A 41,957-nucleotide genomic window follows, 5' to 3' on the forward strand; every position below is an offset into this window, starting at 1 on the left:
CTCGACGACGCCATCCGCCGCTACGGTGAAGCCGCCGAGATCAGCCGGCGGCTCGACGACCCGACCGGGGAAGCGATGGCGCGTATCCTGTTCGGTGTGGTGCAGCTCCGCGCCACCCACCTCGACGAAGCCCGCCAGGCCCTCGAAGAAGCCCACCGACTCGCACCGGCGGACAGTGCCCTCGCCGCCCGCGCGCTCAATTTTCTCGGCCAGGTGGCGGCACGGCGAGCCGACCAGGAAGCGGCCCGCCGGCTTCTCGGCGAAGCCCTCGAGCTCTACGACCGACTCGGCGTCCGGGACCGCGACGTCGGCATCGCCACCATGGAGCTCGGCATCCTCGACTGGCGGCGCGGCGACCTCGCAGTGGCGGAGAAGCGCTACCTCAGGGCGCGCGAAATCTTTCAATCGGACCCGAGCCAGCGCGTCTATCTGGCTTGGGTGGTCCAGAACCTCGCCCTGGTGGCTCACAGCCGTGGCGACCTCGCCACCGCCGAGGACCTGCTGCAGCGCGCCCTGACGCTGCGCCAGCGACCGGATCGCAAGACCTACGGCGAAGCCGTGGCGCGCTTCAATCTGGCGTCGCTGCAGATCGAGCGTGAGAACTTCGAAGGCGCCCGCCGGCAGCTCGAGCAGGCGATCGAAGTGATCGCCGAGCGGCGTCCCGGCTCCGACGCCGAAGCGGAGGTGCTCACCGGCCTCGCCCGGGTCGCCACCGAGCAGGATCGATTCGCCGCCGCCGAAGAGTACCTGGCACGCGCCGAAACGACCGTTCGCCAGCGCCTACCGCAGGGCTTCGACCACGCCCTGGTCCACTACACGGCGGGCCGGCTGGAGCTGGCCCGCGGCAACCCGGCCGCGGCCGAAGAGCGATTTCGCCGCGAGATCACCATCCGGCGGCGCATTCAACCGGCGACGGGCGACCTCGCCCGGGCCCTCCATGCCCTCGCCCGGGTGCGCCAGCAGCGCGGCGATCCGGCACAGGCTCGCCGCCTGCTCATCGAAGCGGTCGAGGCGCTCGAAGCCCAGCGCCAGCGCCTCGGCGGTCCCCACGAGGCCCTCGCCCTGTTCACCGACCGCTACGCCAAGATCTATAAAGATCTCATCGCCCTGCTCCTCGACGGCGGCGAGACGGCGGCCGCCTTCCGCATCTCGGAGCGCTACCGCGCCCAGGGATTGTTGGCCCTCCTCGCCAGCCGCGAGCTCACCTTCGGCAAGGCATTGCCGGAACCTCTGCGCCGCCAGCGGCAGGAGAACGCCCGCGCCTACGATGCCGCCCAGGCGGCTCTCGCCAACCTCGCATCGAGCAGTGATCCGGCGTTGCTGGCGCAACACCTCGACGGCCTGCGCGAGCTCCAGCGCCAGCGCGCCGAGATCGACCGCGCCGTCTGGCAACAGGATGACCGCCTGCGCCACCTCGAAGCAGGGCGAGCGATCGCCCCCGATGCGCTCGTCGGCCTGCTGCCGGCGGGCACCTTGCTGGTCTCCTTCGTGGTGCGCGACGACGAGCTGATCTCCTTCACCCTCGGCGCCGACGCCGAGCTCGCGGCCGAGCGCTCGCCGATCCCCCGCCACCAGCTCGGCCAAAGGGTGGAGCGCTTTCAGCTTCTCAACCACCATCGCGACAGCGACGAGGCGGCCCGGCGGCAGCTCGCCCAGGACCTTTGGAGCGAGCTCTTCTCGGTCTGGCAGGAGCGCCTCGCCGACGCCGATCGTCTGTTGGTGATCGCCGACGGACCGCTCCATCGCCTGCCCTTCGCCGCCCTGCTCACCGCCGACGGTCACTACGCCATCGAGTCCTGGGGGCTGCAGCAGGTGGTCTCGGCCACCGTCCTCGCCGAGCTCGCGGCGCGCCCTGCGCGCCCTGCGAACCGTGTCGTCGCCTTCGCCGACCCGACCAGCACGACCATCGACGGTCGCCCGCGGCCACCGCTACCGGCCGCGCGGCGCGAAGCCCGCGGCCTGGCGCGCCGCTTCCCCGGCACTACGGTTCTCACCGGTCGGCACGCCTCGGAACCTGCCGCCAAGGCCTTGCCAACGACCGCCAACTGGCTTCACTTCGCCTGCCACGCCCGCATCGATCATCGCTTTCCCCTCGACTCCTACCTCGCCCTGGCTCCGGGCCGGAACGGCGACAACGGCCTGCTGCAGGCCTGGGAGGTGTTCGAGGAGATGCGCCTCGAGAGTGATCTGGTGGTGCTGTCGGCGTGCGACTCGGGCGGCGGCCGGGCGGTCGACGGCGACGGCACCATCGGCCTGACCCGCGCCTTCCACTTCGCCGGTGCCCGCTCCGTCCTCGCCACCCAGTGGCCGGTGGCCGACGGCTCGACGGCGGACCTGATGGATCACTTCTACAGCGCCCTCGAAGCCGGCGCCTCGCCGGTGGAGGCCCTCCGCCGGGCGCAGCGCGACTTCCTCACCGGCCAGACCCAACCCAGCCGCCAGCATCCCTTCTACTGGGCCGGTTTCCAGCTCTTCGGACCCGGGTAGGGGACGACCGCCAGCCCTTCTCAACCCGCTCCCGGGAAGGCGCAAAGCTCTGTTTTGGTTATAGTTGAAGCCAACGCTACCGGACTCGACCGGTAGCCCACGATGATGAACGATCCTTTCGCCTCGTCCCGCGGCTTTCGAGCCCTGCTGGTTGCCGCCGCCCTCGCGGTGCTCGCCCAGACCTTGCAATGGGCCCAGGCGCTCCTGGTTCCCTTCCTACTCTCCGTCTTCCTGGCGGTGATCGCAGCCTCTCCGGTCGCCTGGCTGCGCCGCCACGGCGTGCCCAACTGGACCGCCGTCGTGCTGGTGGTGGTGGCGATCATGGCCGGCGTGGTGGCCGTCGCGGTGTTCATCGGACGAACGATCAACGAGTTCACCAGCCGGATCCCGATCTACACCGAACGCCTGCAGGAAGAGCTGATGTCGATGTCCGGCGACCTCGGCCAGCGCCTTTCCCTGCAGGAGCTCTTCGAGAGCGTCGAGCCCGGAGCGGTGATGAACCTGGTTTCGGGCATGCTGGCGGCCCTCAGCGGCGTGCTCGGCAACGCTTTCCTGATCTTCTTCACGGTGCTCTTCCTGCTGCTCGAAGCGTCCGGCTTCCCGGCCAAGATCCAAGCCGCCTTCGGCGGCTCCGCCGGCACTCAGCTCTACTTCAATCGCGCCGCCGACGACCTCAAGCACTACCTCAGCATCAAGACCGCCACCAGTCTCTTCACCGGCGCCGCGGTGGCCACCTGGGCCGCCCTGGTGGGAGTCGATTTCGCTCTCCTCTGGGGCCTGACCGCTTTCCTGCTCAACTATGTCCCCAACATCGGCTCGATCATCGCCGCCATCCCGGCGGTCCTGCTGGCCTTCATCCAGCTCGGCCTCGCCTCGGCGGTGGTGCTCGCCCTGGGCTACATCGTCGTCAACCTGACCGTCGGCAACCTCATCGAGCCGCGGGTGATGGGCAAGCGCCTCGGGCTGTCCACCCTGGTGGTCTTCCTCTCGCTACTGTTCTGGGGTTGGGTGCTCGGTCCCCTCGGCATGCTGCTGTCGGCTCCCCTCACCCTGACCATCAAGATCGCCATGGAAGCCAAGCCTTCGACGCGCTGGTTCGCGGTCCTCCTCGGACCCGAGATCCGGCCGACGGACGACCCACCGGCGCCGCAGGAGGAGCGACCGGCCGAGATCGCGCTGTCCGAGTCGCCGGAAAGCGCCGGCGAAGCGCGCTGACGGGATTCCTCAGAAAATCTCGAAACCAAAGCTCGCCGCCAGCCAATAGACACCGACGGCAATGGCGGCGATCGCCGTCACCAGCAGCACCCGCCGCAGGGTGCGTTCGCCGCCTCGCCCCCCGAGACGGCCCACCAGCCAGCCGAAGACGGCCATCGCCACGATGGCGCCGACGAGATAGGTGGCGAGATATCCCAGCGCCTGCCGCTGCGATCCGGCGACGGACGGCAGCACGACCCACAGGTGGGCCAGCCCCGCGACTCCGTGAACCCAGCCGACGGCGAAGGCCGCCAGCAGACCCCGGCCCATTGAGGCGGCGGCAACGCTGCCGGCGGGGCGCCGCGTGCGCCAGGCCGCCAGCACTCCCATCACGATCAACAGGACCCCGACCAGAGCTTCGGCCCAGCGCGACAGAACGGCGACGTCGAAGGCGATCGCCAGAGTGGCATTGAGAAGCCAAGCGAGGAGCCCCAGAAAAACCACCCCGACCCCGTGACCGGCTCCCCAGACGGCTCCCAGGGCGGCGCCGCGACGCCCCCGAGCCGCCGCCAGCGGCGCCACCGCCGCCAGGTGATCGGGGCCCTGGGCGGCGTGGGCGACCCCGGCGACGAAGCCGGTCCACCACCAGCTCATGGCACCCTCCGGCGCCAGCGGCGGCGAGCCCGCTCAGCGCTGCTGATCACGCCACTCCCAGGGCGGCAGAGCGCCCGCCTGAGACCACAAGCCGCGGCCAGCCTGGCGCGCCTCCGCTTCGATCGCTTGATAGTCGTCGCGCCGCGGTGCGTAGCGTCGGTACCACCAGGCCCAACCCGCCGCCAGGAGCTCGGAGTTGAGCTCTTCACCCGAGTCGCCGCGCACGATGGCGACGGTGCGACCGTAGCGGTCGATGCCGACCACCTCGATCTCGACCCACCGATCGAGCCAGGACGCTTCGACGAAGGAGCGCGCCTCCTCGCCACCGGGCTGCCCGCCCTCGGGGCAATCGACTCCCCACAGCCGGACCTCGACCGCCAGCCCGTCGACCTCGACCTGCAGGCTGTCGCCGTCGACCACCGAGGTCACCCGGCCGCGCAGCGACGTCGCCTCTTTCTCCGGCGCCGCCGGTGGACATCCCAGCAACATCACCACGACCACCAGCAGGGAAACGCGGCACAGCGGCGCCCGGAGACGATCTCTCATGGCGCGCATCGTAACGGACTCGGCCAGCGTTGGCGGACCCGGTTTCGATATTCTGCGGCCATCGTGACCGAAGACACTCCCCAGGACGACCTCGAGCCGATCGAGCTGGCGATCACCGACGTACTCGATCTCCACAGCTTCCCACCGCGGGAGGTACCGAATCTGGTGCGCGACTACCTCGACGCCGCCTACGATCAGGGCTTGCGGGAGCTGCGCTTGATTCACGGCCGCGGCATGGGCGTGCAGCGCCGCACCGTCCGCACTCTGCTCGAGCGCGACCCACGGGTGATCGAGTTCGGCGACGCCCCCGCCGAGGCCGGCGGCTGGGGGGCCACCTGGGTGCGCATGCAGTGAGTCGCCTGGAGCGCTTCTCGACCGCCCTCCGGCGGCGCTGGCGCAAGCTCTCCCAGGTACTCGAGCGGCGCCCCGTCGAGCTGGTCTACGGCCCGGGCTACTACTTCACCCTCGCCTCCGGCCTGCACGACCCGCGACGGGGTGAGCGCGTGCTGGCGTTCCTGGAACAGCAAGGACTGCTGCGCGAGAGCTCCCTCCACGAGCCCCATCCGGTGACTCTCCAGCTACTCCGGCGGGTCCACGACGAGGCCTATCTCGATGCCCTCCACCACCGCGACGCGCTCACCCGTGCGGTGGGCTACGGGCTCAGCGACAGCGAGCACGATGCGCTGCTGGCGGCACAACGGTTGATGACCGGCGGGACGGTGTTGGCGACCCGGCTGGCGCGCGCCAGCCGCGGCACGGCGATCAATCTCGGCGGCGGCTTCCACCACGCCTTCGCCGACCGGGCGGAGCGCTTCTGCGTCTTTCACGACATCGCCGCCGCGATCGCCGATCAGCGCCGCCAAGGCTTTGCCGGCCCCATCCTGGTGGTCGACCTCGACCTGCACGACGGCGATGCCACCCGCGCCCACTTCGCCGACGACGCGAGCGTCCACACCTTTTCGATCCACAACCTCACCGGCACCCCTCGAGAAGCCGTCGAGGCCACCGTTCTCGAGCTCGGCGATGGCGTGGGCGACGACCTCTATCTGACGACCCTGCGGCGCGAGCTGCCGCCGGTCGCCGAACGCCTGCGGCCGGAGCTGGTGTTCTTCCTCGCCGGCACCGATCCGGCCGAGGACGACAAGCTCGGCGACTGGACGATCACGGCGGAGGCGATGGTCGAGCGGGATCGTTTCGTCATCGACCTCATCGGCCAGGCGGAGCCGGATCGAGGCTCCCTTCCCGGCCGCGTGCCGCTGGTCATGGCCCTCGCCGGTGGCTACGGTAGCGACACCTGGCGTCACACCGCCCGCACCGTCTCCTGGCTGCTCGGTGGCGAGGTTCTCGAACCGCCGTCGACGGAGTCCATGACCCTGGCCGGCTACCGCCGCCTGGCGGCTCGCCTGCGCCCCAGCGAGCTCACCGGCGAAGGTCCCGGTAGTAGCGAAGACTGGGGGTTGACCGAGGAGGACATCTACGGCGCCCTCGGTGGCTCCACCCGCAAGGACCGCTTCCTGAACTACTACTCGGCCCACGGCGTCGAGCTCGCCCTCGAGCGCGCCGGGATCTTCGATCGCCTGCGGGCGCTCGGCTATCGCCACCCCAACCTGGCCTTCGACCTCGACAACGCCAGTGGCGAGACCCTGCGGGTCTACGGCTCGCGCCACCAGCGCGAGCTCCTCATGGAGCTGCGCGTGCGACGCGACAAGGGCACCCTGCGCGGTTTCGAGATGCTGCGCGTCGAATGGCTGCTACTGCAGAACCCGCGACGCGCCTTTTCGGACCGCCAACCTCGCCTGCCGGGCCAAGCCCATCCCGGCCTCGGCATGCTGCGCGATGTCGTCGCCCTTCTGGTGCTGGTCTGCGACCGACTGCAGCTCGACGGCCTGCTCTTCGTGCCCTCCCACTTCCACACCGCCAGCCAGTCCCGCCGGGTCCTGCGCTTCGTCGACCCGGCCGCCGAGGGCCAGTTCCGCGCCCTCGACGACCTCCTGGCCTCTCTTCCCCTCGCCGCCGCCACCCGCGCCGTGTCCGAAGGCCGCGTGCGCTACCGGGACACCGGCGAGACCTTCCGCTGGCAACCGGTCCCGATGGTCCTGCCGGTTTCGGACGCCCTCGAGTCGGCGGTCAAAGGCGCCGACTACGAGGCCGAGGCGGAACGCGCCCGGCAGGCCCAGCGCTTCGACCTCTAGCAGGCTGCGGACGGGGATTCTTTAGCAGCCTCCAGGAGAGGATTTTCCCGAGCGTTAGAATCCGCCTGCCGCCATTCCCTGGACCGATCGAGAGGAGCAAGCCATGGGATCGACTCGCCAACCCGCCATCCTGCTCACCGCCCTGGTCTTCGGACTGGCCCCGATTGCCCCCAGCGAAGGCGCGACGAGCTGCTACGACGAATCCTGCGCCACCACCTGCACACCGCCGGCCCCGGTCGCCATTTCGACCCTGGTGGCGCCGAGCGACTTTCCTGCCGGCGCTCAGCTACCGGTCGCCTTCGTGGATCCCGGCGACGGCCGTGGCAAGCGCCTCATCGCGACCCAAGAAGGCGCCATCCTGCTGTGGGACGGCGTGCGCCAGAGGATCGAATCGACCTTCTTTCTCGATCTGCGGGACGACACCGGCGGTCCGGTCCTGGCGGGCGGCGAACGTGGTCTCCTCGCCCTCGCCGTCGACCCCGAGTACCCGGACAACGGACACTTCTACGTTTTCTACACGCGACGCAACTCGGGTCCCGGCACCGCCGGTGATGTTGTCATCGAGCGCTACACCCGCTCGACCACCAACCGCAACGTCGCCGACCCTGCCTCGGCCCAAACCATCCTGGTCATCGATCATCCGGCGGGCAACCACAACGGCGGCTGGCTGGCCTTTGGTCCGGACGGTTTTCTCTACATCTCGACCGGCGACGGCGGCGGCGGTTGCGACAGCAATCAGGGTACCGGCGGTGACGGTCAGCGCCTCGACACCCTGGCCGGCAAGATGCTGCGCATCGATGTCCGCGGCATCGACGGCAGCGCCACCGCTCCCGATGACTGCGGCGTCGGCGCCACCAATTACACGGTGCCTTCGACCAACCCCTTCTCGGGCCAGGAGCCGGCCTGTGACGAAGTCTGGGCCTACGGCCTGCGCAACCCCTTCCGCTTCAGCTTCGATCGGCTGACCGGCGACCTCTATATCGGCGACGTCGGACAGAACAAGTGGGAAGAGATCAATCTGCAGGCGGCCGCCACGCCGGCACCGGTCAACTTCGGCTGGGTGTGCCGCGAGGGCTGTGAGACGGCCGGCAATGACGAGTCCGGCTGCTCGACCGCCGGCTGTCTCGCGGACGGTGGCACCACCTGTCAGTTCCCCCGCCCCAGCGGTCAGCTCTGGGACCCCGTCCTGTGCCACTACAACGGCGGTTGGGGCGCCATCATGGGGGGCTATCGCTATCGTGGCAGCGAGGTGCCGAGCCTCTTCGGCGACTACTTCTACGGCGACTCCGCCTGCGGCCAAGTGTGGAAGACCACCACCCTCGACCCGAGCAACCCGGCCACCATCGCCGCCTCCTGCTGGGCCAACGGTTTCGGCGCCGGTTACGGCTTCGCCGAGGACCGCCGAGGTGAGCTCTATCTGGTGGTCGGTGGAGCCAGCCGGATCAGCTGCATTCACAACGGCGCCGGCTGTACGTGGGCCGGAGATGTGCTGTTTGCCGACGGCTTCGAGTCGGGCAACACCACCGCCTGGAGCGCCTCGGTCCCGTAGTCGCTGCCCTCGGAGGTCCGACCACTCCGCCGAGAGCGACAAGAAGGGGTTCGCCTCATTGGCAAGCCGAGGTCCCGGCCAGGGGTGGGGCCCTCGGACATTCTCGACGTCTCTGATGTCGAAGGACCCAAGAGTCCCTCAGGACTCCTACCCACATACCCTCCTGAGACCCTGACCATCGCCACCGCGACCGAACTCTAAAGTCTTTTTAAACAGTTATTTAGAGATCCCCCGACAGAGTTCGGAAGGGTCACCGCACCGACCCCGGGAAGTCGGTAAATAGGGAGATCCATAAACATATTTTGACTTTCGAATGTCATTCTGGTTTTATTTTCAATCACCAGACATTGGTTACACAGACGTTGATTCCGCCCTCGGTGGGGGCCGAGGTCGAGGTGGATTCGTCTCACCTGGAACCAGGTCTGGTCGTGTCGTTTTTTTATGAGAAGGCATCAACCACTCGACTCCCGCAAGGGAAGGAGGCTCCATGAGGAAGCATGGAATTCTGCTCCTGATGCTCGCCGCCGCGGTGATTTTCAGCACCATCCCCGCCGCCGCATCCACCTTCGTCGCCATCGACACCAAGGACCTGGTCAACAAGTCCGACCAGATCGTTCAAGGCAAGGTCACCGAGACCGAGTCCTTCTGGGACGAGACCGGTCGCGTCATCGTCACCGAGGCGCTGATCCAGGTCGAAGACACGCTCGCCGGCAAAGCCGAGAGCTGGGTCCGCGTGCGCACCTTCGGCGGTGAGGTCGACGGCTACACGGTGGAGGCCCACGGCTTTCCGAAGTTCGAGGTCGGTGAGCGTCTGGTGGTCTTCCTCGAGAACCCCGACAACCTCAACGAGGCAAGCCGGGTAATGGCCTATCAGCAAGGCCACTTCCGCATCGTCGAACAGGACGGTGTCGAGAAGGCCGTTTCTACCGCCGACGGTGGCGGTTCCCTCCTGTCGCTGACCGGTGATCTCGCCCTGGCGCCGCACTTCGATTCCCTCGACGACCTTCGGCAGCAGGTTCGCAACCTCCGGGCAGACCGGAAATAACCACCACTGATCCAGGGAAGGCAAAACGATGAAAAAGCACTCTCGTCTCATCATCGCGGTCGCTCTCGTCAGCCTGGTGGTCGCGACCGCCGCTTCGGCCTATGTTCTGCTCAGCCCGCGTCGGAGCTGGAGCAGCACGCCTAACTACATCGTCGACAACCGCGGCCTGAGCTCCGTCAACGACGGCAACGGCGGCACCACCCGCACCCGCAACGCCATCGTCTCGAGCGCCGCCTGGAACGGCGCCGGCGCCGGCACCGTGATCAACGCCACGATCGGCTCGGTGGCCAGCTTCAGCCTCGGCGACAACGTGCCGATGCTCAACTTCCGCGACCCGATCGGTGCCTGCACCGGCACCTGCCTGGCGGCTAACTTCACAGGCTTCTTCACCGGCGGCACCATCAACGATGCCGACATCGTCACCAACACCGCCTATAGCTGGACCTCCCAAGGCGAGGATCCGGGTGGCTCCGGCTGCAGCGGCGAGTTCTACATCGAAGGTGTGATGGTGCACGAGATCGGCCACGGCCTCGGCATTGCCCACACCAACGTCAGCGGCGCCACCATGTTCCCCTCGGTGTCGGCGTGCAACAACGGCCCGGCGACCACCGCGGCCGACGACAACGCCGCCATCAACGACCTCTACGGCGGTGGCGGCGGCGGCGGCCCGAACTCGTGCTTGGGCAACTGCGGCGGTCAGGCGCCGGGCGGCTGCTGGTGTGATCGCTTCTGCGCCTTCTTCGGCGACTGCTGCAGCGACAAGGTCGCGCGGTGCGGCTAGTTTCCGACTGAGCGGCTCGGCAAAGCTTTGCCGGGCTCGCTTCGAGCCCCCTCTCCGGAGGGGGCTTTTTCATGGGCGCCATCTTGTGAACTTGGGCCAGCCCTCACCAGAGCCCTTGGCGAGGGGCCACAGGTGGCAGAAGATGGAGCATCCGCCGGCACCGCGAACTGGTCGTACGGAAATTCTGCGAGGAGCGCAACCGGCGAATAACGCAGCAGGTTCAGCGACATACGGCCGTGCAGCGGAGATCGAGTGAGAAGATCGGGCTAGAATCGAATCCGATACTCATCGTGGCAATGCAACTCCTAGGGAAGGATGGGAAGAAAATGAGATTCTCCAACTGGCTGGGCGCTCCGCTCCTCGCCCTCGCCCTGCTGGCCTCCGCCGCCAGCGCTGAGATCGTCGACGAGAACAGTCCGTCCTGGGCCTTCTTCGAAGAAATTCCCGCCGGTCTCGGTAGCTTCGGCCCCGGCCCGGACACCCCACCGATGGGCAATGGCAGCGCCGCCTTCGCCATCGACGGCACCGGCCGGCTCATCCTGGGCACCAACCGCTTCGCCGGCACCCGTCTCGACCAGCTCACCACCTTGACCTACTGGACCTATCGCAGCTCCGGCAGCTCGAGCGTCGCCATCAGCCTGCAGCTCAACGTCGACTACGACCTCACCGATGGCGACGGCAGTTGGCAAGGACGCCTGGTGTTCGAGCCCAGCAACACGCCGACGGCGATTCTCGACAACACCTGGCAAGAATGGGACAGCCTCGCCGGCTCCTGGTGGTCGAGCGGAGCCCCGGGCAACGGCACCTGTCCGATCTCGTCTCCATGCACCACGGCGGAGGTCCTCTCGGCCTTCCCGGACGCGGGCATCCAGGCCGGACCCATACTCGGAGTGCTGCTGCTCAAGGCCGGTGGCCCCTGGGCCCCGGCCTTCTTCGGCGCCGCCGACGGACTCACCGTCGGCGTTGACGGCACCGACACGGTGTTCGACTTCGAAGAGGACGCGGTGCGCATCTTCGTCGACGGCTTCGAGTCCGGAACCACGCTGGCCTGGAGCGATACGGTTCTCTAGCAGGCTGCTGAAAAAGGCCGCTTCGCGTCCTTTTCCAGGCCTGCTAGCTGTCTGTTTCGAGAGGGGCTACGCGCCCCTGACTGCGCGTCCCGGGCTGAGCGCCCCTGACTGCGCGTCCCGCTCCGGCCTAAGAAGCATGGTTCTTGGGCCTCCTCTCCCGTCGCGGCGGCGGCTGAGCCGCCGAGCCCTCTCGGGCCCGGAAGCAGTTTGCTGAAAAACTCTTGACTCGGAGCATCTTTGGTCCTCAAGAGCTCCCGAGCCCGAGGGGCGAGGCGGCGGCTGAGCCGCCGAGGACGGGGGTGAAGGCGCGCGACATGCGCGCGCGCTTGAGGGAGGCGCCTTTAGCCCCCCTGAAAATAAACAGCAGGCGCTGAAGAAGCCGCCACGCGGCTTTTTCAGCAGCCTGCTAGCCGGCGGCGCAGGGCTCCGACAGGGCGACGGGTTCGTCCTCGGGCTCGCTCTTCTCCACCTTGCGCGGACGCTTGGAAAGCAGCGCCACGGCCCCGAGGATGAAGCCGCCGGCGATCAGGGTCCGCCAGCCCACCGGCTCGCCGGCGAACAGCCAACCGAGGATCACCGCCACCACCGGATTGACGTAGGCGTAGGTGGCGACCAGGGTCGGGTCGACGTTGCGCACCATCCAGGCATAGGCGCTGAAGGCGATCAACGAGCCGAAGACGATCAGGTAGGCCAAGGCCGCCAGGGAAGTGAGAGAAAAGGCGCTCGGATCGAGATTCTGAAACTCGCCGAAGCCGGCGCCCGTCAAGCCCAACAGCGCGCCACCGGTCAGCATCTGCAGGCTGGTCGCCAAGGGGTTCGACTCGGGCATGTCGGCGCGCCGCGAGTAGAGAGAGCCGATCGCCCAGGAAAGGGCCGCCAAGGGCACCGCCACCGCCGCCGGCCAGTACAGGCCGCCACCTTCGGGCGAGTTACCCGGCGCCGTCAAGACGGCCACGCCGACGAAACCCACCACGATGGCGAAGACGGTTCGCGGAGTCGGCCGCTCACCGCTGCGCGACAGCATCAGGAGGAGCACGATCCACAAGGGCTCGGTGCCCACCAGCAGCGCCGCCCAGCCGGACGGAATGTAGTGCTCCGCCCACACCACCAAGCCGTTGCCGCCGAGCAGGAGCAGGCCACCGATGATGGCAGCGTGACGCCACTGCCGGCCGGTCGGGGCCTTGGCACCGCGCCAGCGCGCCCAGCCGTAGAGCACCAAGCCGGCGATCACGAAGCGAACGCTCGCCATGGTGAAGGTCGGCAGGGTCTCGATGGCGAAGCGAATCGCCAGGTAGGTCGAGCCCCAGATCAGATAGACGGCGGTGAAGGACAGGATCATCTTGAGGCGAAAGGCCCGCTGTGCTTCGGTCATGAGGACTCCTCCTGCTGCATTTCGAGCGGCAGACGCCCAGTTTCTTTCATGCTGTCGAGAACCACCGTCGTACGCGTCGAAACCACCGCGGGAATGCACCCGATGCGCTTCCGCAACAGTCTGCCGAGATCACTCCCGGAGGTCGCCCGCACTTTCACCAAGTAGCAGTCCTCTCCCGCGACGTGGTGGACTTCGAGAACCTCCGGCAAGGCGGCGAGAGCTTCCCCGGCGCTGTCCTCGCTGGCCACTTCCTCGGTCCTCACGAAGACGTAGGCCAGCAGACCGAGGCCGAGAGCCCGCGGGTTGAGCCGCGCTTCATAGCCCTCGAGAACGCCATTGCGCTCCAGCTTGCGAATGCGCTCGAGCACCGCCGAAGCCGCGAGATCCACCTGCCGCGCAATCGCTGCGTTGGATTCGCGAGCGTTTTCCTGCAGTATTTCGAGAATTTTGCGGTCAATACTGTCGATCATTCTCCATCACCTCGATTTCACCGACGATTCGACTGCAATAATGGACGAAAGAGCGTCCCCTGTCAACCCGATTCTTGCGAATCTCCAGACGATTCAACTGTCAATAGACCATCAGGCCGACGTAACGACGACCGATTGCTTACATCGCCGACATTAAGTCGGCATCATCCGTCTAACGATTGGGTCGAGCGGAATGCTCAGGTCAGTCGCCCCACGGGCGCAAAATCTCTCCTTCGGACGAGCCGGCCGGCGAAACGCTTCCTCCTCCCTCAGCCACCCTCGGGGGAGGAGGAAGAAAAATGTCGATATCGCAACGAGTTTTACTGACTGCCGGCCTATCGGTGGCAGCCCTTGTCCTTTCCGCCTGCCAGGCCCCACCCTGCACGTCGGCGCCGGCGAATCCCATCGGCTCGCCGGTGAGCGACAGCGAGTGGAAGGCGTCGGTGCGCAACAACTGCTTCGGTAATCTGTCGCGGCTCAACCGCTGGTTCGGGAAGACGACCACCATCGTCCCCAAACAGAGCCCGGCCCAGTTCTTCATTCCGGTGGGCGAGGCGCGCCTCAACCAGGGCATCGACTCCGGCAATGTCGTGGTGCTGGTGCACGGCTGGGCTCCCGGCTTCCGGGGGGCCGTCGATCGCGCCGGTGGCCGCCTGCTGTGGTGGCAGGACGGAGCCACCAATTCGGACGGAATCTTCACCTCTGATTGGGCCTGGGTCGCCACCCGGGGTGACGACATTCCCTTGACCATCACCGAGACCGGCACCTTCCAGGAGATCATCGGCCACGACGCCGATGCCATCGTGCTCGGCTACTCGTGGATCGACGACTCGTCCACCATCGACGACTCCTTCGTCGACCTCGAGTACGTCTATCGCTCCGAGGCCTACACCAGCACCAACGGCCTGCGCCTGGCCAACGCCCTCGAGCAGACCCTGGGGCCGAGATTCTGGAGCAATCCCACCAACACCCTCCAGCTGATCGGCCACAGTCACGGCTCGAAGGTCGCCACGGTGGCCACCCTGGCGCTGCAGCAGCGCGGACGGCGGGTGCACCACCTGACCACCCTCGATTCACCCGAGAGCAGCATCACCCTCGAGGGCAACGGCGCCAATCTGCTCGGCTTCTACCTCAATCAGATCAACACCAACGACGGCATCGGCGCGACTTCCGGGACCTTCGTCGACAACTACGTGTCCTACTTCGGAGTCGCCTTCCAGGGCACCACAAACGCCAACCGCATCGTCAACACCATCTTGAATCCCGAGGTCTACTCCTGCACCTCCGCCGGCGACCGCCACTCCTACTCCGCGGAGTGGTACGGCGGCGCCGCGGCGGCGGCCAAGAAGTTCAACCTGTTCGCCCTCGGTCTCGACTGGCCGCCACCGCAGATCCCTAACCGACCAGCCCTCAACCAACGGTGGAGAGGCGGCATCACGGAGCCCAACCAGTGGCCCTTGACGGCCGGGCTGCTGGGCTCGCTGGGCTGTCTCTCGAGCGCCAAGGGCTGCATCTACAGCTCCACCCCGACGGTGGTCAAAACCCTGAACAGCTTCGGCAACACCAGCGGCAACCCCACCGGCACCCTGACCATGAGCGCCAGCGGCAACGGCGTCATCTCCGGCTACCGCGGCTCCACCGGCTTCGGCTCGAGCCAGTTCGGCATCGGCTTCGATCTCGAATGGACGAATCCGCAGGACGGCGACTACCTGGTGATCACCGGCAGCACCGATCCCGTCGGCACCCAGGAAGTTCTGTTCGTGATGGACGGCAAGTCGGCAATCACCGGGCGCAACCCGGTGGCGATCAACGCCTTCGTCGTCGACAGCCTGGAGTTCTTCGTCTACTTCCTGCCAACGCCGAACAACCGCATCGGTCGAGTGACCCTGAGCGGCCTCGCGGCGGTCAACCAAGACTGTCCCTCGACCGCCGATCTCGACCAGGAGGGCGACCCCGACGCCGAGCTGGCCACGACGGAGACCGAGGACGCCTAGCAGGTTGCTGAAAAACTCATCGTCAACCTGCTCCCGGGCCCGGAAGGGCCCGGCGGCGGCTTAGCCGCCGCGACGGGAGAGGAGGCCCAAGAACCGCGCTTCTTGGGCCGGAGAGGGGCGCTCAGCCCGGGACGCGCAGTCAGGGGCGCGTAGCCCCTCTCGGAAATAACAGCTAGCAGCGCTGGAAAAGTCGCGAAGCGGACTTTTTCAGCAGCCTGCTAACCGGTGTTGCGCAGTCCTTTGGCAATGCCGTTGACCGTCGCCACCAGGGCCTCCAGCAGGTCGCCGGTGGGACGATCGGCGGCACGCCAGCGGCGCAGCAGATCGATCTGCAGCAGGCTCATCGGGTCGACATAGGGATTGCGTAGCTGGATCGAGCGCTGCAGGGTGGGGTCGCGGTCGAGCAGTCGGGTACCGCCGCGTAGGTCGAGAACCCAGCGCACGGTGCGCTCGAACTCTTCCTCGATGCGGGGAAAGATCTCGCGCCCGACCTCTCCGGCCAGGGTCGCATAGCGGCGGGCGATGCCGAGATCGGCCTTGGCGAGCACCATCTCGGCGTCATCGAAGAGGTTGCCGGCGAAGGCCAGGTCGCCAGCCAGAGCCACCAGCTCGTCGCGCCCGAAATCCTCCGCCGCGGCCTCCAGACCGCTGCCGAGGCCGAACCACCCGGGCAGGATGTGACGGCTCTGGGTCCAGGCGAAGACCCACGGAATGGCGCGCAGGTTCTCGATGCCCTGCCTGGAACGCCGCGACGCCGGCCGCGAACCGATCGCCAGGCGCTCGATGACGTCGATCGGCGTCGCCTGCCGGAAGTACTCGAAGAAGCGTTCGTGGTCGTAGATCAGGCCGCGATAGGCCGCCCGGCTGCGCTCCCCCACCCGACTCAGAATTCGCTGCCAGCGTTCCGCCCGTGGATCCGCCTCGGCCGGTAGCGCGGTGGCCAGGGCGACGGCACCGAAGGAGCGCTCGAGATTGCGCAGGGCGATGCTGCGCACCCCGAACTTGGCGTGGATGACCTCCCCCTGCTCGGTCACCCGGAGGCGCCCACCGACCGAGCCGGCCGGCGCCGCCAGCACCGCCCGATGCGTCTTGCCGCCGCCGCGGCTGATGGTGCCGCCGCTGCCGTGGAAGAGGGTCAGGCCAACGCCGGCCGCAGCCATCACCGCCGACATCGCCGCCTGCGCCTTCTGCAGCGACCAGCGCGACGACGCCATGCCGCCGTCCTTGTTGCTGTCGGAGTAGCCGATCATCACCACCTGGCGCTGGCCGCGGTCCGCCAGATGGGGACCGTAGACCGGATCGTTCACCATCCGCTCGAGCACCGTCGGTGCCGCCTCGAGATCTGGCACCGTCTCGAACAGAGGCGCAACGTCGAGGGGGACCGGGCCCTCTCCTCCGAGGCCGGCCCAACGGGCCAACAGGAGCACGCTGAGGACATCGTCGACATCCTGCGCCATGCTGATGATGTAAGGACCGACGGCCTGATCACCGTAGCGCTGCTGGGACTCGCCGATGGCACGAAAGACCTCCAGCGTCTCGGCGGCCTGCTCGTCGTCGGCGGCGAGATGCGGGGCCGCCGCCTCGGCGAGGGCTTGGTGCAGCCGCGCCACCCGCTCGGCGACGGGGCGCTCCTCCCAGCTCGAATCCCCCAGCAGACGGCCGACCACGGCCCGGTGCACCAGGCCGTCCTGGCGCACGTCGAGAGTGGCGAGGTGAAAGCCGAAGGTCTCCACCCGACGCAGCGCCCGGCGCACCGCGAAGAGGCCGGCGTGATCGCCGCGGTGGTTGCGCAGGCTGCGGGCGATGCCGCGCAGATCGTCGAACAGCTCCTGCGGTCCGGAGTAGGCCTCGGCAGCATCCCGCGCCGTCGCCGCGAGGCGCGCCACCATCAGCTCGAGGAGAACGCGATAGGGCATTTCGCGATGCCGCGGCCGCACCGCCGCGAAGGCTTCCGGGAAGAGCTCGGCATACTCGCGCTGCCGTGCCAGCACTCGTTCGTCCACCGCCACCCGCGACAGGCTCTGGCTGAGGCGCCGGGAGAGCTTCGCGAGCTCCTCGCGATAGAGGTCGAGGACCAGCGCGCGGTGGCGCGCCAGCGTTGCCCGCAGGGTGCGGGCGGAAACATTGGGATTACCGTCCATGTCGCCCCCGACCCAGGAGGCGAAGCGGAATGGGCTGACCAGGTGGACCGCTTCGGCAGGCGCCCCGTAGACCGCCGCCAGGGCGGCCTCGAGGTCTTCACAGAACGGCGGCACGACGCGGTACAGCACCCGCGTGACGTGGAACAGGACGTGCTCGCGCTCGTCCTCGACGGTGGGCTTGAGGGTCGGACTTTCCTCGGTCTGCCAGGCGGCGGTGACCTCGGCGCGGATCCGCGCCAGGGTGCGCGCCTCCTCCGGCGGGGTGAGGGAAGGATCGAGGCGATCCACCAGCAGGCGAACGATGCGCTGGTCCTTCTCCAGCACCAGGCGCCGCGTCGCCTCCGTCGGATGGGCCGTGAACACCGGCTCGATGCGGACCTCGCGAAACAACGCCGCCACCTCCTCGAGACCGAGGCCGCCATCGCGCAGCCGGCGGACGGTCTCCTCCATGCCCTCGCGCTGCTCCGAGCCCTGGCGCTGGTAGTGCCGACGGCGCCGGATGCGGTGCACCGTCTCGGCGAGATTGACTACCGCGAAGTAGGTCGAAAAGCTGCGTGCCAGCTCACCGGCCGCGACCGCCTCCAGGCCGCCGACCTGCTCCTCGAGGGTGCCATCGGCGGCAGCGTCGCCCAGGCGGCGGCCGATGGCCGCATGGCGCGCCGCCTCGACGCACTCGAACAGCCCGCCCCCGCCCTGTTCACGGATCACCTCGCCGACCAGCGCCCCGAGGGTGCTGACGTCCTCGCGCAGCGGCTGGTCCTTCTCCGGAAAATCGATCTGTCTCGGATCCACAGGGCCTCCTCGCTGATCTTGGTCCAACTCCTGCCGAGCCTACTTCGGCGGCAGGGTGTTGACGAAGCCTTCACAGCGGGCGATCCAGTCCGCCAGGTCCGCATCCGCCGCGTAGCCCGGTGGATCGACGAACAGGAACCCCTTGAGAGGCCGACCGGTGAAGTCCATCTCGCGGGCGTGAGGCCGGGCGAGGCAGTCCTCGAACTGCTCCGGACCGACCCGCGCCATCAGCGTTTCGGCGTTGACGCCGACGCACATGTGGCCCCGCACCATGAAGGCCAGGCCACCGAACATCTTCTTTTCCACCACGTCGGTGCGACCGTCTAAGTGCTGCCGCACCCGCTCTGCCAGTCCCTCGTCATAGGCCATCGCCGAATTCTAACCCCAACAAGGCGTCGAAGAAAATATTATGATAAACTACAATAAAAAATAACCGACAAGGGGTCACAATGATTGTATTCTCCTCCGAATTTCCAATCACAACTCATCGAAGACCAAAAGAGTTCCTGCAGTCAATTCAAAAATGGATCCTAGGGTCACCACACACCTCTCTCAACAAGTCCATCTTCAAGGAAATCAATAGCTCGAAAAGCTGGTCACTAACAGAAAATAACGAGACTATTGAATATATCCGCGCAGAGTCTTCGACCAGACAGATCACTTCAATTAGGTACACGAAGATCAGTGACGAAGTTAAATGGACTACCACAGCCTCACTCTCAATTGAGCACGACTCCTGGATTGGAGTTCGAACATTCTGCGAGTCGACTAACCCAGGGAGAAACCTCCCACCCGTAAAGAAACCTATAATTATTAAGAATCTCCTAGCAGATTTCGGAGGAGGAAAGGATGGCATACTCCCAGTCCAAACGACCCCACACAGACTTAACAACGTAGACATTGATATCGCCATCCTACTAATCGCTGGAGGATCGAAGTGCTACCTTCCTATCGTATATCTAAGCGCCCCCTTTAGATCAAGCGACGAGCACATTAACCCCAACACGCTGAGCCAGGACCTCTCAGGAATGGCACACGTGGTCGTAGAGCCCAATCGGGAATTCTCAATTCGCCTAAAACAAGACGTCGACTCGCGAAATGTTTACGGAGGCACCGCTGGAATTTACTGGCCCGACGGCGGCGGAAAAGATTCATTCTTTTTAGGTCATGAGTTTGACTCAGTCGAACAGATATCGAATGGCATCAAGGAGGCCCTAAGAACTTCACTCATTAGTCGGCGCCCTCTCCAGCGATGCACCTGGGGTGCCGCAAAGGAATTTTCCTCGCAAATCAAGATTCAAGAACTCAAAGATCGGGGCTCTCAAGAGATTCAAGAGTACATTGATTCTTTCGACCAGGAAATTGAATCCAAGAACCAGCAAATTGATGACGCCAACAAAGAAATCGACAGACTCAGACAGGAAGTCAAGAGTCAGCCAGCCAACTTTGTCGCAGGCTCCGGACTCACCCTCCATCCAGGAAACGAACAAGAACTCTTTCCAGGGGAGGCAAAAGAATTTCTAATCGAAGCGCTTCAATCCCATGCCATGAATAGCTTGCAAAAGGATAGTCGAAAACGCAGACTCCTAGAGTCGATTTTGGAGTCAAATATTACAGCTACTCAGACAGCAAATCGGCGCAAGAAAATCAAGAATCTCTTCAAGGGATTCAAGAAGATAACAGCAACGATCAGAAGCGAGCTTCGAAAGCTCGGACTCTCAATCAATGAAGAAGGCAATCACTTGAAAATATCAATCGAGGGGGACCAGCGATTCAAAGTCACCACTTCGAAGACGGGAAGTGACCATAGAGGGGGACATAACATTGGAGCACAGATTAATCGATCCTTTTTCTAACTTTCATTCCGAAAGTCTCCCGCCCTACGACCGCGCTTGACCTCGCTGCGCCGCCGCTTGGCCTCGAGGCGACGCTTCTTGGCGCCCTTCGACACCCGAGTCCGGGTGCGCTTCTTGGGCACTTCGAGGGCCGCCGCCACCAACTCGCCGAGCTTGACCCGCGCCGCCTCGCGGTTGGCGGCCTGGGTGCGGTGTTTTTGCGACACCACCCGCAACACCCCATCCTTGTTGATGCGAGTCGCCAGGCGTTCCGCGATTCGAGTTTTCTGAGCCTCGCTCAGCACCGTCGACTGCGGCACATCGAAGCGCACCTCCACCCGGCTCTCCACCTTGTTGACGTTCTGCCCCCCGGGCCCCGAGGCGCGCGAGGCCCGGTAGGTCAGCTCGTCTTCCGGAATCTCCAGGCCCGGTCGCACGAAAAGGGCCACGGCCGAATCAGTCCTGGTGGTCGAGGACCACCTGATGGAGTCCTGCCACCACTTCGGCCATGCGGCCGTAGTCCAGCCGGTCGGCGGTGTCGCCTTCGGTGTGGTACGCGAAGTTGCGGTAGAAGGAGGTGTCGGTGACCATCAGCCCCGGAAAGCCCTGATGCCAGTAGTTGAGGTGGTCCGAGAAGTCGAGACCCCGCACCAGATTGGCGGGAGCATTCATCGACACCACCGGCAGATCCGACGCCGAGCCCAGGCTCGCCTTGATCCGTCGCACCAGGAAGCCATCGCGAAACCGCCCGACGACGGCGATGAAATTGCCGGTGGTGGGATAGAGGCGCGCGATCAGGGGCGAGGGATAGGTCTGGCTACCGGGCTGGTCGGAAAAGTAGCCGATCATCTCGATCGAGATCATGAAGGCGACCTCGGCCCCGGCGGCCCCCAGGGAGCGGGCATGCACCGCGCTACCCATGTTCTGGGTGCGAAAGTACGGCGGTTCTTCCAAGGTGTAGGCCACCAGGTGGAGCGGTCGCTGCAGCTCCTGATCGGCGAGCAGCCGGGCGAGCTCGAGCAGCGCGGCGACTCCGCTGGCGTTGTCGTCCGCCGCCGGGTAAACGTCATAGGCGTCGTAGTGGGCTCCGAGGACAATCGCCTCGCCCTCGGTCGGCCCCAGGCGGAGGATGACGTTGCGATAGGTCTTTCCGTCGGCCTGATAAGGCTGCTCCTCGACCCGCGAGCCGGCCGCTTCGAAGTGCTCCCGGATGTAGGCGGCGGCGCGATCGAGGTTCTCGGGATGATCATGGTCCCGCGGCACCAGGTCCTGCGACAACACCTCGACGTGCTGCCGCAAAGCCGCCCCGTCGACCGCCGCCGGCAGCACCGAAGCCCGCGGGAAGACCAGCGGCTGCTGCACCCAGACGAGCAGCAGAACGGGAGCCAACAGCAGCGAAAGAAGCAGAGCGAGACGCGCTTTTTTCATCATCCGATGCGATCCGGTCCAAGGAGGCTGCGGCGCGCTTCGCGATCAATCGCGCCGGCCAGCCCCAACGGCATATCCCACCACCGCACTCAAGATACCCCACAGAATGTAGCCCAGGCCGCTGTCGGCGAGCCAGGTCGGTTCGACCGCCGCCAGGAAGCCTCGGGTCTCGAGGAAGTAGGCCGCCACCGTGCCGGCGAAGCCGGCGATGGACGAAGTGGTCACCGCGGTGCGCCGGGCCCAGGGCAGGAAAACCGCCGCCACCGGAAAAGCCACCGCCGTGGTCAAGATGCCCGCCGAGAGATAGAACAGATCCCACAAGCTCTCGGTGAAGAGGGCGAAGACGCCGCAGGCGATCAACACCACCAGGGTGAGGCGGCGCGAGCTGCGCCGCCGCCGCAGCGCCATCAGGTCATAGCCCAGGCTGAGGGCCATGACATTGGCGCAGGTGTCGATGGTGCTCATCGCCGCCGCCACCAGGCCGACGGTGGCGATCGCGCGCAGCCAGATCGGGGCATAGGCGTCGATGAAGGTGGCGAAGATGGCGTCACCGTCGTTGCCCAGAAACGCCGGAGCCTGGCCTTCCACCGGTGGAAAGAGCACCAGCGCCGCCAGACCGATGAAAAGCGGCAGCAGCCCGACGAAGAAGGTCGCGTTGAGCATCGCCAGCAGCGTTCCGCGGCGCGCGGCCCGGCCATCGCGAGCAGCCTGCACCCGCACCCAGAGGTCGGTTTCGAAGAGCCATCCGGGGAGATAGGCGACGAAGGTCAGAAGGATCACCGCCAGGCCGGGGGAAAAGAGATCGTTCCATGGCCGCCCGGAGGACGGGGCCAGGAGCTCCGCCCCGGGCCAGCCGACATCGGGATTGCGCGCCAGGGCCGAGGCGGCGACCAGTGCGACCAGGACGACATAGATCGCGACCACCCCGTACTGCAGCTTGTCCGTCGCCACCACCGCCCGCAGGCCACCGACGGAGGCATAGATCGCCACCAGCAGGGTGATCACCGCGATCACCAGCGAAACCGGCAGGCCGAGACCGGGCGCGAGCAGTGACGCCGCGACATAGATCTCGGCGCCGCCCCAGATCAGGAAGACGGCGGCGATGGCGCAGGCGACGGCGCGCCGCGCCGGAACACCGAAGCGCTCCCCCACCATTTCCGGCTGGCTGAAGGCCGGCAGAGCACGGTATCGGCGCGCCAGAAGATAGATTCCACCCAGGCTCAGCAGCCAGGGAACGGTGATCAACCAGAGCGCGCCGAGGCCATAGCCGTAGAAGAGCTGGGCGGCATAGACGCAGGACCACGAAATCGACATGAAGCCGGCCGAGATCGAGAGGCCGACGGAGCCGGCGCCGAGGTTGCGGCCGGCATTCCAGAAGGCCTCACCGCCGGGATCGCCACGGCCGGCCCGCCACCCCAGATAGAGCGTGGCTGCGGCATAGAGCAGCAAGGCCAGGGCGATCATCGTCGCTCCGGGCTTCGCAGCGGGCTACATCCCGACCATGCCAAGACCGGCCCCGGGATCGAGCTCACCGAGGGACCTCGGCGCCCGCCGCGGAAGCCGTATCCGGGGCCCCGGGTGATCGCGTTTCGAGCGCCAATCCGGCGGTCACCGCCGCCAGCCCGCCTTCACCCACGGCGACGATCGGTAGAACGCCGAAGCGAGCATCCCAGTAGGGCGTGCGCCGGTACCACCACTGCCAACGCGCCCAGGCATTGCCGGCGAGGTCCGGGTCTTCGTCCAGAGCACGTTGCCATTCGGCGGCGATCGCGTCATCGGCCAGCATCTCTCGCACCAGCGGCTCGAGAACCCGCGGCTCGATGTACTCCTTGCGCTCGAGCACCGACGACAAGTAGCCCCAGGCGAAGAGCGAGTCCGGCGCCTGCGGCTCGAGGAGCTGCACCGCCACCTCGAAGTCCGGCTGGGCGGCTGGGATCCACAAGGCACCGGCGGGTACTTCGATGTCCTCCTGGCGCCGCTCGAGGTCGGCCTCGACCCGCGTTTGCCCTTGGTAGGAAGCGCTCGCGTAGGTCGGATTACTCACCCGCAGGGTTTCGCCGGAGACCACCACGGCGCGCCGAAAGGTCTGGCTGCGCAGGCCGTGGGCGGCGATGCGTTCGGCGATCACCGGCCAGCCGGGCATCACCAGGTAGCCGCGCGGCCGCGGCGCCGTGCGGTCCGGTTCCGAGGCGTGGACCCAGGGCACCTCGACCTCCCGGATCTCGCCCCGACGAAAGTGGGTCAAGGGACGTCCCATGGCCTGGGAGGGTTCCTGATACCACTCGTAGAAGGGCACCCGGTGGCGATCCGCCGGCGCCCGTTCGCGCCAGGTGATGACGATCTCCGAGGGCTCGGCTCCGGGACGCCCCTGGCGCACCGTACGGCTCTCAGCGTTGGTCACCGCGGCGATCAGCCGGCGGCCCGACCGCCCCACCTCCGCCAGCACGGCGACCATGAAGTCGAAGTTGGCTCGCACCCGCGCCTCGTAGGGCTTGTAGGAGTGGTTCTCGACCAGCAGGGACGGGCGATGACGCAGCGGGTAGTAGCCGGTGGCGAAGCGCGGCTCGGCAACGCGACTGCTGAAGCCCTGGCTGGGATCATCCGGGTTCTTGAGCGAAATGTAGGGACCGATGCGGTGCCCGGCAGCCGCCGTCGCCGCCAGGGCCGCCGGCATGTGATCCTCGAGCCAGGTGGCGACGGAGGGGGCGATCTGAGGCCCTTCCGCCCACGACCACGTCAGGACCCAATCGTGGTCCGAGCCATCGGTGACGTGATTGTCGATGTGGAGGTGAGGCCGCCAGTGGTTGAACAGCGCGATGACGGCGCGGCCCTCCGGCGTCGCCACTTTGAGGTGATCGCGGTTGAGGTCGAAGCCGGCAGTGTTGGTGCGAAAGCCCATGCCGTCGACGGGACCGTTCTGGTTCGGCCGGTTGAAGGGCGACATCCGCTCGTGGCCATCGACGTTGTAGATCGGCAAGACCACCAGGGTGGCCGCGTCCTGCAGCTCCGGCAGGCGCCCCAGGACCAGATCGCGCAGCAGCATCAGGCTGGCGTCCTTGCCATCGATCTCGCCACCGTGGATACCGTTCTGGATCATCACGATCGGCTTTTCGGGCGCCACCCCGGGCCGCGGCTGGAAGCTGCGGTGACTGGAGTAAACCACCACCGGCAGGGGACGTCCCTCTCCAGACTCACCGTAGTAGGAGAGCTCGAGCAAGGGCGAGCGTTCGACCAAGCGCTCCACGAAAGCGATCGTCTGATCGTAGGTGGAGGTCGCCCGAAAATCGCTCTGCTCGGCCACCGTCAGCAGCTCCGCGGGGATCGGCGAAGGATCGCGGCTGGGTGCCTCGGCCAGGCCGACGGTGCTCGAAAGCGCCACCGCCACCGTCCAGTTCGTGAGTCGGATCGCTGTCTTCCTGCCCCAAGACTTCATGGCGAGATCCTCAGCCGCCTTTGCGTCGCACCGCCCACCGCATCAGCAGGCGGCGCAGGCTGAATCGGCGTCCAATCCCGGCCGAGCGCCGCTGCAGTACGGACATCTCGATTCCGAGCTCGTCCAGGATGGCGCGAGTATCTTCTCCCAATCGCGGCACGCGGTCACCGCCGCGCGGCCGAAAGCCATCGAGACGCGCCGGAAAGGCTATCCGGGTGGAGCCGTCGGAACGCCGTTCGACGACGCCGCGATGCTGCGCCTGGGGATGCTCGAGGGCGGCTTCCGGGGAAAGAATCGCCTCGAGGGGGAGGTCCTGGGCGGCGGCCAGCTCGATCCACTCGGCGGCCGTGCGCTGCGCCAAGGCGTCCGCCACCTGCTGGCGCGCCTCGGGTCGGCGATCGAGATGTAGCGGCCGCAAGTCGTCGCGTTCGGCGGCTTCGCAAAAGCGCTCCCAGAAGTGCGGCTCGAGGGCGGCCAGGGCCAGCGGAACATCGTCCCGCGAGCGGTAGACGCCGTAACAGGGCAGGGCCCCGGTCAACATCAGCGGATCGCCGACCGCCTTGGCGCCCCCCGCCTCCTCGGACCAGGCCAGCAGATTGCCGTGCAGAGCCGCGTCGAAAAGGGAGGCATCGATGTGCATGCCCCGGCCGGTTCGCCGACGCTCGTGCAGGGCGGCGAGAATCGCCGCCAGGGCACTCCAGGCACCGGCCAGGTCGGCTCCCGGCAAGGCCGGCAGCGACGGCACCGAAGCCAATCCTCCGGCCACCGCCAGGTAGGTGAGGTCGTGACCGCTGCGGGTCGCCCAGGGCCCGCCCTGGCCCCAGCCGGTGAGGGAGCAGTGAATCAGCCGCGGATGGCGCTCCCGCAGCAGCTCCGGGCTCAGCCCCAAGCGCGCCAGCGTTCCCGGACGCAGATTGTCGAGCAGGACGTCGGCGTGCTCGAGGATGGCCTCCAGAACCTCGCGTGCCGCTTCCTTCTTGAGATCCAAGGCGACACTCTCGACGCCCGCCAGCAGTAGCGACGCCAGCGAGCTCTGGCCGTCGACCAGGGGCGGCGCCAGACGCACCGGATCGCCCAGCCGAGGCTCTTCGACCTTGAGCACCCGGGCCCCGAGGTCGGCGAGCAGCCGGGCCGTCAGCGGGCCCGGCAGCAGTCGGCTGAGATCGACGACCAGCAGGTCGCGGAGGGGCGAAGCGGTCACCGAGTGATGGTCAGCCTACTCGCGCTCGACGACGGCGGCGAAGCCGGTGCCGCCGGCGGCACAGACCGTCACCAGGCCGAAGTTCTCGCCCCGTCGGCGCAGCTCGTGGAGCACCTGCATGGTGACCCGGGCCCCGGTGGCGCCGAAGGGATGCCCGATGGCGATGGAGCCACCGGTGACGTTGAAGCGATCGAAGTCGATCTCACCCACCGGCGCGCTGCGACCCAGCTCGTGGAGAGCGAACTTGGGCGACGCCAGCGCCTTCAGGTTGGACAGGATCTGCGCCGCGAAGGCCTCGTGCATCTCCACCAAATCGATGTCCGAGAGCTTGAGGCCGGCCGAATCGAGGGCCAGCGGCGCGGCATAGGCGGGTCCCTGGAGGAGCTGCTCGCCGGGGTTGACGGCGGCAAAGGCGAAGGACCGCAGATAGCCGAGGGGCTCGTAGCCGAGAGCCTCGGCGCGCTTCTCGCTCATCATCAGCACCGCCGCGGCGCCATCCGTCAGCGGGCTCGAGTTGCCGGCCGTCAAGGTGCCGTAGCGCTTGTCGAACACCGGCTTCAGGGTGCTCAGCTTCTCGAAGGACGAGTTGGCGCGGATGCCATTGTCGGCCAGCACCGGCTCGCTGTACTTCGGCGGCGGGAAGGTGGCGGCGATCTGGTCGGCGAAACGACCATCGGCCTGGGCCGCCGCCGCCCGCTCGTGGGAGAGCTGGGCGATCTCGTCCTGGGAGCGGCGCGAGATGTCGTTTTCCTTCGCCATCTTTTCGCACGACTGACCCATGGTCTCGCCGGTGGTGTACTCAGCGATCGCCGGCGCCACCGGCGCCAGGTCCTTCGGGCGCAGCTTGGAGACGATCGCCAGCTTGTCCGACACGGACTTGGCCTTGGCGAGCTCCATGAAGCGGTGGGCGGCGTTGCTCGAGAAGCGAATCGGAACGTTTGACAGGGACTCCGCTCCACCGGCGAGCACGACATCGCACTCGCCCTTCAGGATCGCCTCGGCACCAAAGGTGATGGCGCGATTCGACGAGGCACAGGCCAGGCTGACGGTGCTGCCCGGAATCTGCATCGGCAAATTCGAACGGAAGACCACCTCGCGGCCGAGATTGGGAGCCTGCAGCGACGGCACCACGACTCCGAAGACGGAAAGCTGGATCTCGTTGGGGTCGATCGCCGTCCGCGCCAACAGCTCGGACGTCGCGACGCCGGCCAGATCGACCACGTCCATGTCCTTGAACACCGTACCGGAGCGCACGAAAGGAGTCCGGCAACCGGCCACGATGGCGACTCGACCGCCCGGCCCCTTGAGCTTCTGGCGCACCCCCCGACGCTTGACCCGAGCCTTCTCGCCGTGGGTCCAAACGGTGTCGGCGCGCTGGGTGATCTCTTCGACGGCGCTCGCCTCGTTGGGCGCCGGCAAGGGCGAGGGATAAGGACGAATCGGTTCTGCCATAGGTCAAAGGCCTCCTTAGTGGACGCTCATCTTACCGCACTGCGGCGTGACGCCGATGACGGCGCCTACCAAGTTGTCGTCACCACTTCGATACCGCACCGGTGCCAGGGGTCCGGCGCTACCGGCTCCTCACCTTCGACGATCACCAGCCGCAGGCGCCCCAGGGGGTCCCGCCGGCGATGCTTCGGAGTCAGCGACGAAGCCAAGGCCTCGGCCTCGGCGGATCGCCCAAAGTATACGGTGGGACGGGCCCACAGGATGGTCGGCAGGGCGAGATCGGGGGTCTCCGCCAGCACCACCGCAGCGCCCTCCGCGAGGGACCAGCGCAGACCGGCGGCGGTCACCGGCGCGGGCAGCGGATCGGCGAGGACCAGGACATCGCGCTGCGACCCGGCGGGCGGCAATGCCGCGAGGAGATCTTCGGCGGCCGTCGGAGGGAGGTGCAGAGGGACGGCGGCGGGCGAGTTTTGCCGCACCTCGGCATCGATCTCTGGCTCGCCATCGGAGGCGCCCGGCCGAGCCCATCCGGTAGGCAGGTCCGCGCCACCGATCTCGGCAGACCGCTGCTCGCCGGCCAGGGCGAGACTGATCGAGAAGACGCCGAGCCCCGGCTCTGTCGCCGCCGCGGCCAGGCCGGCGGCAGCCAGAAGCCGGCTCAGCCGCTCGACGCGCTGCGCCACCGCCGACCAGCTACTCCAACGCCAGTCGAGGCCGGCGCGGTAGAACAACCACGGCTCCTCCGGCCGCGCCGCTGCTCGGCGGCCCAGCCACTGCACGGGGGAAATTTCAGAAGGGGTCAGGCGGTGAGCTTTTCGAAGGCGCTGCGGATCTTCTTCTCGATCACCGGCTTCATCATCGACGCCGGCGGTTTGAGGTCCGCCCGGCCCACCAGGGCACCGTTCTCGAACACCACCGTGCCCTTGGCCCCGGGACCCGTGAGGTGCAGCACATCACCGTCCCAGCTACGCTGCAGCATGCCTCCTGGGAACTGCTCGTGAAGGGCCGTATCGAGCACCGGCCGAGCCTCGGCCATCGAGGAAAAGCGCGTCGGGATTTCGATTTTCAACTCGCTCATGGCCCGAGAAGATAGCACAGGCAAGGGCCTTCTTCCCTGATAGTCTGAGGCCGTGAAGTCGCCGTCCGAAGACACTTCCCGCAGACCTCCCGAGCCCCCTCCCTCGCGCCCCCTGCGGGCGCGCTTTCGCCGCCTGCTGCTCGCCGGGCTGCTGATCCTCACGCCGGTCGCCGTCACCACCTGGGTGCTGGTGCAGCTCTTCCGCATCATGGACGGCATCTTCGCGCCGTTGGTGGATCAGGTCCTCAGCCGAGCCCTTCAGCAGGAGGACATCCACGTTCCCGGCACGGGAATCGCCCTCACCCTGCTGGTGGTGTTGATCCTCGGCTGGCTGTCGACCAACGTCGGTGGCCGGCGGGTGCTGCGATTCTTCGAACGCATGCTCTACCGCGTGCCCGTCGCGAGCACCATCTACGGCTCGACCAAGGGCATTCTGCAGGCCGTTTCGCGGGATCGCACGGAGGCCTTCAAGCGGGTAGTGATGGTCGAGTACCCGAAGGCGGACATCTTCGCCCTCGCCTTCGTCACCGGCAACGCCCGCTGGGCCAAGATCGACCCGCGGATGGACGACTTGCTGCTGGTCTTCGTGCCCACCACCCCCAACCCGACCAGTGGCTTTCTCCTGCTGGTGCCACGACAAGAGGCGGTCGAGCTTCCGATCACCGTCGAGGAGGGCATTCGGATGGTGATCTCCGGTGGTCTCCTGTTGCCGCGCATGGAGGGCCCTCGGGGCCGCGGCCCCCTGGCCAGCAAGCAGCCGCCGGATGCAGCGGCCCAGGCCGCAGAGGGTCCGCGCTCGGAGACAGGCGAGGACTGAAGGACGCCAAGAGTCCGGAACAGAACCTGCAGGAAAGAGGGACGTTCGCTCGCCTGGAGCCTCGAAAATGCCAGAAACGCCCCGTCTCCGCTCCCCGATCGCTGCCACCTTGGCCGCCGCCTTGCTCCTTCTGACCCTGAGCCCCGCCGCCACGGCGCAGAAGATCGCCAATCCCAAGCTCTACGAGGAAAGCCTGCGCTTCGCCCACGAGGTGATGCAGCGCTACGGCATCCTCGACGATCCCGCCACCCTGCGCCGGGTGGCCGACATCGGCTACCGAGTGGCCCGCGAATCGGGCTACGAGGGCTACCCGCTGACCTTTCACCTGGTCGACATGCCCGAGCCCAATGCCTTCGCCCTGCCGGCAGGGCACATCTTCATCACCCGCGGCATGCTCGACCTCGACCTCACGGACGACATGCTGGCGGCGCTGATGGGACACGAGATCGGCCACGTGGTCTTCGAGCACCACCTGAAGATTCGCAAGAAGGCCACCTTGATGAGCGTCCTGTCGCAGGTGCTGCTGATCGGAGCAGCGGTCGGCGCCAGCGAGTCGAACGACAATCGCCGGACCCCGACCGGCCCCTATCGCTCGCCGGAACCCTACGGCACCGGGGACCGGGTTCAGGGCGCCGCCGCCGCCGGCCTGATCGTCAACGAGCTCCTCCTGCGCAGCTTCTCGCGCGAGCACGAGGACGAGTCCGACGAAGAAGGCCAGCGTTGGGCCGCCGCCGCCGGCTTCGGACCCAACGGAGCCGCCGAGCTGATGGCGCGCATGGGGGAGCGCATTCCGCAGGCCGAGAAGTACGGCTACTGGCGCACTCACCCCTTCTTCTCCGATCGCGTACGCGCCGCCGGAGCCCGTTCCGAGTTCCTCAAGCGCCGGCCGCCGCGACCGGCCGACGAGTTCCGCATTCGAACCCAGGCGGCACTGATCACCCAGCTCGAATCGAAAACCCTGCCGGAGGAGTTCGTTCCGCTCCTTCGTCAAGAAGCCCTGACCGCCTGGCCGGTGGGACCGGCGGCGGAGAAGATCCGTTTTGCCGTGCTCGACGAGCTGCGCACCGCCGAGCTCGAGCGGCCGGCCCTCGAGCGCGACTACGGTCGCCTGATCGGCGCCTACCGCGAGCAGGCCGAGGAAGTCGCCGAGCTGTCGCCGCAGAGCCCCGCCCTCGGCCGCCTCGAGCGCGAACGCGACGCTCTCGAAACGGAGCGCCGGGCGCTCTATCCGGAAGCTCGCAAGATCCTCACCGCCGGCGTCTTCGAAACCGCCTTCCTGGAACGCTTCCAGAGCAACTTTCCGGAAGCCGAGGAAGCTCCCAAGGTCAGCCTGGCGTTGGGTGACTCATACAGTCGTCTGGGGAATCAAACGGACGCCGTTCGGCTCTACCTGAAGAGCTGGCAAGGTGCCCCAGAGAGCCCGGAGGGGCAACGCGCCGCCGCCGGCCTGCGCAACTTGACGCCCTATCTCGAACGACTGGCAGCCCTCGAGCAACTGGTCCTGCAGGAACGGGATGGCGAGATCCGCGAGCTCGCCCGCCAACGCCTGGACCAGATCGCCGGCAGCTTCGGCGAGATCGACAACGGCGCCGAGTACCTGCAACGCTTCCCGAATGGCAGCCAGGTCGAGCAGGTGGCGCAGCGGGTCGAAAGCCTCGCCGACAAGCTCTATGCCGAAGTCGTCCTCTACCAAGCCCTCGGCGACACCGTCAAAGCGCTCGACCGGATTCAGAAGATCCTCACCCACGCACCGCGCTCCCACGCCGCCGACCAGCTCCGCGCACAGGCCGTGACAGAGACTTGATGAACGGTCTCGCGAACCATCCTCGATCGGTGACACCGCCGTCCTCCCCAGGGGGCGATGGCCCTCGGGAAAAGGCCCGGGGAGTCGCAATCCGGGCTGGCATGGCTCCTGCAAACTATTGACCTCAGGAGCGCAGAACCGGGGTCGCCGCGACGCGGTGGTACCATTAGGGCTAGCAGGCTCATCATGAATCGCTTCCGCCCCATCCCCAGCCCGATGGCGCTAGTCGCCGCGATCCTGGCCTGCGCTCCTATCTCCCCCCTTTTCGCAGACGACGTTCACCTCACCAACGGTCGGGTTTTCGAGGACGTGGTGGCCCATCGTTCGGGTGACCAGGTGACCATCGAAATGTCCTGCGGCGGGGAGATCACTCTGGCGGCGGCGCGCATCGAACGCATCGAGCGAGCCCGCGCCACCTTCGAGGACTATCGCGAGCGCGAGCGAACCCTGCGCCTGCAGCGCGACGCGACGGCCCAGGATTGGCTCGACCTCGCTTACTGGGCCGAGGAGAACGAGTTCCCTAACGGTTACCGTGAGTCCCTGCTGCGGGCCAGCCGGTTCGACGCCAACCTGCCGGGCCTCGCCCCCTTGTTGCGAGAGCTCGGACTGGTTCAAGACCCCAAGACCAGCGAGTGGATCAGCCAGGACACCTTCAATCGCCGTCAGGGGCTGGTGCAGTATGACGGTCGCTGGGTCAGCGCCGAGGAACGCTATCGCCAGGTTCGGCAGGCGGAAGAGCGGGCCGTCGACGCGCGTCGGGAGCGCATCCTCAAGCGCCTGACGGAGATCGAGATCGAGCGCCAAATCGTCGAAACGGCGCGCCGTCAGCGCCCGGCGCCACCGACCACCGTGGCGGTGGTCGCGGCTCCTGCTTTCCCGGTTTTCGTGGCGCCCGGTTATTACTACTCGCCGCCGGGTCCGACCCCGCCGCCGAGCACGGCGCCTCCGGCGGCCGAGACGCCGACCACCGGCGAGCGTAACTACGGCCGCTCGATCTCGTCGACCGCGATCATTCCCGGTCGCCTCAATCCCGGCGTCTCCTCGCCACCGGGCTCCCTCGGCAGCGGCATCCGCTAGCCGGCTTGCAGCGACCGCGGGCCCGAGAAAAACCTTTCGAAAATTCGCGTTGGCCTGCAACCTTGGAGCAGGTCGGACGTAATTGAAAGCGTAGGCCCGGAAGCAAACAAACTCCGGAGACCCTACCGCATAACCTCCTTGGCACACGGGGCGCAAACGCGCCCCGTATTTTTATTTTCAGCGGCCTTCGCCGCGGCGCCTCGGACCGAGGCAGAATGACGTCATGGCCCTCCTCCGCCCCCTGCTGCAGCTCTATCGTGACGCCTTCCGCGGCATCTCCGCAGACGTCTGGCTGTTCTCGACGGTCGCTTTCATCAACCGCACCGGCACCATGGTGCTGCCCTTTCTGGTGCTCTACCTCACCGCCGAGCGCGACTTCAGCACCGGCTACGCCGGCTTGATGCTGAGCCTTTACGGCATCGGCTCGACCCTCGGCACCCTCGCCGGCGGCTGGCTCTCGGACCGCATCGATCCGGTGCGTTTCCAGATCGCCAGCCTGACCGCGGCGGGCGGCCTGTTCACCCTTCTCGGCCTCCTCCGCGATGCCACGGCGATCGCCCTCTGCATCCTCGCTGTCAGCTTCGCCGTCGAATCCTTCCGGCCGGCCAACTCCCTCACTCTGGCTCGGCTGAGCGCGGCCGATGGCAAGATCCAGGCCTTCGCTCTGCGGCGCCTGGCGCTCAACTTCGGCATGACCTTCGGCGCCGCCATCGGGGGCTTCGTGGCGGCTCGCAGCTATGCCTGGATCTTTCCCGTCGATGGCGCCACGTGCCTGCTGGCGACGGTCCCCCTCTGGCTCTGGCTGCGTCGCCGCGGAGGCTCTTCGGCGACCTCGGTGGTCACTGCCGAAACCACCATCGCGCCCAACAACCGGCGAACCCCGCTGCGCGACCGTCCCTTCCTGGTCCTGATCGGTCTCACCGCCTTGCTGGCGATCATCCTGTTCCAGCTGTGGAGCAGCTATCCCCTCGCCCTGACCGACCGCTACGGACTCGAGGAGGACCGGATCGGCCTGCTGATGGCGATCAATACGCTGCTGATCGTCGCCCTCGAAATGGCCCTCGCCCAGCTCCTGAAGCGCCGCTCACCGCTGCGCGTCGCGGCTGCCGGAGCGCTGTTTCTGGGGGTCGGCGTCGGTCTCACCGCCTGGGGCTCGACCTTTGCGTTCGCCGCCGCGGCGGTGGTGGTGTGGACGGTCGGCGAGATGCTCTGTTTTCCATTCCTCGAGGGCTTCGTCGCCCAACGCGCCGAAGGGCCGAGGGCCGGGCGCTACATGGGGCTTTTCGCCAGCACCTTTTCCTTCGCCTTCATCCTGGCCCCGGCCATCGGGACGATGGTCTTCGAGCGTTGGGGCGACGCCGTTCTCTGGCACGGCTGCACCGTCGCCGGCGTCTTGCTGTGCCTGGCCTTCCTGGCTCTCGCCCGGCGCATCGCCGCCGGCCCGGCAGGCCCGGAGCTCACCACGCCGACCGCCGCAGCGGCCGGTCAGTAGCAGTAGGGACCGCGCTTCGCTTCGGGTTTGCGGTAGCGAGGGCGCAGCTGCAGCAGCTGAACGTCCGCCGGATCGGCGCCCTGCACCGCCAGCCAGCGATAGAGCTCACCCCAGAGGTTCTGGCGCGCCCCTTTGTTGCCACTGCGAGGAGACATCAGGGCCGGTGTCCAGCGAGCCGGAAACTTGCCAGAGTAGCCATTGACCGACGGAGTCCCGGCCACCTCCGCCACCCAGATGGCATCGATATGAAGGAGCCAGTTGGGAATCCGCCCGCCGCGCTGACTGATCAGAAAGGTGGTCTTCTCCGGATCGACCTGCTCCGCCAGGCGCTCCACCAGACGATGCTCTTGCTCGGCGTCATAGGTGGTCGGCGCCCCGAGTTGCTCGACGCAACACAACAGGGCGAGCCCGACCACCCAAGGCCGCCAACCGGAACCGGCCCGATCCACCAACCAGGCAATCGTCACCCCTGCCAGAAGCGGCAACAGGAGCAGGCCCAGGCGACACAGCACTCGCACCGCCGAGACCCCAGGAACGAGCTCGAAAAACACCCGCCAGAGGGACACACCGCCCACCGCCGTCGTCACCGCGACCAGCAAGAGGGCGACGCTCCCAAGCCATCGCATCGCCAGATGACGGCGACCGCTCACCAGGGTTGCGACCACGACTCCGGTGGTCAACAGGCCGACGCCGACCGCCTGCTCGAGGGAGTCTGGAACCGGGAGCGTGTCGCGCATCCAGTCATAGAAATGGCTCGCCGGCGCCACGAACAGCCAGCTGGTGAGCCGCGGCAAGCCACCGACCACCTCGGACCACTGCCGCAAACCGACCTCGCCGGCGGCGGCACCATAGCGTTGCGCCCAGGGAACCAACAGCAGGGCGGCGCCGAGACCCCAGCCCGACAGAGCCCAGAGATCGTCCCGCCAGGCGGCCAGCAGTGGGCGACGCAAGGCAGACTGGGCCAATCCGGCGACGGCAAAGGTCACCAGAGCCAGCAACAGGAAGAAGCCGAGATAGAACCCCCCGTAGAGCTGCGCCACCGTCGACAGAGCCACCACTCCCAAGCTCCAGCGACGAGCCCTGCGGTTCCCGGAGAGGGATTCCAAGTGGCGTCCATAGGCCAGCGCCCCGCCGATGGCGAGCAGGACGAAGAACATCGGCAGCAGTTGGGGGTGGGAGACCTGGTTGAGATGCGAGACCGGAAAGGCGATCAGAAAAGCCCCCAGGGCCGAGGCCAAGCGGCTCGCCGGCAGCGACCAGCGAAGCAGGGCGAAGGCCGCCACGTAGTTGAGCCAAAAGACGAACAGCAACCAACCGACGTAGGCCTCGAAGGGCTCGAATCCCAAGCCCCGAGCCAGCCAGTAGGGGGGCGCGAAGCTGAGCAGAAAGTCGCTGTAGGCGTAGGTGTTCTCTCCCGCCGGGAAGAACATCGGCAAATCCCACAACGGCTGGTGATGTTCCTCCCCGGCCACCCAGCCCCAGGTGTGCTCGAGGAGGTAGTGATTGAAGCGCGTATCGCCACAGTCGCCCGGAGTCCTCTCGGCGCCGGCGACCAGCGTGCGGGGGTGCACCACCGCCAACGCCAGCAGACCGAGCACTCCCGCCAGCAGGAGGTCGCGCCCTCGAAGACCTGTCATCGGAGTGCCCCGACGAGTCCTACCCTCGGCCGTCGCGAGGCTGAGCCTTCCCCCTGCCAACCGGTACCCATCAGAAGCAGTAGCGGCCGGTTCGGCCACGCCGTTTGCGGTAATTGGCGGGCACCTGCAGAAGCTGTACGTCCCAAGGGTCGGCGCCGTGGTCTTCGAGCCAGCGGGCGAGGGTCATGCGAAGCTCCTGCCGTACCGGCCGGGTGCCACTCTTCGGGTCTCCCAGAGTCCGCGACCAACCCGCCGGGAAACGTCCGGAGTAGCCGTTGACGGTGGGAACGCCCGCCGCTTCCGCCGCCCACATGGCATCGATGCTGAGCAACCAGCCGGGAGAGCCGCCGCCGCGCTGGCTGACCAGGAAGGCAGGAAAATCCGGATCGACCTGCTCGGCCATCGTCGCCACCAGCGCCGACTCGCGCCACGGGTCGTAGCTGCGCGACACGCCGAGTTGCTCGGCACAACACAGCAGCCCGAGAACGGCCCCAATCCCCCAGCGCCAGCCGCGCTGTCCAGCGAGCAGCAGCGGCAGACTCAGACCCGCCGCCAGGGGTAGCACCAGAACACCGACGCGACAGATCGCCCGAGTCGCCGCCAATCCCGGGTGCAGGGCATAGACCAATCGCCACAGCGAGCCCTGCTGACCGAAGAAGATGGTGGTCAGCAAGACCATCCCGCCGGTCACCAACAGCAGCACCTGAACTGCGGGATGACGACGGCGGAGAAACAGCGCCCCGACCATCATGAGGGTGGTCAAGAGGCCGATCCCAATCGCCTGCTCGTAGGCCGCCGGCAAGCCGCCGAAGGGGCCCGTGCCTTTCATCCAGCCATAGAGATGGCTGGCGTCACTGACGAAGATCCAGCTCACCGGCCGCGGTAGGTACTGGGCCACCTCGTTCCAGGATGGAACGCCGCTGCGGCCCGCGACCGCTGCATAGTGACTAACCAGCGGCACCAGCAGCAAAGCTCCTCCGACACCGGCACCGAGCCAAACCCACAGATCGCGGCGCAGGGCCCGCAGCAGGGGACCGCGGAGGCTTCGCACCAGCAAGACCGCCGCCAATACGCCGGCCAGGATCAAGCCCCAGAAAAATCCGAAATAAAACCCGCCATAGAGCTGCGCCACCGAGGCCAACACCAGCGTGACGATCGCCGGCCAGGGTCGCCCTGGCGACGAGTCGCGCTGCCCTCGGACCAGAGGTTTGCCATAGGCGATCACGGCCCAGAGAGCGAGCAGCACGAAGAAACACGGCAAGAGCTGCGGGTGGGGCGTCTGGTGGAGGCGCGAGATCGGGAAGGCGATCAGGAAGGCCCCCAAGGCGGCCGCTGTGGTTCCCGCTCCGCAGCCCCGCCGCAGCAGGAAAAAGGCTGCCAGGTAGTTGAGCCAGAGCACGGCGAAGAGCCAGCTCCGGAATGCCCCTTCGGGCCCTTGCCCAAGGGCCCGCGCCAACCAGTAAGGGGGTGCCAGGGAGAGGAGCAGGTCGCTATGGGCATAGGTGTCTTCCACCGCCGGGTAGAAGATCGGCAGGTCCCAGAGCTCGCGGTGGAGCTCCTCACCGCGCAGCCAGCCCCAGGTGTGCTCCAAGAGAAAGTGGTTGAAGCGGCTGTCCCCACAGTTGCCCGGCACCCGGGTCTCGGAGGCGAGGAAGGTCTGCGGGTAGGAAACCGCCAGCGCCAGCAGTCCGAGCATCGCGGCCAGAACGAGCTGACCCAGCCAGTGGTTCTGGGCGAACGGACCGCGACCGCGAGGGATCGTCGACGATGGAGTGGAGACCATGGTGCGCGCCAAGTATCGGACGAGAGAGGGGCCGGAAGGAAGCTACCAGCTCACCGGAAAGCCGTCCACCGGGCGGGCGTTACGGGGGGACTCGGCCCGACAAGCTAAGATTGGCAGAACAACCGACCCGGGAGCGAACCATGGCACGAAGGCCCCTTGCCGGCCTGCTTCGGCTGGCCATCTACGGCGCAGTTCTCTATTTCGGAGTCACCGAGCTCTGGCCCTGGCTGCAGGCCAAGGTGGTGGGAACCGGCAGCAACACCGCCGCCGTCGCCACCAGCGCAGGCAACAGCGAAGGATCCGTCTGTGTCGAAGCGGCCCAGGGCGTCAGCCGCGACCTCGCCATCGAAGCGCGAGCCTTCCGCACACCACCCCACGACCTCGCCGCCTGGGGCCAGTCCACGGCACGCATCAACGACGCCATTTCCAGCGCCGAACGCCGCTGCACCTGCCCCGAAGAATCCTGCCGCACCGCCCGCCGCGGCCTCGACGAGCTGCGTCGCCTCCACACCATCTTCGACGGCATGATCCGCGGCGACACCAGCTCCTTCGGCAACCCCGCCGTCCAGCGCGAACGGGTCGACGACCTCCTCGACCGCGCCCGGGCGCTAGCACGCCAGGGCAGCTAGCGGGAAGGCTCCGAACGCGGTCTTCGTCGGTGGGGGGTGCAAGGCCAGCAGTTGGGTCTTCCCATTGATTCGCCTATTCCCGGCCTCAGATTATTCAATCAGTCAACGACTCAAAGATCGAAGTCCTCGAATAGAGGTGAGCAACATGTGCAGCTCGCCTCTCCCATCAATGAGATGGATTGAGGTCGGCGACAAAATCGATAAATCTTGACATCAGTTCTTCCAGGTTTTCGGGACCCCCAAATCCTCTAAACTCAGAATCGACGACCTCAATGCGAACCCAGTCGCTATCGGAACGGCCTTCGACCAAACTCGGAGACGCATACCCTTCCAATGAGAACCCGGACAGGTCAACCCTCAACAACCATCCCGGATTGTCAAGAGTCTTTAGTTCTATTCCGCTACCGTGCTCCCAGCTTCCATCGCATTGTTTTGCGAACCAAACCTGAAGGTCTTCGAGTGCACTTGGCATACTCGCCCCCTGACCAGAAAGAGGCTCTGATCGAGCCCGTTGTCAGATTCCCACCTGCAGCGATAGCTTGAGGTGTCGTTGGCGTGAAGCGCCGTATTGGGCATGCCAAATGAGAGCGCTGAGGTGGCTGTCTAGCCCGTCTTCGCTCGCCCTCCAACAGCCCTGCTCAGCCTTCGCGCTAGCCAAGAAATCTCTCTTCTCGCAGCCTCAGAACCTCGACCCAATCCAGCCTCAATCTTAGCCACTTCGTCTGGGCGCTAAGAAACCGTCTTCTCCCCAACAACCCGCAGAACTGCTGACAGCCACACCAATGCATACCCGATGGGAGGATTCTCGCCGCTGAGAATTGCCGACAGCTCTTTACAGTCATCACTTAACTGACCTACAAACAATTCTTCAGGATCGCAAGCAGGGTTATAGACATGCTCCTGAGGCACCGACCAGTAGAAGTCTTCCTCTACTCTCACATCCCCCCTTCCCGTTGACTCCAGGTAATCGAAAAGGATATTGGATACAATTCGCAAGTCTTTCACTTTCACAATCACAAGGAACCTCCAGCCTGGTTCTTGATCTGCATTTCAAAATTTTCAATCTGTCTCTCAAGGCTCTTGATCCGTCCCTCGATGATCTTTTTCCTTCTCTCGGGACTTGCCTTTCTGAGGAACCCCTTATTGTCAAATTTATCAGGATTTCTCTTGAAGTCCGCAAGCTTCTTTTTATGACTTTCCAGCTGACGCTGAAGGCCACGAGTTGACTTAGGAGACTTGGCTCCCCCCAGCCTACTCTTAGCTCTTGAGAACGCACGAGCAAGGGCGCCTTTGGCGCGTTGAATCAGGACCTTGCCGCCAACCGCCCCTGCTACCCTAGCGGTCGTCAATCCACCCAACGCTCCCACTACGCCTAAAGCACCTCCCTGAGCCCTTCTCTTGACATTGAGATGGTACTGCTCAGTCGTGATCTCGCCATTGTGGAGGGCCTCGATGTCGCGCTCCAATGCCAGCGCGACCGAGGTCTCCCTTCCATCGGGGTCCACAAACTTGACCGGGTTGCCTCGCCCATAGGCATAGCGATTCCAGCTCTGGGGCGCTCCGGGCTTGCCGGATTCCCTGGCCGGATCGACTGAGAGAAACCGCCCGTTCAGCGGATTACAGTACCGGGCATGCATGTAGTCGAGGTCATCGCCCTGACCGGCGGTGCCGTGGGTGTCCCGCTCGTGGCCGGTGAACTTCATCCGCTCACTGGACCCATTGGGCACGGACTCTTCCCCAAACGGGAAATAGGTATGAAGGCCGGCGCTTCTCCCATCGGCCTTGGTGATGAGCCGGGGCGTGCCGAGATGGTCGAGGTGGAAGAAGCGTAGCCCCTCGGCCGGCCTCCAGGAAGCCAGCAGCTGACCATCCCGGTGGATGTGGTCTTCCCGGTGGTTCCAGGTGCCGGCGGAGCCTCCGACGGTGCCCCAGGTGCGCAGCACCTGACCGCCGAGATCGCGCAGGGTCCAGGTCTCTTCGATCGGGCTTTCGGCCCAGTGGAGGGTGTTGATGCGCTCGTCGTCGGCGGTGTAGAGGTAGTAGTCCTCGATGGCACCGTTGCCGCTCTGCTTGGACCTCAGCTTGGACAAAGCGTCCCAGGTGTAGGTGTAGCCGGTCGTGCCGGAGCCGAAGTGGAGCTGGTTGCCGGCGGCGTCGTAGCCGGTGGCACTCAGGCGGTTGGTGGAGCGGACGATGCCGTAACCGCGGGTCGTCGAAATGCCGGAGCGCACGGTGGAGACGGCAGAGATGTTGCCGAAGGCGTCGTAGCTGTAGCTTTGAGAGTTGCCCCCGCCCATGGTGCCCTTCACCACCCGTGAGACGGCGTCGTACTGGTAGACCTCGTCGCCGAGAAACTTGACGTTGCCAGCGCCGTCATACTGATAGACCAGCCCCTGGCTCTGCTGGAGGGGCGTCGATTCCGTCAAACCGACCACGCCCGAGGCCCCGATCGAGCCTGGCCGCCGGATGCCGAAGGCGTCCTTGCGGTGATAGGTCGAGGTGCCGTTGACGTGAGCCACCGTGTCGAGCATGCCGTGGTCATGATAGGTGATCGACGGCGCATAGCCCGGCACGGCGGTGAGCCGGCCACGGGTGTAGCTGTTGGGCACGGTGCGGTTCGTCGTGGTGCCGGCGCAGGGCGAGTGCAAACACTGCGGATAGGTGCGCGAGGTGACGTTGCCGAGGTCGTCGTAGATCCAGGACTGGTGGAAGGTCTGCAGGGACGACAGCGTCGTCCTTCGCTGCGACGGCCGGCCGGCCACGCCGCCAAAGGTGTAGACCTCCTGCACCGAGACGTCGACCTCGCCCGCCGAGGGGTTCCAGGGCGGGGCGATCCAATTGTGGCGGATCGCCGTCTCGACCTTGCCCAGGGAGCGGTTGCCCGCCCAGGCCCCAGTGCCGTAGGTGAACTCCTTGATCGGCCGCTGGATACCTCCCTGGTATCGCCGCTCCTTGATCCGAGTCAGCCGCCCCTGGGCGTCGTAGTCCTGCAGCAAATCGAAGGCGCCACTGGAGGCGCCACCAGCCGACCCAATCCGCCGCCGCCCGGCGTTGCCCAAGGCGTCGTAGTCCGAAAACTCGAGGCTGCCGTTGCCGAAGGTGCCGAGCTCCGGGTGCTTCTCACGGGTCAAGAAACCCCGGCCGTCGTAGTCGAAGAGGCGGGCCTGGCTGACCCCTTGGGCGGTCGTATGCACCCGCGTCAAGCGGTTGGCGGCATCGTAGCTGTAGTGGGTCGAGACGTTGGCGCCGCCCGGAGCCGAGGGCTCCTCCACCTCGATCAGTCGCCCGTAGGCATCGGAGCGCTCGATCGTCGATGACGGCGTCTCCTGCCCTACCGTGCCAGTGGCCACCGACACCGTGCGCTTCACCTGCCGGATACCACGGTACTCGAAATCGATCGCGTGGGCGGCACCGTCCGGAGGCACGATCTCCGCCGGACGGCCGAAGGGATCGTAGTCCTGGTGGAAGGTCTTCTTCACCCCGGAGGTGGTGCCCGAGTGGGCGACGCTCTTCCAGCGCAGCCAGCCGTTCGGGTAGTAGGACGAGACCTGCTTCGAGGTCACACCGCCGGGCAGCTCGTCCCGCTCGTGCCAGACCCGGCCGAAGGAGTCGTACCAGGAGGCCTGCGAGGTCAGGGCCGTTCCCGTGGTCTGCCCTTGGGCGCGACGCCGGACGTTGATGCGGGCGAGTTGGCTCGAGGTCGGCTTCTTGTACTCGTACTCGACCCAGGCCCCAGAGGTGGGTTTCTCCGCCGTCAGGCGCCCGAGAGCATCGTAGGAGTAGTCGGTGATCAGCCCCGCCGGGTCGACGCTGCGCTTCGGCAGACCGGTCGCCTTGTCGATGGTGAGATTTCTCACGAAGTGGCCTTCGCGGAGCGGCAGCGTGCCGCCCCCCGGGGCGAGGAACTTGGTCTTCGCCGACAGCCGATGCTCGATCGTGTGGGCCATCCGGTAGTCCGGCGTGCCGAGGCCGGTCGTGCACCAGCTGCTGCTCGTCGTCAGGCCGGC

34 protein-coding genes are annotated in these 41,957 nt (G+C 66.5%); 15 read left to right on the forward strand and 19 right to left on the reverse strand.

Translation table 11 applies throughout. The annotated features are described in order from the left end of the window. Positions 1 to 2,487, forward strand: a 2,487-nt coding sequence (locus tag AAF604_20115; protein MEM7051984.1) for a CHAT domain-containing protein, incomplete at its 5' end; no start/stop codon positions are given. Between the two features lie 102 nt (positions 2,488 to 2,589). After that, entirely contained in the window at positions 2,590 to 3,702 is a 1,113-nt protein-coding gene (locus tag AAF604_20120) for an AI-2E family transporter (GenBank protein MEM7051985.1), read from the forward strand. 9 nt (positions 3,703 to 3,711) lie between these two features. On the opposite strand, the gene AAF604_20125 is transcribed toward AAF604_20120, so the two are convergent. Together AAF604_20125 and AAF604_20130 are read right to left on the reverse strand one after the other, a co-directional pair. After that, a complete protein-coding gene (locus tag AAF604_20125) occupies positions 3,712 to 4,335 on the reverse strand; it encodes a hypothetical protein (protein MEM7051986.1) in 624 nt (207 codons plus the stop codon). A gap of 33 nt (positions 4,336 to 4,368) precedes the next feature. Next, a complete protein-coding gene (locus AAF604_20130; GenBank protein ID MEM7051987.1) occupies positions 4,369 to 4,881 on the reverse strand; it encodes a thermonuclease family protein in 513 nt (170 codons plus the stop codon). Positions 4,882 to 4,944: 63 nt separating this feature from the next. On the opposite strand from AAF604_20130, the gene AAF604_20135 reads away from it, so the two are divergent. From AAF604_20135 to AAF604_20160, 6 genes are all read left to right on the forward strand, one after another. Continuing rightward, positions 4,945 to 5,235 (forward strand): Smr/MutS family protein, encoded by a 291-nt coding sequence (locus AAF604_20135; protein MEM7051988.1) that lies wholly within the window; start codon positions 4,945 to 4,947, stop codon positions 5,233 to 5,235. Continuing rightward, a complete protein-coding gene (locus AAF604_20140) occupies positions 5,232 to 7,073 on the forward strand; it encodes a histone deacetylase (protein ID MEM7051989.1) in 1,842 nt (613 codons plus the stop codon). Before AAF604_20135 ends, AAF604_20140 begins: the two co-directional genes overlap by 4 nt. A gap of 103 nt (positions 7,074 to 7,176) precedes the next feature. Next, entirely contained in the window at positions 7,177 to 8,622 is a 1,446-nt protein-coding gene (locus tag AAF604_20145; GenBank protein MEM7051990.1) for a PQQ-dependent sugar dehydrogenase, read from the forward strand. Between the two features lie 487 nt (positions 8,623 to 9,109). Next, positions 9,110 to 9,667: a hypothetical protein gene (locus tag AAF604_20150; protein ID MEM7051991.1), complete on the forward strand. Its 558-nt coding sequence runs from the start codon at positions 9,110 to 9,112 to the stop codon at positions 9,665 to 9,667. Positions 9,668 to 9,695: 28 nt separating this feature from the next. After that, positions 9,696 to 10,448, forward strand: coding sequence for a matrixin family metalloprotease (locus AAF604_20155; GenBank protein MEM7051992.1), 753 nt, complete (start codon positions 9,696 to 9,698; stop codon positions 10,446 to 10,448). 326 nt (positions 10,449 to 10,774) lie between these two features. Beyond that, entirely contained in the window at positions 10,775 to 11,518 is a 744-nt protein-coding gene (locus tag AAF604_20160) for a hypothetical protein (protein MEM7051993.1), read from the forward strand. A gap of 406 nt (positions 11,519 to 11,924) precedes the next feature. Here the strand turns inward: AAF604_20160 and AAF604_20165 are convergent, their stop codons facing one another. Both AAF604_20165 and AAF604_20170 read right to left on the reverse strand, forming a co-directional pair. Then, the gene (locus AAF604_20165; protein ID MEM7051994.1) at positions 11,925 to 12,890 is read right to left on the reverse strand and encodes an EamA family transporter; all 966 of its coding nucleotides are present in this window, start codon (positions 12,888 to 12,890) and stop codon (positions 11,925 to 11,927) included. Continuing rightward, positions 12,887 to 13,360, reverse strand: a complete 474-nt coding sequence (locus AAF604_20170) for an Lrp/AsnC family transcriptional regulator (protein ID MEM7051995.1) — start codon at positions 13,358 to 13,360, stop codon at positions 12,887 to 12,889. The genes AAF604_20165 and AAF604_20170 overlap by 4 nt, the downstream gene beginning before the upstream one ends. A gap of 299 nt (positions 13,361 to 13,659) precedes the next feature. Here AAF604_20170 and AAF604_20175 point away from each other — a divergent pair, with 299 nt between their 5' ends. After that, on the forward strand, positions 13,660 to 15,354 hold the full coding sequence (locus AAF604_20175) for a hypothetical protein (GenBank protein MEM7051996.1): 1,695 nt from the start codon (positions 13,660 to 13,662) through the stop codon (positions 15,352 to 15,354). Between the two features lie 218 nt (positions 15,355 to 15,572). Here AAF604_20175 and ppc read toward each other — a convergent pair whose 3' ends face one another. Both ppc and AAF604_20185 read right to left on the reverse strand, forming a co-directional pair. After that, positions 15,573 to 18,287, reverse strand: a complete 2,715-nt coding sequence (gene ppc / locus AAF604_20180; GenBank protein ID MEM7051997.1) for a phosphoenolpyruvate carboxylase — start codon at positions 18,285 to 18,287, stop codon at positions 15,573 to 15,575. A gap of 39 nt (positions 18,288 to 18,326) precedes the next feature. Further along, positions 18,327 to 18,656: a TfoX/Sxy family protein gene (locus AAF604_20185; protein MEM7051998.1), complete on the reverse strand. Its 330-nt coding sequence runs from the start codon at positions 18,654 to 18,656 to the stop codon at positions 18,327 to 18,329. 80 nt (positions 18,657 to 18,736) lie between these two features. Here AAF604_20185 and AAF604_20190 point away from each other — a divergent pair, with 80 nt between their 5' ends. Further along, positions 18,737 to 20,143, forward strand: coding sequence for a hypothetical protein (locus AAF604_20190; protein ID MEM7051999.1), 1,407 nt, complete (start codon positions 18,737 to 18,739; stop codon positions 20,141 to 20,143). On the opposite strand, the gene arfB is transcribed toward AAF604_20190, so the two are convergent. The 8 genes from arfB to AAF604_20230 all read right to left on the reverse strand — a co-directional run bounded on the left by arfB (position 20,140) and on the right by AAF604_20230 (position 28,711). Further along, positions 20,140 to 20,571 carry an alternative ribosome rescue aminoacyl-tRNA hydrolase ArfB gene (gene arfB / locus AAF604_20195; GenBank protein ID MEM7052000.1) on the reverse strand — a complete coding sequence of 144 codons (432 nt, stop codon included), beginning with the start codon at positions 20,569 to 20,571 and terminating at the stop codon, positions 20,140 to 20,142. The genes AAF604_20190 and arfB overlap by 4 nt on opposite strands. 7 nt (positions 20,572 to 20,578) lie before the next feature. After that, positions 20,579 to 21,553, reverse strand: coding sequence for a M28 family peptidase (locus AAF604_20200; GenBank protein MEM7052001.1), 975 nt, complete (start codon positions 21,551 to 21,553; stop codon positions 20,579 to 20,581). 42 nt (positions 21,554 to 21,595) lie between these two features. Continuing rightward, a complete protein-coding gene (locus tag AAF604_20205; protein ID MEM7052002.1) occupies positions 21,596 to 23,014 on the reverse strand; it encodes a hypothetical protein in 1,419 nt (472 codons plus the stop codon). Between the two features lie 64 nt (positions 23,015 to 23,078). Further along, positions 23,079 to 24,983 carry a M14 family metallopeptidase gene (locus AAF604_20210; GenBank protein MEM7052003.1) on the reverse strand — a complete coding sequence of 635 codons (1,905 nt, stop codon included), beginning with the start codon at positions 24,981 to 24,983 and terminating at the stop codon, positions 23,079 to 23,081. A 10-nt stretch (positions 24,984 to 24,993) separates the two neighbouring features. Further along, positions 24,994 to 26,184 (reverse strand): CaiB/BaiF CoA-transferase family protein, encoded by a 1,191-nt coding sequence (locus AAF604_20215; GenBank protein ID MEM7052004.1) that lies wholly within the window; start codon positions 26,182 to 26,184, stop codon positions 24,994 to 24,996. A gap of 15 nt (positions 26,185 to 26,199) precedes the next feature. After that, positions 26,200 to 27,636: an acetyl-CoA C-acyltransferase FadI gene (fadI, locus tag AAF604_20220; GenBank protein MEM7052005.1), complete on the reverse strand. Its 1,437-nt coding sequence runs from the start codon at positions 27,634 to 27,636 to the stop codon at positions 26,200 to 26,202. Positions 27,637 to 27,701: 65 nt separating this feature from the next. Beyond that, positions 27,702 to 28,412, reverse strand: coding sequence for a hypothetical protein (locus AAF604_20225; GenBank protein ID MEM7052006.1), 711 nt, complete (start codon positions 28,410 to 28,412; stop codon positions 27,702 to 27,704). 20 nt (positions 28,413 to 28,432) lie between these two features. Further along, positions 28,433 to 28,711 carry a polyhydroxyalkanoic acid system family protein gene (locus tag AAF604_20230; protein MEM7052007.1) on the reverse strand — a complete coding sequence of 93 codons (279 nt, stop codon included), beginning with the start codon at positions 28,709 to 28,711 and terminating at the stop codon, positions 28,433 to 28,435. A gap of 52 nt (positions 28,712 to 28,763) precedes the next feature. Between AAF604_20230 and AAF604_20235 the strand changes: the two genes are divergently transcribed. The 4 genes from AAF604_20235 to AAF604_20250 all read left to right on the forward strand — a co-directional run bounded on the left by AAF604_20235 (position 28,764) and on the right by AAF604_20250 (position 33,901). Further along, positions 28,764 to 29,528 carry a DUF502 domain-containing protein gene (locus AAF604_20235; protein ID MEM7052008.1) on the forward strand — a complete coding sequence of 255 codons (765 nt, stop codon included), beginning with the start codon at positions 28,764 to 28,766 and terminating at the stop codon, positions 29,526 to 29,528. A gap of 67 nt (positions 29,529 to 29,595) precedes the next feature. Then, the gene (locus tag AAF604_20240) at positions 29,596 to 31,332 is read left to right on the forward strand and encodes a M48 family metalloprotease (protein MEM7052009.1); all 1,737 of its coding nucleotides are present in this window, start codon (positions 29,596 to 29,598) and stop codon (positions 31,330 to 31,332) included. Between the two features lie 186 nt (positions 31,333 to 31,518). Then, entirely contained in the window at positions 31,519 to 32,409 is an 891-nt protein-coding gene (locus AAF604_20245; GenBank protein ID MEM7052010.1) for a hypothetical protein, read from the forward strand. Positions 32,410 to 32,632: 223 nt separating this feature from the next. Further along, positions 32,633 to 33,901, forward strand: a complete 1,269-nt coding sequence (locus AAF604_20250) for an MFS transporter (protein ID MEM7052011.1) — start codon at positions 32,633 to 32,635, stop codon at positions 33,899 to 33,901. Here the strand turns inward: AAF604_20250 and AAF604_20255 are convergent. Beyond that, positions 33,895 to 35,538, reverse strand: coding sequence for a hypothetical protein (locus tag AAF604_20255; protein ID MEM7052012.1), 1,644 nt, complete (start codon positions 35,536 to 35,538; stop codon positions 33,895 to 33,897). The genes AAF604_20250 and AAF604_20255 overlap by 7 nt on opposite strands. Positions 35,539 to 35,608: 70 nt before the next feature. Beyond that, positions 35,609 to 37,321, reverse strand: a complete 1,713-nt coding sequence (locus AAF604_20260) for a hypothetical protein (protein MEM7052013.1) — start codon at positions 37,319 to 37,321, stop codon at positions 35,609 to 35,611. A 140-nt stretch (positions 37,322 to 37,461) separates the two neighbouring features. On the opposite strand from AAF604_20260, the gene AAF604_20265 reads away from it, so the two are divergent. Next, positions 37,462 to 37,950: a hypothetical protein gene (locus AAF604_20265; GenBank protein MEM7052014.1), complete on the forward strand. Its 489-nt coding sequence runs from the start codon at positions 37,462 to 37,464 to the stop codon at positions 37,948 to 37,950. 166 nt (positions 37,951 to 38,116) lie between these two features. Here the strand turns inward: AAF604_20265 and AAF604_20270 are convergent, their stop codons facing one another. From AAF604_20270 to AAF604_20280, 3 genes are all read right to left on the reverse strand, one after another. Next, complete coding sequence (locus AAF604_20270; GenBank protein MEM7052015.1) at positions 38,117 to 38,422, reverse strand: immunity 53 family protein; 306 nt, start codon at positions 38,420 to 38,422, stop codon at positions 38,117 to 38,119. A 257-nt stretch (positions 38,423 to 38,679) separates the two neighbouring features. Continuing rightward, positions 38,680 to 38,961, reverse strand: coding sequence for a hypothetical protein (locus AAF604_20275; GenBank protein ID MEM7052016.1), 282 nt, complete (start codon positions 38,959 to 38,961; stop codon positions 38,680 to 38,682). A 2-nt stretch (positions 38,962 to 38,963) separates the two neighbouring features. Then, the coding region (locus AAF604_20280) for an RHS repeat-associated core domain-containing protein (GenBank protein ID MEM7052017.1) at positions 38,964 to 41,957 on the reverse strand (2,994 nt) is incomplete at its 5' end.

Source organism: Acidobacteriota bacterium, from assembly GCA_039028635.1.
GTDB lineage: Bacteria > Acidobacteriota > Thermoanaerobaculia > Multivoradales > JBCCEF01 > JBCCEF01.

Coding starts and splice junctions, on each gene's coding strand:
- fadI (MEM7052005.1), bottom strand. CDS start 27,636: ATGGCAGAACCGATTCGTCCTTATCCCTCGCCCTTGCCGGCGCCCAAC.
- AAF604_20270 (MEM7052015.1), bottom strand. CDS start 38,422: ATGCCAAGTGCACTCGAAGACCTTCAGGTTTGGTTCGCAAAACAATGC.
- AAF604_20250 (MEM7052011.1), top strand. CDS start 32,633: ATGGCCCTCCTCCGCCCCCTGCTGCAGCTCTATCGTGACGCCTTCCGC.
- AAF604_20210 (MEM7052003.1), bottom strand. CDS start 24,983: ATGAAGTCTTGGGGCAGGAAGACAGCGATCCGACTCACGAACTGGACG.
- AAF604_20230 (MEM7052007.1), bottom strand. CDS start 28,711: ATGAGCGAGTTGAAAATCGAAATCCCGACGCGCTTTTCCTCGATGGCC.
- AAF604_20145 (MEM7051990.1), top strand. CDS start 7,177: ATGGGATCGACTCGCCAACCCGCCATCCTGCTCACCGCCCTGGTCTTC.
- AAF604_20240 (MEM7052009.1), top strand. CDS start 29,596: ATGCCAGAAACGCCCCGTCTCCGCTCCCCGATCGCTGCCACCTTGGCC.
- AAF604_20160 (MEM7051993.1), top strand. CDS start 10,775: ATGAGATTCTCCAACTGGCTGGGCGCTCCGCTCCTCGCCCTCGCCCTG.
- AAF604_20125 (MEM7051986.1), bottom strand. CDS start 4,335: ATGAGCTGGTGGTGGACCGGCTTCGTCGCCGGGGTCGCCCACGCCGCC.
- AAF604_20190 (MEM7051999.1), top strand. CDS start 18,737: ATGATTGTATTCTCCTCCGAATTTCCAATCACAACTCATCGAAGACCA.
- AAF604_20255 (MEM7052012.1), bottom strand. CDS start 35,538: ATGACAGGTCTTCGAGGGCGCGACCTCCTGCTGGCGGGAGTGCTCGGT.
- AAF604_20170 (MEM7051995.1), bottom strand. CDS start 13,360: ATGATCGACAGTATTGACCGCAAAATTCTCGAAATACTGCAGGAAAAC.
- AAF604_20245 (MEM7052010.1), top strand. CDS start 31,519: ATGAATCGCTTCCGCCCCATCCCCAGCCCGATGGCGCTAGTCGCCGCG.
- AAF604_20155 (MEM7051992.1), top strand. CDS start 9,696: ATGAAAAAGCACTCTCGTCTCATCATCGCGGTCGCTCTCGTCAGCCTG.
- AAF604_20130 (MEM7051987.1), bottom strand. CDS start 4,881: ATGAGAGATCGTCTCCGGGCGCCGCTGTGCCGCGTTTCCCTGCTGGTG.
- AAF604_20185 (MEM7051998.1), bottom strand. CDS start 18,656: ATGGCCTATGACGAGGGACTGGCAGAGCGGGTGCGGCAGCACTTAGAC.
- AAF604_20120 (MEM7051985.1), top strand. CDS start 2,590: ATGATGAACGATCCTTTCGCCTCGTCCCGCGGCTTTCGAGCCCTGCTG.
- AAF604_20260 (MEM7052013.1), bottom strand. CDS start 37,321: ATGGTCTCCACTCCATCGTCGACGATCCCTCGCGGTCGCGGTCCGTTC.
- AAF604_20200 (MEM7052001.1), bottom strand. CDS start 21,553: ATGATGAAAAAAGCGCGTCTCGCTCTGCTTCTTTCGCTGCTGTTGGCT.
- AAF604_20265 (MEM7052014.1), top strand. CDS start 37,462: ATGGCACGAAGGCCCCTTGCCGGCCTGCTTCGGCTGGCCATCTACGGC.
- AAF604_20150 (MEM7051991.1), top strand. CDS start 9,110: ATGAGGAAGCATGGAATTCTGCTCCTGATGCTCGCCGCCGCGGTGATT.
- AAF604_20175 (MEM7051996.1), top strand. CDS start 13,660: ATGTCGATATCGCAACGAGTTTTACTGACTGCCGGCCTATCGGTGGCA.
- AAF604_20165 (MEM7051994.1), bottom strand. CDS start 12,890: ATGACCGAAGCACAGCGGGCCTTTCGCCTCAAGATGATCCTGTCCTTC.
- AAF604_20205 (MEM7052002.1), bottom strand. CDS start 23,014: ATGATCGCCCTGGCCTTGCTGCTCTATGCCGCAGCCACGCTCTATCTG.